Source organism: Nioella sp. (genome assembly GCF_964229645.1).
GTDB lineage: Bacteria > Pseudomonadota > Alphaproteobacteria > Rhodobacterales > Rhodobacteraceae > Nioella.
Genome location: NZ_CAXREX010000072.1, coordinates 1 through 40,675, shown reverse-complemented (window position 1 = coordinate 40,675; position 40,675 = coordinate 1). Strand labels below are relative to the sequence as shown.

General features: G+C 64.7%; 42 protein-coding genes and 2 riboswitches. Of the genes, 26 read left to right on the top strand and 16 right to left on the bottom strand.

Annotation, left to right across the window (positions count from 1 at the left end; all coding sequences use genetic code 11):
* Positions 1-11: 11 nt before the first annotated feature.
* Both dapF and mtaB read left to right on the top strand, forming a co-directional pair.
* The gene (gene dapF, locus ACEQXV_RS04930) at positions 12-845 is read left to right on the top strand and encodes a diaminopimelate epimerase (protein WP_370252234.1); all 834 of its coding nucleotides are present in this window, start codon (positions 12-14) and stop codon (positions 843-845) included.
* Entirely contained in the window at positions 845-2,107 is a 1,263-nt protein-coding gene (gene mtaB / locus ACEQXV_RS04925) for a tRNA (N(6)-L-threonylcarbamoyladenosine(37)-C(2))-methylthiotransferase MtaB (RefSeq protein WP_370268154.1), read from the top strand. The genes dapF and mtaB overlap by 1 nt, the downstream gene beginning before the upstream one ends.
* A 9-nt stretch (positions 2,108-2,116) precedes the next feature.
* Here mtaB and ACEQXV_RS04920 read toward each other — a convergent pair whose 3' ends face one another.
* Positions 2,117-2,665 carry a CDP-alcohol phosphatidyltransferase family protein gene (locus ACEQXV_RS04920; protein WP_370252216.1) on the bottom strand — a complete coding sequence of 183 codons (549 nt, stop codon included), beginning with the start codon at positions 2,663-2,665 and terminating at the stop codon, positions 2,117-2,119.
* 217 nt (positions 2,666-2,882) lie between these two features.
* Between ACEQXV_RS04920 and ACEQXV_RS04915 the strand changes: the two genes are divergently transcribed.
* From ACEQXV_RS04915 to ACEQXV_RS04900, 4 genes are all read left to right on the top strand, one after another.
* Positions 2,883-3,821 (top strand): dimethylarginine dimethylaminohydrolase family protein, encoded by a 939-nt coding sequence (locus ACEQXV_RS04915; protein WP_370268152.1) that lies wholly within the window; start codon positions 2,883-2,885, stop codon positions 3,819-3,821.
* Positions 3,822-3,893: 72 nt separating this feature from the next.
* Positions 3,894-4,265 (top strand): hypothetical protein, encoded by a 372-nt coding sequence (locus ACEQXV_RS04910; protein ID WP_370252220.1) that lies wholly within the window; start codon positions 3,894-3,896, stop codon positions 4,263-4,265.
* Complete coding sequence (locus ACEQXV_RS04905) at positions 4,238-4,603, top strand: hypothetical protein (RefSeq protein WP_370252222.1); 366 nt, start codon at positions 4,238-4,240, stop codon at positions 4,601-4,603. Before ACEQXV_RS04910 ends, ACEQXV_RS04905 begins: the two co-directional genes overlap by 28 nt.
* Entirely contained in the window at positions 4,603-5,025 is a 423-nt protein-coding gene (locus tag ACEQXV_RS04900) for a hypothetical protein (RefSeq protein WP_370252224.1), read from the top strand. Before ACEQXV_RS04905 ends, ACEQXV_RS04900 begins: the two co-directional genes overlap by 1 nt.
* 6 nt (positions 5,026-5,031) lie before the next feature.
* Here ACEQXV_RS04900 and ACEQXV_RS04895 read toward each other — a convergent pair whose 3' ends face one another.
* Both ACEQXV_RS04895 and ACEQXV_RS04890 read right to left on the bottom strand, forming a co-directional pair.
* The gene (locus tag ACEQXV_RS04895) at positions 5,032-5,937 is read right to left on the bottom strand and encodes a DMT family transporter (protein WP_370268151.1); all 906 of its coding nucleotides are present in this window, start codon (positions 5,935-5,937) and stop codon (positions 5,032-5,034) included.
* 96 nt (positions 5,938-6,033) lie between these two features.
* Positions 6,034-6,480, bottom strand: a complete 447-nt coding sequence (locus tag ACEQXV_RS04890) for a 6,7-dimethyl-8-ribityllumazine synthase (RefSeq protein ID WP_370268150.1) — start codon at positions 6,478-6,480, stop codon at positions 6,034-6,036.
* A gap of 80 nt (positions 6,481-6,560) precedes the next feature.
* Positions 6,561-6,713: riboswitch (FMN riboswitch) on the bottom strand.
* 68 nt (positions 6,714-6,781) lie between these two features.
* Here ACEQXV_RS04890 and ACEQXV_RS04885 point away from each other — a divergent pair.
* The 7 genes from ACEQXV_RS04885 (at position 6,782) to ACEQXV_RS04855 (ending at position 11,732) form a co-directional block, all read left to right on the top strand.
* Positions 6,782-7,408, top strand: a complete 627-nt coding sequence (locus ACEQXV_RS04885) for an FMN-binding negative transcriptional regulator (protein ID WP_370252228.1) — start codon at positions 6,782-6,784, stop codon at positions 7,406-7,408.
* Between the two features lie 48 nt (positions 7,409-7,456).
* A complete protein-coding gene (locus tag ACEQXV_RS04880; RefSeq protein ID WP_370268149.1) occupies positions 7,457-7,738 on the top strand; it encodes a hypothetical protein in 282 nt (93 codons plus the stop codon).
* Positions 7,738-8,340, top strand: coding sequence for a glutathione S-transferase (locus tag ACEQXV_RS04875; RefSeq protein ID WP_370252235.1), 603 nt, complete (start codon positions 7,738-7,740; stop codon positions 8,338-8,340). The genes ACEQXV_RS04880 and ACEQXV_RS04875 overlap by 1 nt, the downstream gene beginning before the upstream one ends.
* Positions 8,337-8,762 (top strand): GNAT family N-acetyltransferase, encoded by a 426-nt coding sequence (locus ACEQXV_RS04870; RefSeq protein WP_370252231.1) that lies wholly within the window; start codon positions 8,337-8,339, stop codon positions 8,760-8,762. Before ACEQXV_RS04875 ends, ACEQXV_RS04870 begins: the two co-directional genes overlap by 4 nt.
* Positions 8,763-8,978: 216 nt before the next feature.
* Positions 8,979-9,557 carry a ubiquinol-cytochrome c reductase iron-sulfur subunit gene (gene petA / locus ACEQXV_RS04865; protein WP_370252236.1) on the top strand — a complete coding sequence of 193 codons (579 nt, stop codon included), beginning with the start codon at positions 8,979-8,981 and terminating at the stop codon, positions 9,555-9,557.
* Positions 9,558-9,568: 11 nt separating this feature from the next.
* Positions 9,569-10,912, top strand: coding sequence for a cytochrome bc complex cytochrome b subunit (locus tag ACEQXV_RS04860; RefSeq protein WP_370268147.1), 1,344 nt, complete (start codon positions 9,569-9,571; stop codon positions 10,910-10,912).
* A 19-nt stretch (positions 10,913-10,931) separates the two neighbouring features.
* Entirely contained in the window at positions 10,932-11,732 is an 801-nt protein-coding gene (locus ACEQXV_RS04855) for a cytochrome c1 (RefSeq protein WP_370251776.1), read from the top strand.
* A 54-nt stretch (positions 11,733-11,786) separates the two neighbouring features.
* On the opposite strand, the gene ACEQXV_RS04850 is transcribed toward ACEQXV_RS04855, so the two are convergent.
* The 3 genes from ACEQXV_RS04850 to thiB are packed head-to-tail and all read right to left on the bottom strand — an operon-like array spanning position 11,787 to position 14,990.
* On the bottom strand, positions 11,787-12,476 hold the full coding sequence (locus ACEQXV_RS04850; RefSeq protein ID WP_370251775.1) for an ATP-binding cassette domain-containing protein: 690 nt from the start codon (positions 12,474-12,476) through the stop codon (positions 11,787-11,789).
* Complete coding sequence (locus ACEQXV_RS04845; protein ID WP_370268146.1) at positions 12,463-14,028, bottom strand: thiamine/thiamine pyrophosphate ABC transporter permease ThiP; 1,566 nt, start codon at positions 14,026-14,028, stop codon at positions 12,463-12,465. The genes ACEQXV_RS04850 and ACEQXV_RS04845 overlap by 14 nt, the downstream gene beginning before the upstream one ends.
* A complete protein-coding gene (gene thiB / locus ACEQXV_RS04840; protein ID WP_370252261.1) occupies positions 14,004-14,990 on the bottom strand; it encodes a thiamine ABC transporter substrate binding subunit in 987 nt (328 codons plus the stop codon). The genes ACEQXV_RS04845 and thiB overlap by 25 nt, the downstream gene beginning before the upstream one ends.
* 43 nt (positions 14,991-15,033) lie before the next feature.
* Positions 15,034-15,134, bottom strand: a riboswitch (TPP riboswitch).
* A 388-nt stretch (positions 15,135-15,522) separates the two neighbouring features.
* On the opposite strand from thiB, the gene aroC reads away from it, so the two are divergent.
* From aroC to ACEQXV_RS04825, 3 genes are all read left to right on the top strand, one after another.
* Entirely contained in the window at positions 15,523-16,620 is a 1,098-nt protein-coding gene (gene aroC, locus ACEQXV_RS04835) for a chorismate synthase (protein WP_370252260.1), read from the top strand.
* 93 nt (positions 16,621-16,713) lie between these two features.
* Positions 16,714-17,412, top strand: a complete 699-nt coding sequence (locus tag ACEQXV_RS04830) for a hypothetical protein (protein ID WP_370252258.1) — start codon at positions 16,714-16,716, stop codon at positions 17,410-17,412.
* Positions 17,413-17,537: 125 nt separating this feature from the next.
* Positions 17,538-18,245: a Flp family type IVb pilin gene (locus ACEQXV_RS04825; protein ID WP_370252257.1), complete on the top strand. Its 708-nt coding sequence runs from the start codon at positions 17,538-17,540 to the stop codon at positions 18,243-18,245.
* Positions 18,246-18,259: 14 nt separating this feature from the next.
* Here ACEQXV_RS04825 and ACEQXV_RS04820 read toward each other — a convergent pair whose 3' ends face one another.
* The 6 genes from ACEQXV_RS04820 to ACEQXV_RS04795 form a co-directional block, all read right to left on the bottom strand.
* Positions 18,260-18,658, bottom strand: coding sequence for a thioredoxin family protein (locus ACEQXV_RS04820; protein ID WP_370268145.1), 399 nt, complete (start codon positions 18,656-18,658; stop codon positions 18,260-18,262).
* An 11-nt stretch (positions 18,659-18,669) separates the two neighbouring features.
* Positions 18,670-19,389 carry a cytochrome c biogenesis CcdA family protein gene (locus tag ACEQXV_RS04815; protein ID WP_370252255.1) on the bottom strand — a complete coding sequence of 240 codons (720 nt, stop codon included), beginning with the start codon at positions 19,387-19,389 and terminating at the stop codon, positions 18,670-18,672.
* A gap of 68 nt (positions 19,390-19,457) precedes the next feature.
* Positions 19,458-20,342, bottom strand: a complete 885-nt coding sequence (locus ACEQXV_RS04810) for a DMT family transporter (RefSeq protein ID WP_370252253.1) — start codon at positions 20,340-20,342, stop codon at positions 19,458-19,460.
* A gap of 68 nt (positions 20,343-20,410) precedes the next feature.
* Positions 20,411-20,701: an HU family DNA-binding protein gene (locus ACEQXV_RS04805; RefSeq protein WP_370268144.1), complete on the bottom strand. Its 291-nt coding sequence runs from the start codon at positions 20,699-20,701 to the stop codon at positions 20,411-20,413.
* Positions 20,702-20,832: 131 nt separating this feature from the next.
* Positions 20,833-22,317 (bottom strand): AMP nucleosidase, encoded by a 1,485-nt coding sequence (locus ACEQXV_RS04800; protein ID WP_370268142.1) that lies wholly within the window; start codon positions 22,315-22,317, stop codon positions 20,833-20,835.
* Positions 22,314-24,122, bottom strand: coding sequence for an adenine deaminase (locus ACEQXV_RS04795; protein WP_370268155.1), 1,809 nt, complete (start codon positions 24,120-24,122; stop codon positions 22,314-22,316). Before ACEQXV_RS04795 ends, ACEQXV_RS04800 begins: the two co-directional genes overlap by 4 nt.
* Positions 24,123-24,229: 107 nt before the next feature.
* Between ACEQXV_RS04795 and arsC the strand changes: the two genes are divergently transcribed.
* The 6 genes from arsC (at position 24,230) to ACEQXV_RS04765 (ending at position 28,546) form a co-directional block, all read left to right on the top strand.
* Positions 24,230-24,580, top strand: coding sequence for an arsenate reductase (glutaredoxin) (gene arsC, locus ACEQXV_RS04790; RefSeq protein WP_370252247.1), 351 nt, complete (start codon positions 24,230-24,232; stop codon positions 24,578-24,580).
* 91 nt (positions 24,581-24,671) lie between these two features.
* Complete coding sequence (gene mtgA / locus ACEQXV_RS04785; protein WP_370252245.1) at positions 24,672-25,391, top strand: monofunctional biosynthetic peptidoglycan transglycosylase; 720 nt, start codon at positions 24,672-24,674, stop codon at positions 25,389-25,391.
* A gap of 53 nt (positions 25,392-25,444) precedes the next feature.
* On the top strand, positions 25,445-26,110 hold the full coding sequence (locus ACEQXV_RS04780) for a glutathione S-transferase family protein (RefSeq protein ID WP_370252243.1): 666 nt from the start codon (positions 25,445-25,447) through the stop codon (positions 26,108-26,110).
* Positions 26,111-26,115: 5 nt separating this feature from the next.
* Complete coding sequence (gene queG, locus ACEQXV_RS04775; RefSeq protein WP_370252262.1) at positions 26,116-27,138, top strand: tRNA epoxyqueuosine(34) reductase QueG; 1,023 nt, start codon at positions 26,116-26,118, stop codon at positions 27,136-27,138.
* Complete coding sequence (locus tag ACEQXV_RS04770) at positions 27,135-28,004, top strand: SDR family oxidoreductase (protein ID WP_370268141.1); 870 nt, start codon at positions 27,135-27,137, stop codon at positions 28,002-28,004. The genes queG and ACEQXV_RS04770 overlap by 4 nt, the downstream gene beginning before the upstream one ends.
* A gap of 56 nt (positions 28,005-28,060) precedes the next feature.
* Complete coding sequence (locus tag ACEQXV_RS04765; protein WP_370268140.1) at positions 28,061-28,546, top strand: murein L,D-transpeptidase family protein; 486 nt, start codon at positions 28,061-28,063, stop codon at positions 28,544-28,546.
* 51 nt (positions 28,547-28,597) lie between these two features.
* On the opposite strand, the gene ACEQXV_RS04760 is transcribed toward ACEQXV_RS04765, so the two are convergent.
* Positions 28,598-29,152: a CAP domain-containing protein gene (locus ACEQXV_RS04760; RefSeq protein ID WP_370253890.1), complete on the bottom strand. Its 555-nt coding sequence runs from the start codon at positions 29,150-29,152 to the stop codon at positions 28,598-28,600.
* A gap of 176 nt (positions 29,153-29,328) precedes the next feature.
* Between ACEQXV_RS04760 and ACEQXV_RS04755 the strand changes: the two genes are divergently transcribed.
* Both ACEQXV_RS04755 and ACEQXV_RS04750 read left to right on the top strand, forming a co-directional pair.
* The gene (locus ACEQXV_RS04755) at positions 29,329-29,931 is read left to right on the top strand and encodes a L,D-transpeptidase (RefSeq protein ID WP_370253888.1); all 603 of its coding nucleotides are present in this window, start codon (positions 29,329-29,331) and stop codon (positions 29,929-29,931) included.
* 149 nt (positions 29,932-30,080) lie between these two features.
* Positions 30,081-30,263, top strand: coding sequence for a hypothetical protein (locus tag ACEQXV_RS04750; RefSeq protein WP_370253887.1), 183 nt, complete (start codon positions 30,081-30,083; stop codon positions 30,261-30,263).
* Between the two features lie 81 nt (positions 30,264-30,344).
* Here ACEQXV_RS04750 and rlmN read toward each other — a convergent pair whose 3' ends face one another.
* On the bottom strand, positions 30,345-31,532 hold the full coding sequence (gene rlmN, locus ACEQXV_RS04745) for a 23S rRNA (adenine(2503)-C(2))-methyltransferase RlmN (RefSeq protein ID WP_370268138.1): 1,188 nt from the start codon (positions 31,530-31,532) through the stop codon (positions 30,345-30,347).
* A gap of 73 nt (positions 31,533-31,605) precedes the next feature.
* Complete coding sequence (locus ACEQXV_RS04740) at positions 31,606-32,133, bottom strand: invasion associated locus B family protein (protein WP_370253885.1); 528 nt, start codon at positions 32,131-32,133, stop codon at positions 31,606-31,608.
* A 179-nt stretch (positions 32,134-32,312) separates the two neighbouring features.
* Here ACEQXV_RS04740 and ACEQXV_RS04735 point away from each other — a divergent pair, with 179 nt between their 5' ends.
* Positions 32,313-33,323, top strand: a complete 1,011-nt coding sequence (locus ACEQXV_RS04735) for an asparaginase (protein ID WP_370268137.1) — start codon at positions 32,313-32,315, stop codon at positions 33,321-33,323.
* Positions 33,324-33,326: 3 nt separating this feature from the next.
* On the opposite strand, the gene ACEQXV_RS04730 is transcribed toward ACEQXV_RS04735, so the two are convergent.
* Complete coding sequence (locus ACEQXV_RS04730; RefSeq protein WP_372525258.1) at positions 33,327-35,453, bottom strand: ATP-binding protein; 2,127 nt, start codon at positions 35,451-35,453, stop codon at positions 33,327-33,329.
* Between the two features lie 163 nt (positions 35,454-35,616).
* Here ACEQXV_RS04730 and ACEQXV_RS04725 point away from each other — a divergent pair.
* The coding region (locus ACEQXV_RS04725) for an MG2 domain-containing protein (protein ID WP_370268134.1) at positions 35,617-40,675 on the top strand (5,059 nt) is incomplete at its 3' end.

The following is a 40,675-nucleotide window of genomic DNA, read 5'->3' as shown; positions in this document are numbered from 1 at the left end:
GCCCGCGCATGATGGAAAACCCGGCCCAAACCGGCCTGCCCTTCATGAAGATGCATGGGCTCGGCAATGATTTCGTGGTGATCGACGCGCGGACGACCGACGTGTCGATGACTGCGCCGCTGGCGGCTGCGCTGGCGGATCGGCATCGCGGGGTGGGATTCGATCAGCTGGCCGTGATTCATGCCGACGCGGAAGCCGATCTGGCGCTTGTCTTCTACAATGCGGACGGATCGACCGCAGGGGCCTGCGGCAACGCCACACGCTGCGTAGCGCGCCACGAGATGACCCGGACCGGGAAGACGACGCTTGCGATCCGGACCGAGCGCGGATTGCTTGATGCCGTGGATGCGGGCAACGGGCTGACCTCGATCAACATGGGTGCACCGCAACTCCTCTGGCAGGACATTCCGCTGGCGCGCGAGGTGGATACCCTTGCGCTGCCGATCGAGGGTGCACCGACTGCAACCGGTATGGGCAATCCGCATTGCACCTTCTTCGTTGAAGATGCGGAGGCGGTGGACCTCGCGGCGCTTGGAGCCAGGATGGAACACCACCCGCTATTCCCCGAGCGCACCAACGTTCAGTTCACCCATGTCCTCGGGCCGGATCACCTGCGCATGCGGGTCTGGGAACGGGGCGTGGGCGTGACGCTGGCCTCTGGCTCGTCCTCCTGCGCCACCGCCGTTGCCGCTGCCCGACGGGGCCTGACTGGACGGCGCGTCACCATCGAGCTTGACGGTGGCACGATCCATATCGACTGGCGCGACGATGGAGTCTGGATGACCGGACCCACGGCCCATGTCTTTGATGCCGTGCTGACGCCGGATGTCCTGGCAAAGCTCTGATGCCCGCCAAGCCCCCCATTTTCCATACGCTTGGTTGCAGGCTTAACGCCTACGAAACCGAAGCGATGAAAGCGCTCAGCGACCAGGCCGGGCTGGACAATGCCGTGGTCGTGAACACCTGCGCCGTGACCGCCGAGGCCGTGCGGAAAGCGCGCCAGGAAATTCGCAAGCTGCGCCGCGACAATCCCGAAGCGAAAATCATCGTCACCGGCTGCGCCGCGCAGACGGAACCCGAAACCTTCCGTGCGATGGATGAGGTCGACCTCGTGATCGGCAACACCGAGAAGATGAAGCCTGAAACCTGGGCCGGTATCGCGGGCGACTTCATCGGTCAGACCGAGAAGGTGATGGTCGACGACATCATGTCTGTCACCGAAACGGCAGGCCACCTGATCGACGGGTTCGGCACAAGGTCGCGCGCCTATGTGCAGGTTCAGAATGGATGCGATCACCGCTGCACCTTCTGCATTATTCCTTACGGACGCGGGAATTCCCGGTCTGTCCCTGCCGGCGTCGTGGTGGATCAGATCAAGCGGCTGGTGGATCGCGGATACAACGAGGTGGTTCTGACCGGCGTCGACCTGACCAGTTGGGGGGCGGACCTGCCCTCGCAACCCAGGCTCGGCGATCTGGTGATGCGCATCCTGAAACTGGTGCCGGACCTGCCGCGCCTGCGAATTTCCTCCATCGACTCCATCGAGGCCGACGACAACCTGATGCAGGCCATCGCAACGGAACCGCGCCTGATGCCGCATCTGCACCTGTCGCTTCAGCCTGGGGATGACCTGATCCTCAAGCGCATGGCCCGGCGTCACCTGCGCGACGACGCCATCCGCTTTTGCGAAGAAGCGCGGCGCCTGCGCCCCGACATGACCTTCGGGGCCGATATCATCGCAGGCTTCCCGACCGAGACCGAGGCCCATTTCGAAAACTCGCTGAAGCTGGTGACAGAGTGCGACCTGACATGGTTGCACGTCTTCCCCTATTCCAAGCGCGACGGCACACCCGCTGCCCGCATTCCGAACCAGGTCAACGGTGCGGTGATCAAGGACCGCGCCGCCCGGCTGCGTGCGGCGGGGGAGCGGCAGGTCGCCACGCATCTTTCCGCGCAGGTCGGGCGCATGCATCGGGTGCTGCTCGAAAACCCCCACATGGGCCGGACCGAACAGTTCACCGAGGTCACTTTCCGCGATCCGCAGCGCGAAGGGCAGATCGTTGAGGCACTGATTGCCGGGGTTGACGGCACCCGGTTGACGGTCTGAGGCGCCGGGTCAGGCCCCGCGATCCTCTTCCGTCCGGACCAGTCGAAACACCGAATGGATATCCGTGCGCAGGCTCCTGATCAGCAGGCTCACCAGCATCGATTCCGCATTCGCAACGATCCCGAGGCAGATCGCGGCGATGAACACCGCTTGCGAATATCCCAGCACGAAGAGCCAGACGAAGAACACGCCCGACCCGACCGCCGCCAGTTTCGACGTATAGAGGTGAAAGGCGGGAAGCCCCCCGAATTTTATCAGAGACAGACCGGCGGCCCCGGCATAGCTGGCGAGGAAGGCGAGAAGCCAGGCCATATCGGGCCTGATGCTGTCGCCTTCGAACAGGTAGACCCCCAGCAGACCGGCCAGCACCGTGCCCCCGTCCGCAATCGTGTCGAGCCAGGCACCATCGCTCGACTCCTGCTTCAGCCAGCGGGCGATCGGGCCATCCAGCAGATCGCTGAGCAGGCTGATCACGATAACGGCGAAGAACGCGTCCCGGTAACCGGCCAGCGCCAGCCCCGCCGCGGCGGGGGCGGCCGCCAGCCTGTAGAGTGTCATCAAATTCGGGATCGAGGGCGTCACCTTTTCCCCCGTGGCGCAGATTGCATCCGGTGGACAGTGGGCAAAGCTCTTTCGCAGGTCAACGGCAAGCCGCCAGCTCTTCCCCCTGTCGGCCCCGCCTCTGCGATTTGGTGAGCAGCGGCAGGTCCTTTTTTCTGGCCGTTCGCGGACTCCTCCCGCTATCGTTCCCGAAAGCGCATTCCGGAGAGACCCCATGCCCGACGATCACAGCCCGACCCGTCCACCGCTACAGGCCCGCAACCCCAACGGTGGCACGGCACCCATGACGGATTGGGGGATCGATTCAGAATACGGGCTGCTGAAGGACGTTCTGCTCGGCCCCGTGGAAACCTTCGGGCATATGGACAATGTGGCCTTCAGCTCGATCTATCGCGAAACCGCGCGCACCGGGCGCAAGTGGGATCACCAGATAGCGGTCAAGCAGTATCGCGAAATGTGTGATGCCTACGAGGAAGCAGGCGTGACCATCCACACCCTGCCCGTCGACGAGCATCTGAAATACGGGGTCTATGCCCGTGATTCCAGCTTCATGACGCCGTGGGGCGCGGTCATCACCCAGATGGCCAACCCGCGCAGGCGAGGGGAATATTCTGCGGCGCTGCGCTTTTATCTCGGGGCCGGTATCCCGATCTACGACATGGTCAGCGCAGGCAATTTCGAGGGCGGCGATTTCCATATCATCGAACCGGGTGCTGTGCTGATCGGCTACACGGGCCTGCGCTGCGAAGAGATTTCGGCTCGTCAGATCGGGAACTGGGTCGAGAAAGAAGGGTGGGAGGTGCACTATGCCTATATCGACCCGTTCTATGTGCATATCGACCTGATGGTCTGCATGATTGCCCCGAAATGCGCTGCCGTCTGTTTAGAGACGACCCCCGATCACGTCACCGACTGGCTCAAGTCCCGCAAGATCGAGATCATCCCCGTGGGGTTCCGCGATACGATGGCGCTCGGCTGTAACGTGATGTCCCTTGGCGGGGATCGCGTTCTGGCCCCCGCGGCCAGCAAGGACCTGATCGCCAGGCTGCGCGCCAACGGGTTCACGGTATACGACCCGGAAATGGACATGTTCACCATGATGGGGGGTGGCATCCATTGCATGGCGCAATCGCTCAGGCGCGAACCGGGCTAAAGCCCTTATGGACTTCACCGGCCAACAGGTGCACTGCTGCTTGATTGGCCCCAAGAACCCAGAAATGCCCGGATGACAGAGGACACGAACAGCGGTTGGCTGGCGATCATCGGATCGTCCTCCATCATGTCGCTCGCCCTGCTCGGCGATGCGCTGCTCTATGCGGTGCTGCCCGCCTATGCAGAGGATTTCGGACTGACCCTGCCCTGGGTCGGTGTGATGCTGTCGGCAAACCGCTTCGTCCGGGTCTTCGCCTATGGGATGTTGGCACAACTGACGCAAGCTGTGGGCGTGCGCCGCATGTGCATGGTCGCGGCGGTTACGGCGACGGGAACGACGGCGCTTTACGGGCTTGGGCAGGGACCGGCCGTTATCCTGTTCGCACGGGTCCTGTGGGGGTTGACCTACGCGGCCTGGTGCTCGCCACCCTGTCCTACGCGGTAGAATACCGAAGCCAGATCGGCACCCGCGTGGGTGTGGGGCAGGCCATTCAGCGGATCGGCCCGATCCTTGCCCTGTTCGGTGGGGCGTGGATGGTGGGCGCTTTCGGTCCGAACATGACCTTCGCCATGCTGGCCATCCCAACGGCGGTGTCGCTGCTGATCGCGTTCAAGCTGCCCAAGACACGGGGCGATGCAACCCGGCGCAGCAAGCCGCCCGCGCTGGCCCGCCCCAAACCCATCGACCTGGTCTATTTCCTGCAGGGGTTCGGGGTGGACGGGGTTTTGCCGTTTCGATCACGCTCATTTTCGCCAGAAACGCCCCCCTGTCCGAAGCGGTGATGAGCGGCAGCGCCCTACTGGCCATGCGCCATTTCGGCGAGGCCATCGCCGCGCCCCTCTTCGGCTGGATCGCGGACCGCCTCGGTGCAAGAAGGGTCTTTGTCGCTGCGGCATTTCTGACGACATCCGGCTTCGTCTTCGTGGCTGTGGGCGTCACGGTTCTGGGCGCGCTCGTCATGCTGATCTTCCGAGGGGCACTTGCGTCGCTCGGGCCTGCGGTGATCACGCAGGGACTTGCCGTTGACGATGACGCCATCGGCCCATTGGCGCGCATGCAGGCCTGGCGCGATTTCGGCGCGGCGCTTGGGCCGCTTGTCACGGGGGTTCTGCTGACGCTGCTGGCAGCCGAGCTGCTGCATGCGGGTGTGGCCGCTGCGCTCATCGCCAGCCTGATCTATTGGCTGGTCTCTACACGCCGATAAACCGGCCTAGTGCCACGGCTGACGGGGGGCCGGGGGCGCAGCGGCGGGGCGTTCGGATTTTGGTGTGATCACGGTGATGATCCCGGCCATCACAATGGCCCCCATACCGATGAAGCTGATCCAGTCGGGGAACTGGCTGAACAGGATCACGTCGAAGCCGAGCGCCCAGATCATGCCGGTGTAGTCGAAGGGCGCCAGCTGCGAGACGGGCACGCGGGCGGCGGCCTCGGTGGCGAGGATCTGGGCCACCCCTCCAAGTAGCCCTGCGAAAACCAGGAACCACAGCACCTCTCCCTGCATCGGCACCCATCCAAGCGGCAGGCTCAGAAGCCCGATGCCAGAGCAGACGACCGAGAACCAGAAGGCGATGGTCACCGCGCTTTCGGTTCGGGTCAGGTTGCGGATCTGAACGCGCACCAGCCCCATCGTTGCGGCAAAGCCAAGGCCTGCCGCGATCCCGATCAGCTGCGAGGAATCCGCATCGGGCCGAACGAGGTTGCTGGCCAGCATCAGCAGCACGCCTCCGAAACCGATAAAGGCCGCCCACACGATGCGGCGGGTCAGAACCTCACCAAGCAGAAGCGCTGCGAAGGGCAGCGACACCAAGGGTCCCAGGAAGGCCAGCGCGGTGGCGTTTGCCACCGGCAGGTAAGCCAGCGAGATGAAGGATAGAACCATCGAGATGCCCCCGAAGAGCCCCCGCAGGAAGTGACCGCCCGGCCGCTTGGTCAGGAAACCGCTTGGGAAGCGCCCGATCCAGGCCATGTAGATGACGATGGGAACGATCGCGACGAAGCTGCGCCAGAAGACGATCTGGCCGACGGGCACGCTGTAGGACAGCCCGTGCACGGTAGCGGACATGGCGGCAAAGAAGCCAACCGACAGAAGGCGCAGGGCAATGCCGTTCAGCATGGGGGACTCGCATGAGGGACGCGGCCACCATGGGCCGTTCCCGCCGGGTCCACAAGGGAGGAACGCGGCCCGACGGGCCGCGATCCTCCAGCGGTATCAGGCAGCTCTGCCCGCGGTCAGCGCCGCGCGGCTGCGCAGGATGCCGAGTGCAGCCTCGGCGGCCTCGCGGCCCTTCTGCACGAAATGCGCCTTGAAGATCCCGATGTGATGGGCGGTTTCCTGGAAGTGATGCGGGGTCAGCGACACGGACAGAACCGGAACCCCGGTGTCCATCCCCGCGCGCATCAGCCCGTCGACCACGGCCTGCGCCACGAAATCGTGCCGGTAGATGCCACCATCAACGACAAGCGCCGCACAGGCGACCGCGCCATAACGGCCCGTGGCGGCAAGATCGCGCGCCAGAAGCGGCATCTCGAAGGCTCCGGGAACGTCGAAGACATCGACCTGTTCGGCAGGAATGATCTGGGTGAAGCCCGCTAGGGCCTGATCCACGATTTCGGAATGCCAGTTGGCTTTCACGAACGCATATCGGGTGTGTGTCATCTTGTGATCTCCTTTCGAAAAGCGACACGTCACCCAAGGCGATCACGGGCAGGGCCGCGCCCGGACCGGGCGCGCCCCCTGCTCGTTCTCTTTCATCCGGACTATGACCGTCGGCCCCGGCCTCTCACCGGGTCTGCTGGACCCCCCGTAAAACACGGGGGCGCTCGCGGGCTCACGGGGTCAGTGCCTCGCATACCGCCGGTGGGGAATTTCGCCCCGCCCTGAGAACGCCCAGGTTGTTGCAAATGCCGCCCATCTGCGCAAGCTGCGCAAACGACAGATCACGGCAGGAGAGCGCCCCATGCACCCCAATCCCGTCTACCGACAGGAAAGCCACGAGCGGAACATCGCCTTCGCCCGCGACCGCGGCTTTGGCGTGCTGAGCGTGAATGGCGATCCCGCGCCACTGATCTCTCATATTCCCTTCGCGCTTTTCGAAGACGGCACGCGGGCAGAGATTCACCTGGTGCGCTCCAACCCGATCGCGCGCGCCGCGACGGCCCCCCTGCCCGCCGTGCTGGCCGTGACCGGCCCCGATGGCTACATCTCGCCCGACTGGTATGGCGATCCGGCGCAGGTGCCCACCTGGAACTACGTCGCCGTGCACCTGCGTGGCACCCTTCATCCCCTGCCGGATGAAGACCTGCGCACCTCGCTTGAAACGCTGACCGAGCTTTTCGAAACCCGGCTTCTGCCCAAGAAACCGTGGCTGCTCGACAAGACACCCGAAGACGTGCAGGCGCGCCTGATGCGGATGATCCGCCCCTTCCGCTTCGAGGTGGCCGAGGTCGACGGCACATGGAAACTGGCCCAGAACAAGACCCCTTCCGCACGCCAGTCGGCAGCGGGCCACCTGAAGGCCGCCCCGATCGGGCAGGAAACCGCGCTTCTGGCCGCGCTGATGATGGGTGTGCAGGACGGGGAATAGACAGCGCCCCCGCGCGCCCCTACCTTCCTATTGAGGAGGACCCGAACCATGCCGCTACCCTTACCCCCGCTGGCCGGGCTTGCGTTGAAATATGGCGCCGTTGCGCTGGCAGGCTTTGCCTTGGCGCGGGCCACGTCGCACGGGCGGCTTGACCAGCGGGTCGAGGACCTGATGGACGACACGCCCGAGGGCGCCACCCTGCGCACCGCCGACGGTCAGGCCAATGCCACCTTCCGCTGGCGGCGCACCTTCCGACTGAATTCCACTGGCCGCGGGGTCGAGATCGACGCCACCGCCCTCACCCGACTGAAAGTGAAACGACTCGCATGATCACGCTGCTGTCTTCTCCCGCCTCGCCCTTCGTCCGCAAGGTGCGGGTGCTGCTTCTGGAAACCGGTCAGGATGACGTAACGATCCAGGACGTTGCGACCACCCCCGTGTCCACGGCGGCCGAGCTTGCCGCCGCGAACCCGGTGGGCAAGATTCCCGCGCTGATCCGGGATGATGGGCCGGCGATCTATGACAGTCGGGTCATCACCCGTTTTCTCGATGCCCGTGCCAAGGCCGGGCTCTACCCCGATGCCCATCTGTGGGAAACGCTGACGCTGGAAGCCACTGCCGACGGGATCATGGATGCGGCGGTGACGATCACGTATGAAAAGCGGCTGCGCCCGGAAGAGCTTTGGTATCACCCGTGGCTCGATGCCCAGTGGGAAAAGATCGCCCGCGCACTCGATGCACTCGATACCCGCTGGATGAGCCACCTTCACGGCCCGCTCGACATGGGCCAGATCGCCGTGGGATGTGCACTTGGCTATCTCGACCTGCGCCACGATCACAAGCAATGGCGCAAGGGCCGCGATGCCCTGGCCGCGTGGGAAGCGCGTTTCGCCGAACGGGACTCGATGCGCGCAACGGTGCCGCAAGGGTGAAGATCCGCATCGCCATCAGCGACACCGACCGCGCCGCCTGCTTTGCCGTACGCAAGGCGGTCTTCATGGGCGAACAGGGTGTCAGCGAAGCCGAGGAATGGGATGGGCTCGACGACGCCTGCACCCATTTCCTCGCTGCGAGTGCAGACGGCCCGGCAGGCTGTGCGCGGCTCCTGCCCAAGGGGTACATCGCCAAGGTGCAGCGCGTCGCTGTCATGCCCGCTTATCGCGGCACGGGGCTTGGGCGACAGATCATGCAGGCGGTTCTGGACCACGCGCGCCACGAAGGGTTCACCACGGTGATTCTCGATTCCCAGACCCATGCGCTCGGATTCTACGAAGCCCTGGGCTTCATCGCCCATGGCCCCGAATTCGACGACGCGGGAATCCCCCACAGGTCCATGCGACTCGCCCTGGACTGACGGCGGCTTCGGGCTTGGATTTCACAGGCAGAGCGCCCGTTTCGCTTGCCCTTGATGCAGATATGCGACAATTGGGGCATCGTGCGCGCGTTTGTCCGCTGGACGCCGCGCCCCTTGCGCTTGTAGAAGGCGCGACAATGGCTGCGGACTAGGTGCGCGGCCTCGCTAGGATTTCTGGCCCGGGGACATGGGCCGCTGATGAGGGAGACGCTTTCGGTGTCACACGCAGAAGATCATCCCAGCACCCGCCGCGACTTTCTGTACTATGCCACCGGTGGCATGGGTGCAGTGGCTGCCGGTGCTGCCGTCTGGCCGCTGGTCAACCAGATGAACCCGTCCGCGGACGTGCAGGCCGCATCGACGCAGCGCGTCGACGTGTCCTCGCTCGAGCCCGGCTCGCAGCTGACGGTGCTGTTCCTTGGCAAGCCGATCTTCATCCGCCGCCGTACGGCGGAGGAAATCGAAGCCGGTCGCGCAGTTGACCTGGGCGATCTGGTCGACGGCAATGCCCGTAACCCCAACATCGACGCCACCGCTTCGGCCGCCGATGAAAACCGCACCCTGGCCGATTTCTCCGGTGAAAACACCGGTGAATGGCTGGTGATGTGGGGCGTCTGCACCCACCTCGGCTGTGTGCCGCTCGGTGATGGCGCCGGCGACTTTGGCGGCTGGTTCTGCCCCTGCCACGGGTCGCACTACGACACCGCAGGCCGTATCCGCCGCGGGCCCGCCCCCGAAAACCTTCCTGTCCCGGACGCCTCGTTCGTGGACGAAACCACCATCCTTCTGGGTTAAGGGAGCGAGAGATGTCCGGCATTCCCCACGACCATTACGAGCCGAAGTCTAACGGTGCGAAGTGGCTTCACCGCCGCCTGCCTGTCGTCGGCCTGATCTATGACACCCTGATGATCCCCACGCCCAAGAACCTCAACTGGATGTGGATCTGGGGCATCGTGCTGGCGTTCTGCCTGGCGATGCAGATCGTCACCGGCATCATCCTGGTGATGCACTACACCCCGCATGTCGACCTGGCCTTCGCCTCGATCGAACACATCATGCGCAACGTGAACGGTGGCTGGGCCATCCGTTACATCCACATGAACGGCGCGTCGCTGTTCTTCGTGGCCGTCTACCTGCACATCTTCCGTGGTCTCTACTACGGCTCCTACAAGGCGCCGCGCGAAGTGACCTGGATCATCGGCATGCTGATCTACCTGCTGATGATGGGCACCGCGTTCATGGGCTACGTTCTGCCCTGGGGCCAGATGTCCTTCTGGGGCGCGACCGTGATCACCGGCCTCTTTGGCGCGATCCCGTTCATTGGCGAAGCAATCCAGACCTGGCTGCTCGGCGGACCCGCCGTGGACAACGCCACGCTGAACCGCTTCCTGTCGCTGCACTACCTGCTGCCCTTCGTGATCGCAGGCCTGGTGATCGTCCACATCTGGGCGTTCCACCACACCGGCAACAACAACCCCACGGGTGTTGAAGTGCGCCGCTCTTCCCGCAAGGAAGCCGACGCCGACACGCTGCCGTTCTGGCCCTACTTCGTGATCAAGGACGTGTTCGCACTGGCCGTCGTGCTGGTGGCGTTCTTCGCCGTGGTCGGCTTCATGCCGAACTACCTGGGCCACCCCGACAACTACATCGAGGCCAACGCCCTGGCGACGCCCGCGCACATCGTTCCGGAATGGTACTTCCTGCCCTTCTACGCGATCCTGCGCGCCTTCACCAACGATGTGTGGGTCGTGATGTTCGCAAGCTGGATCACCGGTGGCATCGTCGACGCGAAGTTCTTCGGCGTGCTGGCCATGTTCGGCGCGATCGCCGTGATGGCACTGGTGCCGTGGCTCGACACCTCGTCGGTCCGCTCCGGTCGCTATCGCCCGATGTTCAAGTGGTGGTTCTGGCTGCTGGCCGTCGATTTCATGGTGCTGATGTGGTGTGGCGCAATGCCCGCCGAGCCGCCCTACTCGACGATCTCGCTGATCGGGTCGACCTACTGGTTCGCCTACTTCCTGGTGATCCTGCCGCTGCTCGGCATCTTCGAGAAGCCGCTGCCGCAGCCCGCGACCATCGAGGAAGACTTCAAAGAGCACTACGGCAAGTCCGGGTCCAACGGCGACAGCGCCGCGACCCCGGCCGAGTAAAAGAAAAGGACTGAATAGCATGTTCAGGAAACTTGCACTCACCGCACTGACCGCCGTTGCTCTGGCAGGCACCCCGGCGCTGGCCGCGGGCGAAGGTGGCGGTCACGTGGAGAACATCCGTTTCTCCTTCGACGGTCCCTTCGGCACCTTCGACCAGAACCAGTTGCAGCGCGGCCTTCAGGTCTACACCGAGGTCTGCGCCGCCTGTCACGGTCTGCGTTACGTTCCCATCCGGACCCTGTCCGATGAAGACGGCCCCGGCATCCCGCCGGATCAGGTCCGTGCCTACATCGAGCAGAACTTCATCGAAGTCTGGGACGAAGACCTGCGCGACTACCGTCCGGCCACGCCGAACGACAACTTCCCGGCCAACGATGCCGCCGGCGCACCTGACCTCAGCCTGATGGCCAAGGCCCGCGCCGGGTTCCACGGCCCCTACGGCCTGGGTATCAACCAGTTCCTCTTCGGCATGGGTGGCCCGGAATACATCGCTGCGCTGCTGTCGGGCTACAACGGCCATGACGAGGAAATGGCAGGCACCTATCTCTACGGGAACGACATCTTCCCCGGTGGCCTGATCTCGATGGCTCCGCCGCTCTATGACGGCGCGGTGGAATTCAACGACGGTCACGCCAACGACGTGCACCACATGGCCGAGGACGTGGCCGCCTTCCTGATGTGGACGGCAGAACCGCAGCTGATGGCGCGCAAGCGTTTGGGCTTCACCGCCGTCATCCTGCTGATCATCCTGTCCACGCTGCTTTACCTCACCAACAAGCGCCTGTGGGCGCCGGTGAAGCGGGCTGCGAAAGAAGGCTGATCGCCCACGCGACTGAAACGGAAAACGCGCCCCTCGGGGCGCGTTTTTTGTTGATTACAACCAAGGCTTCAGCGCGCCGGGCGGGGCCGCCAGCATCGGCGCAAGCGGTCCCGAAAGCGACACCGCACCTTTTTCCAGCAGGCACAGATCGGAGCAGAGCGTTTCAGCCTCCCGCAGGTCGTGGCTGACCATGACCAGTGTCAGGCTCTCCGCCGCGCACAGCTCTCCCACCAGCGCCAGCATTTCCCGCCGCAATCCCGGATCGAGCGCCGCGAAGGGCTCGTCCAGCAGGGCGAGCGGTTTGCGCCTGAGCAGCATCCGCGCCAGCGCCACGCGCGACCGTTGCCCTCCGGACAGATCACCGGGCATGCGCGCGCCCATCCCCCCAAGACCCACCTTCTCCAGCGCCGCGGAAACGTCGGACTGATCGGCCTCGCTCAGTTTCAGGTTCGTGCGCAGCCCAAGCGCCACGTTGTCGAAGGCCGACAGGTGGGGAAAGAGATTGCCCTCCTGAAACAGGATCGACAGGGGGCGGTCCTGAACGGGACGGTTTGTCATATCCTGCCCGTTGATCCAGATCCGACCCGCATCGGGCGACAGAAAGCCCGCGACAAGGCTCAGAAGCGTCGTCTTGCCCCCGCCGGAGGGGCCAAGCACGGCAAGCCGCGCGCCTGCATCAAGCGAGAGGTCCACGCGCAGCGTAAAGCCGTCGAACCCGGCCACCACGTTTTCAAGTCGCAGCATTCACCCGCCCCCCTCGGTCAAAAATCCAGAACAGCATCAAGCTCAGCACCAGCAGCACGAGCGCAGCCGCCTCGGCATCATCGGTGCGATAGGCCCCCATCAGGCGGAACATTTCCAGCGGCAGCGTGCCCTCCTGCGGAGCGGCGAACAAGGTGATCACCCCAAGGTCGCCCATCGACATCGCCGCCGCCAGCCCTGCCCCGAAGCCCAGGGGCCTGCGGATGCGTGGCAGTAGAACATGGCGCAATCGCTCGTGCCCGCTCATCCCGAGGGATTGCGCAAGCGGGCCATAGCCGGTCTCGGCTGCCTCGATTGCAGGCACCAGCGCACGCAGCAGGAAAGGCAGCGCCGCCAGAGCATTGACCAGCCCGGTGACGGGCAAGGCGGAACTGCCCGGGCTCACGTAAGGCCGCAGGATCAGGAAGAGCCCGGTTCCGATCACCAGCGGCGACACGGCAATGGACAGCGCCCCGATGGTTTCCAGCAGCCCCCGTGCCCGGCCCCGCGCGATCAGCATCGCCATAGGCAGGGCCAGCGCCACAGCAAGCGCTGCCGTGGCCAGCGACAGAAGGATCGAACGCTGCGCCGCGACCCAGACCGATCCCGGCAGGTCCAGCACACCGCCAATGCCGCGCAAGAGAACCGCAAGAAGCGGCAGCAGCAGGAACAGGGCGGCCAGCGAAATGGCCAGCCAGTCACCGGCTTTCTGCACGAGGCTCTGCCGCTCGAACCGTTCCAATGGCCGGTCGAGACCCGTCCCCATGGCCGCAGGCACCGCCACCCGCAGAACCAGAAGCCCGGCCACCACGCAGATCGCCACCTGCACCAGCCCCAGCATCGCTGCCCGGCCAAGATCGAACTGGTAGCGGAAGGCCTGGTAGATGGCGAGTTCAACCGTCGTGGCCCGCGGCCCCCCGCCGAGAATCAGGGCCACGGCGAACGAGGTCGTGCAGATCAGGAAGATGACCAGCAGCGCGCCGGGCAGCACCTGCCGCAGCATTGGCCACTCCATGTGGCGGGCTATGTCGCGGGGACCGAAGCCAAGCGTTGCGGCCAGCCGGAAACGTTCCGCCGGGATCGCCAGCCAGCCTTGCAGGATCAGGCGCACCGCGAGCGGCAGGTTGAAGAAGACATGGGCGAGGACAACCCCGTGCAGACCGTAGATCTCCAGCCCCGGAAGGCCGAGTGCGGCAAGCCCTTCGTTCAAGACCCCACGTCGTCCGAAAATGGCGATCAGTCCAAGGACCGCGACGATCACCGGCAGGATGAAGGGCGCACCCATGAGGGCAATCAGGGCCGCCCGCCCGGGAAATCTGCGGCGGACCAGAGCGCGGGCAACGGGGATGGCCAGCAGCACGCTGAAGAGCGCCGACAGGGTTGCCTGCCAGATCGTGAACCGAATGGCGGCGATGTCGGCAGGGCCGAGTCCGGTGAGGAACTCGGCCCGGACCAGGACCGCAGCGAGCGGCCCCAGGATGGCCAGAAGGACAAGCGCGGCAATTGCCGCGCCTGCCCACTGGGCCGGGCTTACTGGCTGAGCGCGGCTTGCCATTCGTCCAGCGCCCCCTGACGCAGGGCCTGGGCATCCTCGGCGCTCAGCAGGAGCGGCGTTTCCGGCACAACCAGCGTGTCGAACCCGGCAGGCAGGTCCGCGGCGGGAAGGGCTGCGGGATACATCCAGTTGGTCGTCGGGATGATCTGCTGGAAGGCCGGGCTCAGCATGAATTCCAGGAACTCTTGTGCAAGCTCTCGCTCGTTGGTCAGGCTGACGATCCCGGCAACCTCCACCTGCATGTAGTGACCCTCCTCGAAAGCCGCGACGGTGTGGCTGTCATCCTCTTCCGCAATCAGGTGGTAGGCGGGCGAGGTCGTGTAGGAAAGCACCATGTCGGCCTCGCCCTCCAGGTAGAGCCCGTAAGCCTCGGACCAGCCGGGGGTGACGGTAACGATATTGTCGGCAAGACCTTCCCAGATCGCGCCAGCCTCGTCGCCATAGGCGGCTTTCACCCACATCAGAAGGCCAAGGCCAGGGGTGGAGGACCGGGGATCCTGGATCACGATGCGCAGGTCGCTGTCGGCCAGTTCGCGGAAATTCGAGGGCGGGTTTTCCAGATCGGTGCCATGCACAAACGCGAAATACCCCCAGTCATAGGGGAGGAACTGGGGATCGTCCCAAGATATGGGCATGGTGAGGCCCTCTGGGTCGATGCCGTGGGGGGCGATCAGGTCCATCGCGCGGGCCTGGGCGATGAGGTTCGTATCAAGGCCCAACACGATGTCGGCCCCGGTCTGCGCGCCTTCGAGAAAGAGCCGCGCAAGGAGCGCCGCGCCGTCGCCGGCCCCCACGAATTGCAGGTCGCAGCCACAGGTTTCCTCGAACGCTGCCTCGACCGCCGGGCCGGGGCCCCAGTCGGAGACGAAACTGTCGTAAGTATAGACGATCAATTGGGAATCCTGTGCCAGCGCAGCGCTAGCAACAAGGGCAAATCCCGAGGCGATGAAGGGGGTTTTCATTCCACTTTCTCCTTTTCGCGACGGGCGGTGGAGAAGTGGCGGGGTCTGCCCGCTTAACCTTCCCTCCGCCGGTCCTAACCGGTTCAGGTTCAACGGGTTCGCATGATGCATCTCAGGCCTTCTGGGCCACCCCGAGGTACGATGCGAGGTAGCGCAGAACGGGGCCCGCGGCAAGGGAATGCGTGAAAGCGAGGGGGGTGCCGGGCGTACACCCCCCGTGCACCCCCTGTACACCCCCCGTGCAGACAAAACGCGGTTTCGCCGCCTGCCGGCGTCGATCCGGGCGCGGCCCGCCTCACCCGCCCGGCTTGCGCCGGGAGGCCTCGGCGTGCCGCAGTTGCCACGGGAGGGGGAGAGGGCGCGCCATCCGTTCAGGGCCGTCGCCAGCAGGGCGGGTTGACGCCTCCGGCGGGAGTATTGGGACCAAGAAGAAGGGGCAGCGCGGCCGTGGCGCGGCGGGTGGCGGGCTGAATGAGCCTTGGATTTTCCGGGTAGGCGCGCTAACCGGGGGCGAGGAAACGGAGCACGCCCCATGTCGATGAACAGCTTTGGCCATCTCTTCCGCGTTACCACCTGGGGCGAGAGCCACGGGCCCGCGCTTGGCGCGACGGTGGATGGCTGCCCGCCGGGCGTGCCGATCGCGGCAGAGGCGTTGCAGGTCTGGCTCGACAAGCGCAAGCCGGGGCAGAACAAGTTCACCACGCAGCGGCGCGAACCCGACGAAGTGGAAATCCTGTCGGGCGTGTTCGAGGGCGTCAGCACCGGCACGCCGATCCAGCTGATGATCCGCAACACCGACCAGCGGTCGAAGGATTACGGCGATATCGCCGAGAAGTTCCGGCCTGGCCATGCGGATATCACCTATTGGCAGAAATACGGCATCCGCGACTATCGGGGCGGCGGCCGGTCCAGCGCGCGGGAAACGGCGGCGCGAGTGGCCGCGGGGGGTGTTGCGCGTGAGGCGCTGAAGCAACTGGCACCCGATCTGAGCATCACCGGCTACATGGTGCAGATGGGGCCGCATGGGATCGACCGGGCGCGGTTCGACTGGGACGAGATTGCCCGTAACCCGTTCTGGACCCCGGACGCCAACGCCGCGGCCGAATGGGCCGAATACCTCGACGCCCTGCGCAAGTCGGGCGACAGCGTGGGCGCGATCATCGAGGTAACGGCCCGGGGCGTGCCCGTGGGGCTGGGGGCCCCGATCTATGGCAAGCTCGATACCGACCTTGCCGCGGCGATGATGTCGATCAATGCCGTGAAGGGCGTCGAAATCGGCGAGGGCATGAACGCCGCCTGCCTGACGGGCAGCGAGAATGCCGACGAGATCCGCATGGGCCCGAACGGGCCGGACTACAGTTCTAACCACGCGGGCGGAATCCTTGGCGGAATTTCCACCGGGCAGGACGTGGTGCTGCGGTTTTCCGTCAAGCCGACCTCGTCGATCCTGACCACGCGCAAGACAATCACGAGGTCGGGTGAGGAAACCGAGATCATCACCAAGGGCCGTCACGACCCCTGCGTCGGCATCCGTGCCGTGCCCGTTGCCGAGGCAATGGTGGCCTGCGTCTTGCTGGACCATATCCTGCTGCACCGGGGCCAAATCGGGAAAATAACCGAAATTGGGTGATGCAAACACGTGTTTGCAGCCCATCCTTCGCCCCGTTCCTGCCCGATTTGACGGGTGTTCTGACCGCGCTGCAGAGAGGCGGTTGGAGGCAGAATGCTGATTAAGCGATTTTTGAGTAACGAGAGCGGGGCAAGCTCGATCGACGGCACAACGTTTTTCATGGGACTCATGGGAACCGGTGCGTTGGTTGTTGCGACCGCATTTTCAAGCCAGGGGTCCGGTAGCATTGATACGGGCCCGGCGGCATCTGCCCCAGCCGGTCTTTCCCAGGTTGTCTGGTTGGAAGGCTTCGACGACGGCGGGCGCGGATGGGACGGCGGGACAACCGACCGGTCCGATCCGTATTATGGCTCGGTTCTGGGCCGCTTCGGCGGCAGCGCCGGGCAGCAGGCCGTTCGTCGAAGCTTCCTTCTGCCAACCGGCTACGATTACGCGGAGTTCCAGTTCGATCTGCATTCGATCGACAGCTGGGAGAGCGAGTCTTTCCTGATCTTTCTCGATGATGTTCCGGTGGCCTCGTTCCACTTCGACGAAGGCACGAACGGGCCGGTGAGGGAGTCGGCCAATGGGGACCCGAGCATCGACCTGTCGATCGAAGCCGTTTCACGCAGGAGCCCGATCGGCTTTCACCCCGATTATTCCGACCAGACCTTTCGCGTGACACTGCGGGTGACGAACCCCGCCCCGCGCATCGCTATCGGCTTTGGGTCCACCCTGGATGAAGGGGTCGAGAACGAATCCTGGGCCATCGACGATTTCGAGTTGCTGACCGGCAGTCTGCCCCGCGCCTGACGCGGGACCCTCAGCGTGACCGAATTGCGGCGCCCGTGGGGCGCGTCGGCCCAATTTGTCCCAAATTTTTCCTTCCTCCCCTGTTACGCACGAGCGCGGGGCATTGGATGTTCGGGATTCGGCACATGCTGAGAGACTTCCTTCGGTCGGAATCGGGTGCCGTCACGACAGACTATGTCGTGATGTCGGCAGGCGTGGTCGGCGTGGGAATCGCGGTGCTCAACACCACCTCGATGGGGGTCGAGAACCTGGCGGGCGATATCAACACCGCGCTGACCGGCAACATCGTGAACACCAGCTTCGCGCGGGAACGCTATTTCGACGATTTCGAGAACGGTGCAGGGTACTGGGTCGGCGGGCACACGGATTCGTCCGATGGCTTCTTTGGCGGCATCCTGGGCCCCTATGGCGGCAGCGACGGGGCCGAGGTTGTGACCCGGACCTATGATCTTCTGGGCGGCTACGATTACGCAGTGGTCGATTTCGACCTGCATGCGATCGACAGCTGGGATGACGAACAATTCGTGATGTTCATCGACGGCGAGCCGATCAGCGCCACCCAGTTCAACTGGCAGACCGATGGCGTCACGGGCGGCTGGACCACCACCGACGGCAACTACACGGTCACGATCGAGCCGAGCGGCGCGCGCGAGCACTTCGGTTATAACGACGAGTGGGTCGACCAGAGCTTCGACGTGCGGGTCGAAGTGGCCGACCCGGGCCGGTCGATTAGCGTGGGCTTCGGCTCGACCCTGAACCAGGGGGTCGCCGACGAAAGCTGGGGCGTGGACAACGTCGCGGTGACGTCGACCAACAGCCCCTCTGACGTCTGAGCGCGCGTCTGCTGTCAGCTCAATCCCAGGTTCATCAAGGTTTCGATATCGGCACGACGGGTACCCGCAACGATGCGGCCCAGTTCCTGCTCGCCCCGCAGCACGACGAGGGTAGAGCGGCGCGGGATTTGCAGACGCTGCGCGAGATCGCCGCGCCCGTAGGTGTCCCAATCAACGCGGATGAAGGTCATGGCCTGGTCATAGGCGGGGTTCTCGGCCCGGAGCGCCTCGATATGGCGTTCCTGCGTGCGGCAGGTCCCGCACCAGGGGGCGAAGAAATCGACGAACAGCGTTTCGCCCGCAGCCAGCCGTTCATCGACCAGGCCGGGCACGTAGTCGATATTGCTGGCGCTGGCGCGCCCGGCCAGCAACAGCGCCGAGCCGCCAAGGATCATCACGTCGCGTCGGTTCATGTCAGTCTCCGTTACAGGGCAACCGAGAGGTCCTGAAGCCAGTAGGGCAGGACATCGAGAAGCCAGATTTCGATTGCGTGGTGCCAGCGCAGCAGGATGCCAACGCCGACAAGGAGGAAGACGCCGCCAAGAAGCGGACGAGAGCGCTCGGCGATAGCCTGCATCAGGGCGCGGCGGCGTTGGAAAAAGCCGCGGGCGCCATAGCCGAGCGCGAGGATAATGGTGGATACGCCGAGCGCGAAGAAGACCATGATCGCGCCCGCGCGCCAGAGCTGTTCTCCGGCGCTGGCCAATGCAATGGCACCGCCAAGCGTGGGGCCGACGCAGGGGCTCCAGACCGCGCCCAGGAGCGCCCCGCCGATGGCCTGCCCTTGCCAGCCCTCGCGGGTGTTAAGGGCGGTCATGCGGGTGTCGGCGCTGGCGGATACGCCCGCCGTGGCGGTGGCGAACGCGGCTGAAAAGCGGGGGACCAGCAGCACCAGGCCGAACGCCACCATCAGCACGGCGCCCGCGCGGCCCACGGTTTCCTCGTCGATGCCAACGGCGTGACCGGCGGTCGCCACGGTCAGGCCAAGCGCCACGAAAGACAGGCTCATGCCGCCGGCCAGCGCCAGCGGGCCATAGCGGCTGGCCTGAAGCGACCCCGCCAGAACGATCGGCAGGACCGGCAGGACGCAGGGGTTGATCAGGGTCAGCAGACCCGCGCCATAGGCTAGGACAAGTTCCAACATGCCCCTGTTGTGGGGTCGGGCGAATGTAATGTCACATGACGCCTGCGTGAGGCGCGATCACGGCTGCGTCAGCGGGCCTTGGTGGTGCGCGCCATCTGCACCGCGAGGATGCCCGCGGCGATGATGGTAACACCCAGGATATCGGCCCAACCCAGGCGTTCGCCAAGGATCACCGCCGCAATGGCCACGCCGAAGAACGGGTTGAGGAAGTGGAAGGTCGCGCCGCGCGTGGCCCCGATCCGCTGGACCAGCAGGAACCAGATCCATGTGGCGAGCAATCCCGGGGCGAAACAGGTATAGAGGAAAGCCACGACCAGCTGCCAGGACCAGGTGACGACCCAGCTTTCCAGCGCCAGGGCAAAGGGCACCAGCGCCGCGCCGCCCACCAGCATCTGCAAGCCCACGATCATCAGCACGCTTGCGCCGCTGCTTTTGCCAGACGAGGCCCCGCGCACGGTCAGCGTCGCAACCGCCAGCGCAATGGCCCCGAGGATGCAGAGCGCAACGCCCAGCGGATCGACCCCACCGGTCAGGCGCTGCGCCATGATCAGGGCAACGCCGCCGAAGCCCGCCATAAGGCCCAGCACGCCCAGCGCCGGAAGTCGTTCGCGGAAGATCAGCCAGTTGGCTGCGGCCACGATCAGCGGCATGGAGGAGGCGATGATGGCAGCGAGCGATGCCTCGATCCACTGCATCGCGACGAAGTTCAGCCCGAGATAGAGCGCGTTCTGGCAGATGCCGAAGATGATGACAGAGCGCCATTGCGCCCGGCTGAGATGCCAGCTCTGGCCCAGCGCGCGGGCAATCAGCACGCCGATCATACCCGAAATCGCAAAGCGGATCGCCAGCGCCGTCAACGGCGGGGCGGCAGCCACGATGATGCGCGCCGAGCTGAAGGCTGACGACCAGATCAGCGCAAAGGCCAGACCCATCCCGATCGCGCGCAAATCCATCAGCTGTCTCCATCAAAGCAAAAGGGCCGCCCAAGGCGACCCTTCGCATGTCAAGCAACGCTTGGCAATCAGCCGTTCACGCTGTCCTTGAGAGCCTTCGCGATGGTGACTTTCACCACCTTGTCGGCCTCTTTCTTGATCTGCTCGCCGGTGGCGGGATTGCGCACCATGCGCTCGGGGCGCTCGCGGCAGTAGACCTTGCCGATGCCCGGAAGGGTCACGGCGCCGCCTGCGGCGACTTCCTTGGACACGACGACCGAGACGGCGTCGAGCGCAGCTGCTGCGGCTTTCTTGTCGCTGCCCATCTCTTCGGCCAGTGCGGCGACGAGCTGGGTCTTGGTCATGGGTTTCTGTGCCATGTTCTGTTCTCCTTAACTGCCCGAACCCTTGGGTTCGTTGCGTGAAAGCTACCCGAATATTGTGGACGCACACAATGACTAGTGTCGCATTTCCCCTGAAAAACATGCTTTCAGGGCCATTTTCCGCCGCGTCACAAGAAGGCAGTCTCCTCGAAACTCCTCAATTTGCGACTATGGAGACGCTCCAAAGGCATTTCGCGCAGCGTTTCCATCGCACGGATACCGATCTGGAGATGCCTTGAAACCTGCGTCTTGTAAAAGGCGCTGGCCATTCCCGGCAGCTTCAGTTCCCCGTGCAGCGGCTTGTCCGACACGCACAGGAGGGTGCCATAGGGCACACGGAAACGGAACCCATTTGCGGCAATTGTTGCGCTTTCCATGTCGAGCGCGATGGCGCGCGACTGGGACAGGCGCTGGACCGGGCCCGATTGGTCGCGCAATTCCCAGTTGCGATTGTCGATCGTGGCGACGGTGCCCGTGCGCATGATCTTCTTCAACTCGTAGCCCGAAACCTCGGCCACGGCGGCCACGGCGGTTTCCAGCGCGATCTGCACTTCGGCCAGCGCCGGGATCGGAACCCAGACCGGAAGATCGTCATCGAGCACGTGATCTTCGCGCAGGTAGGCATGGGCCAGCACGAAGTCGCCAAGGCTTTGCGAATTCCGCAGCCCGGCGCAATGGCCCACCATCAGCCAGACATGGGGGCGCAGAACGGCAATGTGGTCGGTCGCGGTCTTGGCGTTCGACGGCCCCACCCCGATATTGACCAGCGTGATGCCGCCCCCGCCCTTTCGCTTGAGATGATAGGTCGGCATCTGTGGCAGCTTGGCCGGCGTGTTGAGCGGCTGGTCGGGCGCGGTCACCACGTCGTTGCCGGGGCCGACAAGCGCGGTATAGCCGCTGTCGGGATCGGCCAGCATCTGGCGGCCATAGGCCACGAATTCCTCGACATAGAACTGGTAGTTGGTGAACAGAACGTGGTTCTGGAAATGCTCTGGCCCCGTGGCGGTGTAATGCGCCAGCCGCGCCAGCGAGTAATCCACCCGCTGGGCGGTGAAGGGGGCAAGGGCGCCCGACCCGTCCTCGTTCTTGAAGCCGAAGCCATTGACGATGTCGTCATTCGTGGTGCCGAGGTCAGGCACGTCGAACACGTCGCGCAGGGGAAAGGCCATCGCCCCTTCCTGCGGAATCTGCAGCTCGGCGTCATTCAGGACCGCGAAATGCACCGGGATCGGCGTCATCGACGCACCGACCGAAACCGGCACCCCGTGGTTCTCGATAAGCAGGCGGATCTGCTGCGTCAGGTAATGCTGGAACAGGTCGGGCCGCGTAACCGTGGTGGCATAGGTCCCCGGTTCGGCCACGTGACCGAAGGACAGGCGGCTGTCGACATGGCCATAGCTTGTCGTTGTGATGCGAATCTCGGGGTAGAAGGCGCGGTAACGCTTGTCGGGCGCCCCGTCGCGCAGGACCTCGGCAAAGCGGGCCTGAAGGTAGCGCGTGGCCTCGTCGTAGAGTTCTTGCAGATAGGCCACGGCTTCGGCCGCGTCGGTGAAGAACCGCGGTTCGGCCTCTTTCGGGCTGTGCAGCGGGGCTTGGCGGGAAACCGGCGTCATGCATCGCCCTCCACGAACAGGGATGTGAGTTGGAAGGTGGTCACGTCGACCAGCCCCAGATCGGAAATGCGCAAGGACGGAATCACCACGAGCGCCAGCAGCGAATGCTGCATGTAGGCGTTGTTGAGCGTGCAGCCGCAAGCCTCCATCGCCTTGACGATGCCCTGCGCCTTGTCCGCCACGGTGGGGGCGTGATCGTCGCTCATCAGCCCGGCGATCGGCAGTTCGACCAGTCCGATTTCCTGCCCGTCCTTGAACACGGTGACACCGCCGCCGACCTCGGCCAGCCGCATCGCGGCCTTGGCCATGTTGTCCCGGTCGGTGCCCACCACGATCATGTGGTGGCTGTCATGGGCCACGGTCGAGGCCATGGCCATGGGGCCTTTGTAGCCGAAGCCCGACACGAAGGCATTGACCACGCCACCCGTCGCCCGGTGCCGTTCCACAAGCGCGATCTGGCACACGTCGCCCTGCCCTTCGACCAACCCGTCCACGACGGGCAGTTCGGCGGTGAGCGCCTCGGTCGGGGCCTGGTTCTCGACCACGCCAATCACCTTCACATGGGCGGAATTGGCACCTTTCGGGGCCTCGATCTCGAAATCCTGCGCGGACAAGACCTTGCCCAGATGCACCGTGCCCCGTGCCTTGGCGGGCCAGTCGAGATGCGGGCAATCGACGAGGATGTCCCCGTTCTCGGCAAGCTTCACACCGCGCCCGTAAACCACCTCGATGGGCAGCGCCGTGAGGTCCGAGGTCAGGATCATGTCGGCCCGGCGACCCGGCGCGATGGAGCCCAGTTCGCGCTCCAGCCCGAAATGGGTGGCGGTGTTCACCGTGCACATTTGCAGCGCCACCAGCGGATCGCAGCCGCAGGCAATGGCGTGGCGCAGAACCCGGTTCATGTGGCCCTCGTGCACCAGCGTGCCGGAATGGCAATCGTCGGTGCAGAGGATGAAATTGCGCGGATCGAGCCCCTTTTCCGTCACCGCCGTGATCTGGCTTTCGACATCATACCAGGCGGACCCGAGCCGCAGCATCGAACGCATCCCCTGCCGCACGCGGTCGATCGCGTCGCTTTCGCGGGTGCCTTCGTGATCGTCCGCCGGACCGCCCGCCGCGTAGGCGTGAAAGGCCGGACCCCGGTCGGGGCTGGCATAGTGACCGCCCACGGTCTTGCCCGCCTGCATGGTTGCGGCCATTTCCGCCAGCATCTGGGGATCGCCGTTGATCACGCCGGGGAAGTTCATCATCTCGCCCAGCCCGATGATGCCCGGCCATGTCATCGCCTCGGCCACGTCCTGCGGAGAGATCTCGAACCCGGTGGTTTCCAGCCCAGGCGCCGACGGCGCGCAGGAGGGCATCTGGGTGTAGATGTTGACGGGCTGCATCAGCGCCTCGTCATGCATCAGCCGCACGCCTTCGAGCCCCATGACATTGGCGATCTCGTGCGGATCGGTGAACATTGTCGTCGTGCCGTGGGGAATGACGGCGCGGGCGAATTCCGCTGGGGTCAGCATGCCCGATTCAATATGCATGTGACCGTCGCAAAGACCGGGGATCAGAAACCGTCCGCCCCCATCGACCACTTCGGTGCCATCGCCAATGCAATGGGCCGCATCCGGGCCGACATAGGCAAAGCGCCCGTCGGCCACCGCCACCTGCCAGCCCTCCAGCACCTCTCGGCTTTGGACGTTCACGAGTTTCACATTGCGCAGAACCAGGTCCGCCGGTTCGCGCCCGGCCGCCACGGCCACCAGCCGCGCGGCGCTTTCTGCCCAGGTTTTAAATGAAGATACGTTTTCCATGCTCAAATCTGGCACCGGAGATTTCCGGCTTCAAGCCACATTTTCATGACAGGTTTTCAACCGGTTGCTTCCCGCTTACCCTGAGACGACCCAAGCCGGAGCCCGCCATGACCGTCACGATCTACCACAACCCACGATGCAGCAAGTCGCGCCAGGCGCTGGAGCTGATCCGCGCCGCAGGGGTGGAACCAGAGGTGGTGGAATATCTCAAGACCGGGTGGAGCGATGCGCAGCTGACAGAGCTTTTCGCCAAGGCGGGCATCACCCCGCGCGACGCCCTGCGCGTCAAGCAGGACCCGGCGCCCGAACTGGGCCTGAAAGACGCCGATGATGCCACGATCCTGGCCGCGATGGTGGCCCACCCGGTGCTGGTCGAGCGGCCCATCGTGGTCTCGGGGGATCGGGCGGCAATCTGCCGTCCGCCCGAACGGGTGCGCGAAGTGCTGGACAAGGGCTGACCCGATCCGGCTTGTTTGACGGACCCGCGCGGCGACAGGCAGGACGCCTCCGGCGGGAGTATTTGAACCAAGAAGAAGGCAGGAGAGGCAGGTGGCCAGGCAGCCCCGCAAGACAACCAAGTCCAAGACGAAGCGACGGCCCGTTCTGAGGCTTGCGCTTCGCTGGCTGCTGCGCGGCATTCTGGTGGTCATTGTTCTCGGCGTGGCCTGGATCGCGCTTTATGCCGTCGTGGCCCCACCCACCACGCCCTACATGATCGCCGAGCGTCACAGGCTGGGCGAGGTGCGGCAGGTCTGGCGACCGATGGAAGAGATTTCTCCTCATCTGGCGCGGGCGGTCGTTGCGGCGGAGGACGCGAATTTCTGCCTGCATTCCGGCTTCGACATGGACGCGATCCGCGCGGCCATTTCCGAAGGCATGAACCGGGGCGGATCAACCATTAGCCAGCAAGTGGTGAAGAACGCCTTCCTGTGGCAGGGGCGATCCTGGGCCCGCAAGGCGCTGGAAGGGCTGATGACCCCGGTGATGGAGCTGATCTGGACCAAGGCCCGCGTGCTGGAGGTCTACCTCAATATCGTCGAGTTCGACGAGGGCGTCTTCGGGGCGGAGGCGGCCGCGCAGCACTATTTCGGGGTGTCGGCGGCGGAGCTGAACCCGACCCAGGCAGCGCGGCTGGCGGCGGTTTTGCCGAATCCAAGGGAGCGGTCTGCCTCCTCTCCGACAGCGGAGTTGCGCGCAAGAGCCGCCCGGATCGCCGATGGAGCGGCCACGATCCTTGCCGACGGGCGCGACGATTGTTTTGCGCGTTGAAATCGTCCCCGGCACGGGGCAAAGAATGGGCATAACTCCGAAAAGAGCAGACCATGACCCGCCTCTATCACTTCGCCCTGTCCCCCTTCTGCCGCAAGGTTCGCCTGGTTCTGGCCGAGAAGAAGATCGACGTGGAACTGATCGACGAGCGCTACTGGGAGCCTTCGGGGGAATTCCTGCGCCGCAACCCGGCGGCGAAAGTGCCGATCCTGAAAATTGACGGGATGCTGCTGACCGAAAGCCAGGCGATCTGCGAATATATCGAGGAAACCAACCCCGAACCGCCGCTGATGCCGCGCGACGCAGCGGCGCGGGCCGAGGTGCGTCGGCTGTGCTTCTGGTTCGATGACAAGTTCCATCATGAAGTGACGGCGAACCTTGTCTATGAACGGGTGAACAAGAAGGTGATGCGCGGGGGCTACCCCGATGGCAAGGCGGTCAAGACCGGGGCGCAGAAGATCAAGTTTCACCTCGATTACATGACCTGGCTGCTCGATCATCGCCGCTGGCTGGCGGGTGACAGCCTGACCCTGGCCGATTTCACCGCCGCCGCGCACCTGTCGTGCCTCGACTATATCTCGGACGTGGACTGGAACCGGTCTGCCGTGGTCAAGGACTGGTATGCCAAGATAAAGTCGCGCCCGGCCTTCCGGTCGATCCTTGCCGACCAGATCCCCGGCTTCATCCAGCCGCCCCATTACGCGAACCTGGACTTTTGACCGGGCTGAAGGCGGCGCTGGAGGCGAAGGCCCTGGACGAGGGTTTCGCCAAGATGCGCGTCTGCCGGCCCGATGCGATTCCGCAGGCGGCGGATCGTTTGACGGACTTCGTGAAGGAAGGGCGTCACGGCCAGATGGGCTGGATGGCCGAGCGGATGCACTGGCGCGGCAACCCCGCCGCGCTCTGGCCCGAGGCGCGGTCGATCATCATGCTGGCCGAGCCCTATACGCCCGACATCGACCCGCTGGCGGCGCTGGAGCGGCGCGATTGCGCGACGGTCAGCGTTTACGCCCAGAACCGCGATTACCATGACCTCGTGAAGAAGCGGCTGAAGCGGGTCGGGCGCTGGTTGCTGGACCAGGCCCCGGGCGAAGAGATCAAGGTCTTCGTGGATACCGCCCCGGTGATGGAAAAGCCGCTGGGGCAGGCGTCCGGGCTGGGCTGGCAGGGCAAGCACACCAACCTGCTGGCGCGGGACCTTGGCAACTGGTTTTTCCTTGGTTCGATCTTCACGACGGTCGAGCTGGAGCCCGATGCCCCCGAGATCGACCATTGCGGGACCTGCACTGCCTGTCTCGACATCTGCCCGACCGATGCCTTCCCGGCTCCTTTCCAGCTGGATGCACGGCGCTGCATTTCCTACCTGACCATCGAACATGCCGGACCTGTCGAGCCAGAGCTGCGCGAAAGGATGGGCAATCGCATCTATGGCTGTGACGATTGCCTGGCGGCCTGCCCGTGGAACAAGTTCGCCGTGGCCGCGACAGAGATGCGCTATGCCGGACGGCCAGAGTTGCAAAGCCCGAAGCTGGCTGACCTGGCCGGGCTTGATGACGCCGCGTTCCGCGCCATGTTCAGCGGATCACCGATCAAGCGCATCGGGCGCGGGCGCTTCGTGCGCAACGTGCTCTATGCCATCGGCAATAGCGGTGACGCGGGGCTGATCAGGGCCGCGTTGGCGTTGACAGGGGATGAGGACTCGACGGTGGCCGATGCGGCGCGCTGGGCGGTTGAGAGGTTGCGATGAAACTTGTGATTTTCGGCATGGGCTACTCGGCGCAGGCGCTGGTGGAGGAGATGCGGCCCTTTGCGTCCGGAACGGTCATTGGCACCACGCGATCGGCCGCGAAGGCCGAAAGCCTGAAGGCCCTCGGTGTCGAGCCGCGCGTCTTTCCCGGCGCCGACATGCGCGCCGAGCTGGAAAGCGCCACCCATGTGCTGATCACCGCGGGCCCCGAGGACGGGGCCGACCCGGTGCTGAAGCATCTGCGCCCGATCTTCGAAGAATTGGCGGATCGGTTTCAATGGGTGGGCTACCTGTCCACCACGGGCGTTTACGGAGACCACAAGGGAGCCTGGGTCGACGAATCCGCACCCCTTACCCCGGCCACCCGCCGGGGCCGCGCCCGCGTGACCACAGAAGGTGAATGGAAGGCCCTGGCGCGCGATCACGGCCTTGCGCTGCATATCTTCCGCCTGCCGGGCATTTACGGGCCGGGCCGGGGACCGTTCGAGAAGGTGCGTAACGGAACCGCGCGGCGGATCATCAAGGAGGGGCAGGTGTTCAGCCGGATCCACGTGGAAGACATCGCGCAGGCGCTGCTGGCCTCGATGGCGCAACCAAGGCCCGGAGCGATCTACAATATCTGCGACAACGACCCTGCCCCGCCCGAAGACGTGCTGACCTATGCCGCCGAGTTGCTGGGAGTCGACTTGCCGCCCGCCGTTCGCTTCGAAGAGGCCGAGATGACCCCGATGGCCCGCAGCTTCTATGCCGAAAGCAAGAAGGTGGATAACGGCCTGATGAAACGAGAACTGGGGGTCAAACTGCGTTATCCGACCTATAGGGCGGGGCTGGATGCGCTGTTTGCTGCCGAGCTATCGAAAGGCTGATACCGGTGGCCGGGCCACTCTGGTAGACTGGCGAAAAAGCAGATCGAGGCAGGTTGATGCGCATAGTTCTGGCGGTTCTGGCACTGGCGATGCTCGCCACGGCGGGATGCAGCCGTTTTCCCACTTATGACGGGCCCGAGGTCACGCGCGTCGTCGTGCACAAGTCCAGCCGCCAGATGTACCTGCTCCATGGCTCGGAAGTGCTGCGCAGCTACGATATCGAGCTTGGCTTCGCCCCCGAGGGCGACAAGCAGGTCGAAGGCGACGGGCGCACACCCGAGGGCAGCTACATCATCGACCGGCGCAACCCCAACAGTGCCTATTACCTGTCGATCGGGATTTCCTACCCCAACGCCGAAGATCGCGCCGAGGCGGCCGAGCTGGGACAAAGCCCGGGCGGGGACATCTTCATCCACGGCACGCCCCGCCCCTGGCGGCGGGCCGAAGACTGGACGGCAGGCTGCATCGCGATTTCCAACCGTGAAATGCGCGAGGTCTACTCGATGGTGGGCCTGGGCACGCAGATCGACATCCTGCCCTGACCGCAGCATGATCGTGCGACGAAATCGGGCCTGCAAAAGGCCCGCCAATGTTTAGCTGTTGCTGTTTGCCGGCAGGCCCTGGCCCGTGGTGCCGCCATCGCCGGTGACCATGGTCCACCAGATCTTGCCGGTTTCTTCCTGGTAGAAGGCAAAGCCCAGATCGCGCGCATCAGGGTCGGTAATCACGTCGCGGGTATCGGCCTGCTGCATCCAGGCTGCGACGGTTTCAAGCTCGGACTCGTAGGTCTCGGAGATGTTTTCCCCCAGAAGGCGGCCGCTATAGCCAGCCCGCTGCGCCCGGTCGATGGGGGATGACCCGTCCGACCCGAAATGCCAGGGACGATTTTGCAGGCTCATGTCGCGCGAATGGGTCGCTGCAGCGGCGTTCAGTTCCGCGTTGAGCTGCAATTCCGGCGCGCCTGCGGCCCGGCGCAGGGCATTCACGCTGTCGAGAACCCGAAACTGGATTTCCGCCTCGTCGCGCGGGTTGATTCGATAGATCGTCGGCAAGGGGCGGCCATCGGGCCCGAGGCGGGGCGAGGTGTTCCCAAAGCAGGCCGAGAGAGCGCCAAGGGCGGTCGTCATCAAAATCGTGCGTCTCAGCATGGCGATCTTCTTGCTTGAAATTGCGAAAGTTGCGGAGGAACCCATAGCGCCCCCGGGGCCGCCAATCAAACGAAACAGGCACGATTCCGCGCAAACCCGCAGGAGTGTGAATGGACGGCGGGCCGCTTTACCGATATTTTATGCGAAATAGGCAGATACCCCACGGACTTATCACGATGAGCGACAGCAAATCCGGCCAGATCAACCGGCGCCTTTTCCTTGGCGCCGCCGCCGCGACCCTGGCCACCCCTGCGATTGCACAGGAATCGATTCACGAAGGCACGACCGAACTGGAACGCGATGTCAGCCAGAACGTGCGGCACAACATTTCCAGCTTCCGCACGCTGGAATGGCAGGATTACTTCGACAACCTGCGCAATGGCGCGATCCTGGTCGATATCACCTCGCGTGCGTTGCACTACTGGAATGCGGACGAATCCGTTTATCGGCTGTATCCGACCTCGGTGCCCGCGACCGAAGACCTGACCCGCCGCGGGCGCACCAGCGTGATCCGCCTTGTCGAAGGTCCAGAGTGGCGCCCGACCCCGGCAATGCGCGAGCGTAACCCCGAATGGCCGGAATATGTCGGCCCCGGCCCCGACAACCCGCTTGGGACCCATGCGCTCTATCTTGGCTGGACCTATTACCGCATCCACGGCACCCACGACACGCGCAAGATCGGGCGGCGAAGTTCGAACGGTTGCATTGGCCTCTACAACGAACATATCGCCGAATTGTTCGGTCTGGCCGAAGTCGGCACGCAGGTGTTGCTTATTTGACGACAAATCAGCGATCTTGGGGCTGGGAAACATTTCCCGGCATTGCATTCCTAAGGCATTGCTGCTTAAACCTACTTACGAGGTACAGTCTTGGGTGCCCCGCTATGCGTAATACCGCGCGAACTAAGGGGCGTATCTTGGAGGATACTATGAAAAAACTCGCACTCGCAGCCGCTCTGTCCGTTGCCGCCACCTCCGCTTTTGCTGGCGGCTACGTTGAGCCCGTTCTGGAACCCGTCGTGATCGTGGAAGACACCTCGTCCTCCGCAGGCGGCGTCCTGGTTCCGCTGCTGGCAATCATTCTGATCGCCGCTGCAATCGCCAACGACTAATCAGTCGCTGGACCAGAATAGAGAAAGGCGGCCTTCACGGGCCGCCTTTTTCGATTCAAGGGGGCCGTTTCGGCCCCTTTTTTACTTGGTAAGACCGGCTTCTTCCGCGATCTGCGCCCGGGATTTGCGCGCGCGTTCGGTGGCCGATTTCAGCTGCCCGCAGGCTGCCATGATGTCTTCACCGCGCGGCGTCCGGATGGGGCTGGCATAACCCGCCTTGTAGATGATGTCGGCAAAGCGCTCGATCCGTTCCCAGTCCGACCGCTGATAGGGCGCGCCCGGCCATTCGTTGAACGGAATGAGGTTGATCTTGGTCGGGATGCCCTTGATCAACCGGACCAGCCGACGCGCGTCTTCGTCCGTGTCGTTCACATCCTTCAGCATCACGTATTCGAAAGTGATTCTCTCCGAGTTCGAAAGCTTCGGATAGCTGCGCAGCGCATCGAGCAGTTCCGCGATCGGCCACCGTTTATTGATCGGAACCAATTTGTCGCGGGTCTCGTCGGTGGTGGCGTGGAAGGACACCGCCAGCATGCAGCCGATTTCCTCGGCGGTCTTGGCGATCTCGGGCACCACGCCAGAGGTCGACAGGGTGATCCGGCGGCGGCTGAGCGAGATGCCTTCGCCATCCATCGCGATCTTCATCGCGTCGCGCACGTTGTCGAAATTGTAGAGCGGCTCGCCCATGCCCATCAGCACGATGTTCGATAGAAGGCGCGGCCCGTTTTCACCACTGCCCTCGCCCGGTTCCGGCCATTCCCCCAGATCGTCGCGCGCCACCCTGATCTGCCCGACGATTTCACCCGCCGTCAGATTGCGCACCAGTCTCTGCGTGCCGGTGTGGCAGAAGGAACAGGTCAGCGTGCAGCCCACCTGGCTGGAAATGCAGAGCGTCCCGCGATCGGTTTCGGGGATGTAGACCACTTCCACTTCGTGCCCGCCTGCGATCCGCACCAGGTATTTGCGCGTGCCATCGGCGCTGACGTGGCGGCTGACCACCTCGGGCACGTCGATCACGAAATGCGCGGCCAGCTCGGCCCGGTAGGCCTTGGCCAGGTTCGTCATCTCCTCGAAGTTGCGCACGCCCCAGTGGTAGATCCATTGCCAGATCTGGTTCACGCGCATCTTGGCCTGTTTCTCGGGCGTGCCCGCAGCGATCAGCGCCGCGCGCATCTGGTCGCGCGTCAGGCCGACGATATTGGTCGGCCCGTCGGGCAGTTTGCGCGGAATGGTCAGGACATCCTGCGTGATGGGGGCGCTGGCGGACATGGGCAAAGCTCCGGAAGGGGATGCGGACACATATAGGCATCCTCCCGCCAAGGCAAACCTTGTCTTTCAGGAATTATCCGCCGCAGCGGGTCTCGGCATCTTCGACGGCGGCGGTGAAGCCCAGGAGCGAGAAGGTATCGACCGTCTGCGTGCCCCGGCTCGACACGGCGGTCAGAACGGCTTCGGAGCCACGCTTCATCGCGGTGATGATGCGCTGGTCTTCCTGTTCCGAGGCCGCCCAGGCCATTTCACCATCGACGAAGAGTTCGAAGGTCGAGTTGCCGATTTCCATCGTCACCGTGGAGTCGTCGGCGAAGGGGTAGCCGCCCGTGAACGACACCTCGCCCATGCGGCTTTCCGAGGGCCAGTAGCTGACGAAGAGCAAAATCTCGGACCGGCGCACGGCAACCACGCGGCCATCGCGCGTATTGACCGTTTCGCGCGGGGCAGACACGACCCAGCACTGCGTCGGGTCATCCTCGACGAACACGCTCCAATCGGTTTCCGCGTTCACCCGGTTTTCGGATTCTTCAGTGTCCTGCGCAAAGCCCGGCACCGCAAACGCCAGTGCGATCACCGATCCAGCAACCCAGTTCTTCATCTTGATCCAGCCTCCAGCCGTCTCTCTGCCTCCTGGTCCCGGCTCGGCCTGTTTGTCAGGTCTTGCACTCGATCCCGGGCCAATACTTAACTGCGAGCGGAGATTAACCCGAAAATCCTTTTGGGGAAAAGCCCCGGCGGCGGAAAATTGCCGGGAGATAGACGGTTGGGAGACCTGGAATGACCGAAGCGGAACCCTTGCTGGAACTGTGGCGCGGCGCTTTCTGCGAAAGCCAGCATCGCGGGCACGCGGTGGTATGGCAGGAGGGCGCGGGCGTCGTGGCCTCCTGGGGCGATCCCGACCTGGTGATCCTGCCCCGATCGTCCTGCAAGATGATCCAGGCCCTGCCCCTGGTCGAAAGCGGCGCGGCCGCAGCCTACGGGCTGAGCGAGGCGCAACTGGCGCTGTCCTGCGCGTCCCATAACGCGGCCGAAATTCACAACCGGATGGTCACGGAATGGATCACCGGGTTGGGGCTGAACCCGGAAGAGGCGCTGCGCTGTGGGCCCCAGATGCCGCGTGACTGGGACGTGAAGCGCGCGCTGATCAAGACCGATGACAGCCCCTGCCGGGTTCACAACAACTGTTCCGGCAAGCATTCAGGCTTTCTGACGCTGTCGCAGCACCTGGGCGGCGGACCCGATTACGTGGATCCCGATCACCCTGTGCAGAAAGCCGTGCGGGCCGCATTCGAAGACGTCACCGGCGAAGAGAGCCCCGGATTTGGGATCGACGGCTGTTCGGCTCCGAACTTCGCCACAACCGTGACCGGGCTGGCCCGGGCCATGGGCCGCTTCGCGGCGGCGACGGGCGAAGGCGATGCGCGCGACCGGGCGATGTTCCGGCTGACCCGCGCCATGGCCGCGCATCCGGTTCTGGTGGCTGGCGAAGGCCGATCCTGCACGGCATTGATGCGGGCGATGGACGGCCGCGCGACGGTCAAGACCGGTGCCGAGGCCGTCTTCGTCGCCATCGTGCCGGAACGCCGGATGGGCATTGCGGTCAAGATCGAGGATGGCGGCACGCGGGCATCGGAGGCGGTCACAACGCAGCTTCTGGTGGGGCTTGGCGTGCTGGACGCCGATCACCCGGTGGCGCAGCAGTATACGCGCGGGCCAATCCAGAACTGGGACGGGCTGGAAACCGGGTTCATGCGCACGGCGCCGTCGCTTCGCGATTGGCGTCCCTGACCGCTAGCCCGGCGCAAGCGGCAGCACGCCGGAAGGCGAAAGCCCCTCCAGTTTTTCGACGATGGCAGCCTTTTTCAGTGGCTTCGTCAGGTAGTGGTCGACCCCGGCGGCCAGGATCTCGGCCTTGTGGTCTTCCATGGCATGTGCCGTCATCGCCACGATCGGAAGGCGCGGCAGGCCCGTTTCGGCCTCATGCGCCCGAATACGGCGTGTCAGGTCCAGCCCATCCATGCCCGGCATGGAAATATCGGTAAAGAGCATGTCCGGGCGCGCCGATAGGTAGCTGTCCAACGCCTGTTGCCCGTCACCCACAAGGGTCAGGTCCAGCGTCAGGCCCTTCAGCATCTTGCGGAAGATCACCTGATTGGTCTTGTTGTCCTCCGCCGCCAGAAGGCGCAGGGGGCGTTGGCCTGTCCCGGCTTCCGGCTGTGCGGGCGGGACAGACGCCACTTGCTCAACCGTCGCGGCCTCGACCAGCCCCTGCCGGAACAGGCGCAGCGGATCGTCCAGCGACACAACGGGCCGGTCAGAGGTTTGCTCTCGCTGGCGGGCGGCGCGACACAGCACCACCGGCACGAGGAGCTTGCCCGGATCGAGGGCGGGTTCGGTCACGAGGACAAGGTCGAACTGATCCGGGTCGACTTGTGGCCGTTCTGCCAGCTTCACTTCGGCCTTCAGCTTCAGCAGCGCACGTTCGGCCATCTGGCGGGTGATGTCATCCGCGCCGATCAACAGCACCCGGGAAAGTCCGTCTGGCAGGGGCGGCACCGGGTCCGTTGCGGCACCCTCTGCCACCGGCAGGACAAGGCGGAACCCGAAGGTAGCACCCTGTCCAAGCTCGGACTCCACCCAGATTTCACCCCCCATCATCCCGACCAGCCGCCGCGTGATCGAAAGCCCCAGCCCGGTGCCCTCGTATTTGCGGTTCGACTGATCCTCCACCTGGTTGAACTCACCGAACACATGCGCCTGCTTGTCTGGCGCGATGCCGATCCCGGTATCCTCGACCGTTACCACAACCCCGAACGTCCCATCGCCCAGGTCCTGGCCGAGAACACTGACGAGGATATGCCCCTGCTCGGTGAACTTGACGGCATTTCCCACCAGGTTGGTCAACACTTGCCGGATGCGGCCCCTGTCACCGACAAGCCGTTCGGGCAGGAAGATGTCATAGTCCAGCATCAGTTGCAGATCGCGTCCCTGAATGGTCGGCGCGAGCAGGCGGAAGATTTCGCGGATCAGGTCCTCCAGGTCGAAGGCATCGCTGTGCAGAACCAGCTTGTCCGCCTCGATCTTGGAATAGTCGAGCACGTCATTGATGATTTCCAGCAACGCCTCGCCCGAGTTCTTGATCGTTTCGGCATAGAGCCGCTGTTCTTCGTCCAGCTCCGTCTCTCGCAGCAGGTCTGCCATGCCGACGACGCCGTTCATCGGGGTGCGAATCTCGTGGCTCATGTTGGCAAGGAAGGCCGATTTCGCGCGGTTGGCGGCCTCGGCCTGGTCGCGCGCGTCCCGCAGGTCGTGTTCGCGCCGGATGGTCTGGGTGATGTCCAGCATCAGGCTGACCATGTCCCCTTCCGGAGAACGCTTGTCGACCAGTTCGACGAAAGCCCCGTTCCACAGCTTGACCCGGCAGCGCGGAATCGGGGCCTGTTCCCACCTGACGGTCATCCGGTCGACCCAGTCGTCGGGATGCTCTCCTTCCAGGTCGACGATGCCTTCATCGACCGCGATGCGCAGGATGGAATCGTAGCTTGCGCCCGGTCCAACCTCCAGCATGCCTTCGAAAACGCGAAGAAAGGCGTTGTTGGCCGCGACCAGCCTGCCGCTGCGGTCATATATGGCGAAGCCATCCTCGATGATGTCGAGCGAATCCCAAAGCCGCCTTTCGGCACGCTCTGCCTTTTGCGTGGCAACCTCCAGGTCGGCGCGGACACGGGTGGTTTCGCCAACCAGTTCGGCGTTCTCCTCGCGCTGTTCGATCACCTGGTCCGACAGGTGTTCGGCCTGAAGCGCAAGCTTGCGGTTGGCTGCAAAGAGTTCCTCCTGCTTCTGCACAAGCAGGCGTTCCGCCGCCAGACGCGCGCGGCGTTCTTGCGCCAGACGATCGTCAAATCCGTGGCCGTCCATGCCAGTGGCCCGCTCCTCGCACATGCTTCGCAATCGGCAAGATGCCGCGCGAAGGGTTTCGATCCGCTTAACCAGAGGGCCCGCCTATGGACTCGACGCCTACCCCCGTGGCACCCTCCGCCCAAGGTCTTTTTTTGAAACCATTTCGTTTTAGGAGGTTCCCATGCGCGCCTTTGCCATGGCGGTCGCCCTGACTATGCTACCCGTTCCGGTGTTGGCCCAGTCCGCACCCGTTGCCGAGCGGTTCTTCTCGATCACTCAAGACACCGATTTTCCGGGCGCTGATCTGACCCCGATCTATGACACCACTCTGATCGGATGCGCGCGTGCCTGCCTTGCTGATCCTGACTGCGCCGCATTCACGTTCAACACAAGAAACAGCGCTTGTTTCCCGAAGTCTGACGTTCTGGCGATGGAGTCCTATGACGGGGCCATGTCGGCCACGGTGCGCAACACCGATCCCGCTGTCCTGGCACGTCTGGACAGGCGGATGGAACAGCTGGCCTTCCTGAGCGCCGACGATCTGGCCACGGCACGGCGAGAGGCCGATGCCCTGTCCCGTCGCCACTACGCAGGCACCTGGACGGCAGAGCGGATTCTGGAAGCCGCCGAGGCCCGTCTCGAAGAAGGGGAGTTCCTGGAGGCCATGCGTCTTTACGGGTCTGCCATCACAGTCACCGACGATCCGGCGCATTGGATGGAATATGCCCGGCTTGCCCTCGAAACAGAGGTCAGCAGCCGCACCGAGCAACGCAGCATGACCCGCACCGCCCTGATCGCCGCCACCAACGCGGCCCTTCGGGCCGAGCCGGGACAGGAGCTGGCCGATGCCGCTTTTCTGCTGGCCCGCGCCCTGGAAGAAAACAACCGGGGGCGCGACATGATCCAGGCGCTGCGCCTGGCGGTCGCCGAAGCCCCATCCGAGGCGCTGGAAGCCGAGCTTGACCGCGCGATCGGTCTCTATGGGTTTCGGGTGACCTCTACCCGCGTTGAAAACGATGCCGCCGAGCCGCGCATCTGCGCGATCTTCTCCGAACCGCTGGCAGGCGGCGTGACCCATGCGGATTTCCTTCAAACCACGGTTTCGGGCCTGGCGGTCGACGCGGAGGGGCGGCAATTCTGCATCTCTGGCGTTCAGCATGGGCAGCGTTATGAGATAACCCTGCGGGCCGGTTTGCCCGCCGCCTCTGGTGAAACCCTGCGCAACCCCGCGACGCTGCGGCTCTATGTGCGGGACAGGGCGCCCGCCCTGCGCTTCCCGGGGCGGGCCTATGTTCTGCCGCGCGTCGAGGGTGGATCGCTGCCGATCGTTACGGTCAACACCGACGAGGTTGCGCTGACCCTCTATTCCGTGTCCGACCGGAACCTCGTCCGCTCGCTGCAGGAGGATTATTTCGGGAGGCCGCTGAACACATGGGAACTGTCCCGTTTCGAAAGCGAGCTGGCCGAAACCGTTTGGGAGGGCATGGGTGAGGTCGACAACCGGCTGAACGAGGATGTCACCACCAGCCTGCCGATGGGCGAGGTTCTGGCCACGCTCGGGCCGGGGCTTTATGCGCTGGAGGCCCGCATTCCCGGCCCCGAGGGGCGCAATCAGCCACCGGCAACCCAGTGGTTCTTCGTCTCTGACATGGGGATTTCGGCCCTGTCCGGCACCGATGGCGTTCACGTGATCGTGCGGGCCCTGTCCGATACCTCGGCGGTCGAGAACGCACGCGTGCGCCTCGTCTCCGAGTCGAACCGGGTGCTGGCGGAACTGGACAGCGACCGCCAGGGCCGCGTGCATTTCGCCGCTGACCTTGTCGCCGGGCGCGCAGGCGCAACGCCTGCGATGATCACCGTCGAGCACGGCGACGACTTCGCCTTCCTCAGCCTGCGCGAGGCGGAATTCGATCTCTCTGACCGGGGCGTCGAGGGCCGGCCCGCTGCACCGCCCATTGATCTCTTCCTGACCACCGAGCGCGGGGCGTATCGCGCGGGCGAGACGATTCATGCCACGGCACTGGCCCGTGACGCAGAGGCAGCCGCCCTGCCAGGCCTGCCACTTACCGCGATCCTGACCCGCGCAGATGGGGTCGAGTATAGCCGCATGGTGCTGGAAGAATCCGGGGCCGGCGGGTTCGTCTGGCAGATGTCACTTGGCGCGAACGTGCCGCGCGGCACATGGCGGCTCGCTGTCCACACCGACCCGGATGCAGCGCCGCTGGCCAGCCGCACCCTGCTGGTCGAGGACTTCCTGCCCGAGCGGATCGACGTCACCCTGACACTGCCCGAGGGGCCGTTGGCACCCAACGCACCGGTCGCGCTTGGACTCCAGTCCGACTACCTGTTCGGCGCGCCTGCGGGCGATCTGCCCATCGAGGGAAGCTACGCGCTCCGCCCTGTGTCGACACTGGCAGCCCATCCCGGCTACAGCTTCGGGCGGCATGATGATCGGCCTGAAACGACCTTCGCCAACCTGCCCGGTGGCGCGCGCACGGATGAAGCCGGGGCGGCCTCTCTGTCTTTCCCCTTGCCAGAGCTGGAAGGCACACCGCATCCACGCGAACTGACCGTTACCGCGCGCGTGACCGAAGGCTCGGGTCGCCCCGTTGAACGGCAGATATCCCGCGCCATTGCACCCACAGGCACCCTGATCGGCATTCGCCCGCTGTTCGATGGAACCCTGCCCGAAGGCACCGAGGCCGCCTTTCACCTGATCGCCGTAGGGGACGAGGCCCTGCCTGTTCGCTGGACGCTGAACCGGGTCGAACGCCGCTACCAGTGGTATGCGCAGAACGGGCGCTGGAATTGGGAACCCGTCACGATCCGCACCCGGATCGCCACTGGCGATGTGACGCTTGGCGGCACCCCGCAAGAGGTTTCCGCGCCGACCGACTGGGGCCGCTATGAGCTGCGCGTGGAAAGCACGCAAGGTGTCTATACCGCGTCATCGGTCAGCTTCCGTGCGGGGTGGTATGGCGGGGGCGATGCCACCGGAACCCCCGACCTTCTGGAAGTTTCGCTCGATGCCGAGAGCTATGACCTGGGCGACGAGGCGCGGCTGCGGATCGTGCCCCGCTCTGGTGGACTGCTGCTGATCCGCGTGATGTCGAACCGCCTGGTGCACCAGGAGATCGTCACGATCGGTGACACGCCGGACAGCTTCCCCCTTGCCGTGACCGAAGACTGGGGAACAGGCGCCTATGTGAGTGCGACCCTCCTGCGCCCTCTGGACGGCCTGCCTGCTCAGATGCCCGCCCGATCGCTTGGGCTGGTCCATGCAGCCGTGAACCCCGGACCCAGGACTCTGGATGTCGTGTTGGAGGCCCCGATCACCGCCGCCCCACGCGGGCCGGTCGATATCGCGCTTCACGTGGCCGGGGCAGAACCCGGCGACACGGTTCATGCCAGCATAGCGGCCGTTGACCTCGGCATCCTGAACCTGACCGGGTTCCAGTCACCTGACCCGATGGGGCACTATTTCGGTCAGCGCCGCCTTGGTGTCGGCATTCGCGATCTCTACGGGCGACTGATCACCGGAGGTGGCGAGCCCGGCGCGATACGCTCCGGCGGCGATGCCACCGCTGGGATGCGGATGCAGGCCCCGCCCCCAACCGAGGCGCTGGTGGCCTTCCATTCAGGGCCGGTGACCGTGGGCGAGGACGGGCTTGCGCGCGTCAGCTTCGACATGCCCAGCTTCAACGGCACCGTGCGCGTGATGGCCATCGCATGGAACGAAGCGGGAGTCGGGCAGGCCGAGGCCGATGTGCTGGTGCGTGACCCGGTGGTCGTGACCGCCTCCATGCCCCGTTTCATGGCCCCCGGTGACACCGCAAGGCTGCTGCTGGAGGTGACCCATGCAGAAGGCCCCACGGGCCTGATGCCGATCGAGATCGAAACCTCGACGGGGCTCGGGATCGGATCGGTCCTGTCCGCCGTGACGCTGGAAGAAGGCGAAACCGAACGCCTGCGCGTGCCGCTCTACGCGCTGGATAGTCTCGGCCAGCAGCAGGTCGACGTGACGCTGATCACCCCTGACGGGCAGCGCCTGTCGAGAACGCTGCGGCTGGTGGTTCAGTCGAATGACCCCGTCACCGCCGTCACCTCGCGCTTCACGCTCGCGCCCGGCGACAGCCTAGATTTCGACGCCAGCGTTCTGGCAGGCCTGCGTCCCGGCACGGGCCGCGCAACCCTGTCCGCCGGACCACTAGCCCGCTTCGACGCGCCGGGGCTTCTGCAGATGCTCGACCGCTACCCCTATGGCTGCACCGAACAGCTGACCAGCCGGGCGATGCCGCTGCTTTATCTTGCCGATGTGGCCGAGGCGCTGGACCTTGCCCATGCAGATGACCTGGCAATCCGCATCCAGCAGGCCATCGACGGGGTGCTGCTCAATCAGGCTGCGAATGGAGGCTTCGGGCTGTGGGGGGCCTATTCCGGCGATCCGTGGCTCGACGCTTATGCGACGGACTTCCTGTCTCGCGCGCGGTCCGAGGGCTACGGTGTGCCCGATCTCGCCTTCCAGTCGGCGCTCGACAACCTGCGCAACCATGTCGCCACCGCCCCCGATTTCGAACGGGGCGGAGAATCCATCGCCTATGCCCTGATGGTGCTGGCCCGAGAGGGCGTGGCCGCCATGGGCGACCTGCGCTACTACGCCGACGTGAAGGCCGAAGCGTTCGCAACCCCGCTGGCTCTGGGTCAGCTCGGCGCAGCCCTGGCCATGTATGGGGACCAACCAAGGGCCGACGCCATGTTCCGAAGGGGCTATCAGCTTCTGCTGACGCAGAGCCTTGCCGCGGAAAGCAGCGCGTGGCGGGCCGATTTCGGCACAAGGCGGCGCGATGCAACGGCACTTCTGACGCTTGCAGTGGCGGCAGGCTCCGACGCGGTCCCGCTGGAGACACTGGCCGCCGCCCTGCCCGTTCCAGATAGCAACATCTCGACACAGGAGGCGGTCTGGAGCCTTCTGGCCGCCGATGCCCTGATCGACATGAACGGCCTGTCGTCACTGACGCTGAACGGGTCTGCGGTCGACGGCCCCCTGATCGAGGTGCTGGAGGCGGGCGACCAGGCCACCCGGACGATCACGAATGTCAGTGACCGCGAAGAGGTGCTGACCCTCACCCGCTATGGCCAGGCCGAAGGCGATACCCAGGCCGGGGGGAATGGCTACCGCATCACCCGCAGCTACATGACGCTCGATGGCTTGCCCGCGGATCCTGCCGAGGTCAGCGTGG

Coding starts and splice junctions, on each gene's coding strand:
- dapF (WP_370252234.1), top strand. CDS start 12: ATGGAAAACCCGGCCCAAACCGGCCTGCCCTTCATGAAGATGCATGGG.
- mtaB (WP_370268154.1), top strand. CDS start 845: ATGCCCGCCAAGCCCCCCATTTTCCATACGCTTGGTTGCAGGCTTAAC.
- ACEQXV_RS04920 (WP_370252216.1), bottom strand. CDS start 2,665: ATGACACTCTACAGGCTGGCGGCCGCCCCCGCCGCGGCGGGGCTGGCG.
- ACEQXV_RS04915 (WP_370268152.1), top strand. CDS start 2,883: ATGCCCGACGATCACAGCCCGACCCGTCCACCGCTACAGGCCCGCAAC.
- ACEQXV_RS04910 (WP_370252220.1), top strand. CDS start 3,894: ATGACAGAGGACACGAACAGCGGTTGGCTGGCGATCATCGGATCGTCC.
- ACEQXV_RS04900 (WP_370252224.1), top strand. CDS start 4,603: ATGAGCGGCAGCGCCCTACTGGCCATGCGCCATTTCGGCGAGGCCATC.
- ACEQXV_RS04895 (WP_370268151.1), bottom strand. CDS start 5,937: ATGCTGAACGGCATTGCCCTGCGCCTTCTGTCGGTTGGCTTCTTTGCC.
- ACEQXV_RS04890 (WP_370268150.1), bottom strand. CDS start 6,480: ATGACACACACCCGATATGCGTTCGTGAAAGCCAACTGGCATTCCGAA.
- ACEQXV_RS04885 (WP_370252228.1), top strand. CDS start 6,782: ATGCACCCCAATCCCGTCTACCGACAGGAAAGCCACGAGCGGAACATC.
- ACEQXV_RS04880 (WP_370268149.1), top strand. CDS start 7,457: ATGCCGCTACCCTTACCCCCGCTGGCCGGGCTTGCGTTGAAATATGGC.
- ACEQXV_RS04860 (WP_370268147.1), top strand. CDS start 9,569: ATGTCCGGCATTCCCCACGACCATTACGAGCCGAAGTCTAACGGTGCG.
- ACEQXV_RS04855 (WP_370251776.1), top strand. CDS start 10,932: ATGTTCAGGAAACTTGCACTCACCGCACTGACCGCCGTTGCTCTGGCA.
- ACEQXV_RS04850 (WP_370251775.1), bottom strand. CDS start 12,476: ATGCTGCGACTTGAAAACGTGGTGGCCGGGTTCGACGGCTTTACGCTG.
- ACEQXV_RS04845 (WP_370268146.1), bottom strand. CDS start 14,028: ATGGCAAGCCGCGCTCAGCCAGTAAGCCCGGCCCAGTGGGCAGGCGCG.
- thiB (WP_370252261.1), bottom strand. CDS start 14,990: ATGAAAACCCCCTTCATCGCCTCGGGATTTGCCCTTGTTGCTAGCGCT.
- aroC (WP_370252260.1), top strand. CDS start 15,523: ATGTCGATGAACAGCTTTGGCCATCTCTTCCGCGTTACCACCTGGGGC.
- ACEQXV_RS04830 (WP_370252258.1), top strand. CDS start 16,714: ATGCTGATTAAGCGATTTTTGAGTAACGAGAGCGGGGCAAGCTCGATC.
- ACEQXV_RS04825 (WP_370252257.1), top strand. CDS start 17,538: ATGCTGAGAGACTTCCTTCGGTCGGAATCGGGTGCCGTCACGACAGAC.
- ACEQXV_RS04820 (WP_370268145.1), bottom strand. CDS start 18,658: ATGAACCGACGCGACGTGATGATCCTTGGCGGCTCGGCGCTGTTGCTG.
- ACEQXV_RS04815 (WP_370252255.1), bottom strand. CDS start 19,389: ATGTTGGAACTTGTCCTAGCCTATGGCGCGGGTCTGCTGACCCTGATC.
- ACEQXV_RS04810 (WP_370252253.1), bottom strand. CDS start 20,342: ATGGATTTGCGCGCGATCGGGATGGGTCTGGCCTTTGCGCTGATCTGG.
- ACEQXV_RS04805 (WP_370268144.1), bottom strand. CDS start 20,701: ATGGCACAGAAACCCATGACCAAGACCCAGCTCGTCGCCGCACTGGCC.
- ACEQXV_RS04800 (WP_370268142.1), bottom strand. CDS start 22,317: ATGACGCCGGTTTCCCGCCAAGCCCCGCTGCACAGCCCGAAAGAGGCC.
- ACEQXV_RS04795 (WP_370268155.1), bottom strand. CDS start 24,122: ATGGAAAACGTATCTTCATTTAAAACCTGGGCAGAAAGCGCCGCGCGG.
- arsC (WP_370252247.1), top strand. CDS start 24,230: ATGACCGTCACGATCTACCACAACCCACGATGCAGCAAGTCGCGCCAG.
- ACEQXV_RS04780 (WP_370252243.1), top strand. CDS start 25,445: ATGACCCGCCTCTATCACTTCGCCCTGTCCCCCTTCTGCCGCAAGGTT.
- ACEQXV_RS04770 (WP_370268141.1), top strand. CDS start 27,135: ATGAAACTTGTGATTTTCGGCATGGGCTACTCGGCGCAGGCGCTGGTG.
- ACEQXV_RS04765 (WP_370268140.1), top strand. CDS start 28,061: ATGCGCATAGTTCTGGCGGTTCTGGCACTGGCGATGCTCGCCACGGCG.
- ACEQXV_RS04760 (WP_370253890.1), bottom strand. CDS start 29,152: ATGCTGAGACGCACGATTTTGATGACGACCGCCCTTGGCGCTCTCTCG.
- ACEQXV_RS04755 (WP_370253888.1), top strand. CDS start 29,329: ATGAGCGACAGCAAATCCGGCCAGATCAACCGGCGCCTTTTCCTTGGC.
- ACEQXV_RS04750 (WP_370253887.1), top strand. CDS start 30,081: ATGAAAAAACTCGCACTCGCAGCCGCTCTGTCCGTTGCCGCCACCTCC.
- rlmN (WP_370268138.1), bottom strand. CDS start 31,532: ATGTCCGCCAGCGCCCCCATCACGCAGGATGTCCTGACCATTCCGCGC.
- ACEQXV_RS04740 (WP_370253885.1), bottom strand. CDS start 32,133: ATGAAGAACTGGGTTGCTGGATCGGTGATCGCACTGGCGTTTGCGGTG.
- ACEQXV_RS04735 (WP_370268137.1), top strand. CDS start 32,313: ATGACCGAAGCGGAACCCTTGCTGGAACTGTGGCGCGGCGCTTTCTGC.
- ACEQXV_RS04730 (WP_372525258.1), bottom strand. CDS start 35,453: ATGGACGGCCACGGATTTGACGATCGTCTGGCGCAAGAACGCCGCGCG.